The organism is Ochrobactrum sp. BTU2 (assembly GCF_024539785.1).
In the GTDB taxonomy this organism is placed as follows: domain Bacteria; phylum Pseudomonadota; class Alphaproteobacteria; order Rhizobiales; family Rhizobiaceae; genus Brucella; species Brucella anthropi.
Genome location: NZ_JAHWRG010000001.1, coordinates 1 through 55348, shown reverse-complemented (window position 1 = coordinate 55348; position 55348 = coordinate 1). Strand labels below are relative to the sequence as shown.

Here is a 55348-nt window from a genome sequence, read left to right as displayed (position 1 = left end):
CAAGATCAGGATTGTAAGGAATTGGAGTTTCTGCCCCGCCAAGACGCACGATTGGCGCATCGAGATAATCAAAAGCGTCACTTTCTGCGACGATTGCGGAGATTTCAGCACCGATACCAAGCGTCTTCACCGCTTCATAAACGCAGAGAAGCTTGGACGTCTTCTTGACGCTTTTAATGATGGTTTCGCGATCAATCGGGCGCACGGTGCGCAGATCGATCACTTCAACATCAATGCCTTCCTTGGCAAGTTCAGCGGCCGCATCAAGTGCTTTGTGCACCATGATTGCGGTTGCAACGATGGTCAGATCGCGCCCCTCGCGAACCACTTCCGCCTTCCCGATTGGCACGGTGTAGAAGCCTTCAGGAACCGGACCTTTGGTTTTGTAAAGCAGCTTGTGCTCGAAAATCATAACCGGATCAGGATCTTCAACGGCTGCAAGCAACATGCCCTTGGCATCATAAGGTGTCGAGGGCTGCAAAACCTTGAGGCCCGGAACATGGCCAAGCCATGCCTCTAAGCTCTGACTGTGCTGTGCTGCGGCACCCGTTCCCGAACCTGCAGGAAAGCGCATGACCAGTGGCACAGAAACCGCACCGCCAAGCATGTAGCGGATTTTTGCTGCCTGATTGACGATCTGCTCCATAGCAAGTGCTGCAAAGTCGGAGAACTGGAATTCAAAGATCGGGCGCATGCCGGTCAGTGCTGCGCCGACAGCAACACCTGCGCCGCCCAGTTCTGAAATTGGGGTGTCCATAACCCGGTCTTCGCCGAAGCGATGCACCAGATCACCCGTCACCTGAAATGCGCCGCCATAGACGCCAATATCTTCACCCATCAGAAAAACGCGGTCGTCGCGTTCCATGGCAATTGCCATAGCTTCTTGAATGGCTTGCGAGTAGCTCAACTCACGGATTGTCGTGTCCATGTTCAAATATCGTCCGTGTAAACGTCGCGGGTCAGGTTGGTCAGATCAGGCACGGGGCTGTTCTTGGCAAACTCAATCGCGTCAGCGATTTCCTTTTCCACCTCAGCACGAATTGCCTCGATCTCGGCGTCATTGATGAAGCCATAGGCTTTCAAGTCGGCCTCAAAATGCGCGATTGGATCGCGATCATGCTGCCAATGCTCAATTTCTTCCTTGGTGCGATAGCGGTTGCGATCGCTCTTGGAATGACCACGAATGCGGTATGTTTTGTTTTCAATGAGCGTAGGCCCATCGCCGCGCCGTGCGCGTTCGGTGGCTTCGTTCACGGCCTCTGCCACTTCCGACAGATTGTTGCCATCCACGATCACGCCCGGCATGTTATAGGCCGAGGCGCGGTCAGCAACATTGGCAACTGCCGTAGAGCGCTTGGTCGAGGTGGACATGCCGTAGCCATTGTTTTCGCAGATGAAAACGACCGGTAACTTCCAGACCGCGGCCATATTGAGTGCTTCGTGAAAAGCACCCTCATTGTTCGCACCATCGCCAAAGAACGAAACGACCACCTTGCCGTTTTTCTGCTTCTTTGCAGAAAGAGCTGCACCTACCGCAATCGGGATACCTCCGCCGACAATACCGTTCGCACCGAGATTTCCCTTGGAAACATCGGCAATGTGCATCGAGCCGCCACGGCCTTTGCAATAGCCGGTTTCCTTGCCGAAAAACTCCGCAAACATGCGCTTCACGTCTGCACCTTTGGCGATGCAATGACCGTGGCCGCGATGGGTCGACGTAATCATGTCATCGTCGTTGAGCGGCAGGCACGATCCCATCGCACTCGCTTCCTGCCCGATAGAAAGATGCATCGTTCCGTGAATAAGGCCACGCGTGTAGCTTTCTTCCGCGCCTTCTTCAAAGCGGCGGATAAGATACATTTTATGCAGTGCTTCCTTCAGCTGTTCCGGCGAATAAGTGCGGAAAGCATAAGGCAAATTGTGACGGTCGCCCGTATCCTGCGGTTCGACTTTTTTGGCTTGAACCATGATGTTTTGTCCTCACGCTCCGTAAACGAGCTTGTCCTGACGTGCACGCAGTTCGGCAATCTTGGAACCAGGTGCCACAGCCGCATTATCGTAAGTGATGAGCTCGCCCTTCTTGATCGGCTTGGTCACGCTGCCGCCTTGCAGAAGCCCGCAAGGGATCGCGTGCGCATCGCGCGCTTCGCCCGAAGTCATGATCCACGCGCGGTAGCAATATTCGCCGATGGCATCGAGCTTTTCGCCCGGCTGCATGTCTTTCTTTGCAACGGCTGCCACTTCGGCGACCGGCTTTGAAAGCGGAACCATGTCCGGCTTGCCATAGAGCACAACGCGGGCGCAGGTGAGTGGCACTTCAAGGGAAGTCAGGTGATACGGACGATGGAACGTAAAATACGGCCCCTTGCCCATCTTCAGATCTTCCATGCGCTCGGAAATACGCGGATGCGACATGTCGGCCACGACAAATACGCCCGGCGCAACACCCTTGCCGATAGAGTAATCAACCACACCAACCTTCGACAGCACGCCGCCATCCTTTTCAGGGATCAGCGTCTTATTGAGCTGATCGAGCGTTGCAGCGGGGCCGTGCATACCAGCTTTATCGGGGACAAGACCTGTGGCATTGGCAATAGCCGCCATTTCAACCATGGTCTTTGAACCGTCAACGAATTCCACCAACATACGTACATTCATGTTACGGCGCGTGGCTTCTTCCAGATATTGATCCGGAACAGCATCAATATTGAGCGGATTGTTTTTACCCTTACCCGCAGCCACAATTGGGTGGCCCATAGCGCTTACGAACTCGATCAGCTCCATGCAGGATGACGGCTCATCGCCTGCGCCCAGCGAATAGGTCACGCCAAGGCGTTCAGCTTCGGCTTTCAGATAAGCACCGATGGTGACGTCCGCTTCGACATTCATCATGACAAGATGCTTGCCATACTCCATAGCGCGCAGGCCGATTTCAGCCCCCACAGCCGGAACACCGGTTGCATCGATCACGACATCGATAAGATCATTTTCGAGGATCAGATTGGCATTGTCGGTTACAGCAACCTTGTGCGCTTCCATAGCAGCAGTCAGGTCGGAAGCTGTCGAGACCTCGCGGCCATGGCCTTCTTCCTGAAAAGCAATATCCACGGCCTTGAGTGCATTGGGAACGCGCAGTTCAGAAATAGCGCCAACCTCGATGCCCGGCATATGCGCAACGCGCGTGACTATATCGGTGCCCATTTCGCCGGAGCCAATCAGTCCGATGCGAATTGGGCGCCCACTATCCGCCCGCGCCTGCATGTCACGCGCCAAACCTGTCAACGCCACATTGGTTGCCATCGTTTCCTCCTGAACATCCCTGCAAAATTCTCGCAGTCTCCTCTGATGCGCTATCGATTAATGAACATTTGTTTCTAAGTCAATACCAGTGTTCATTTCTCGCAGCGCTTACACCTCTCGAAATGCCATCTTGTTATTCAACTTTAGTTTGCTATAGAATACAAATGTTCTGCCGTTTCGCCCAATTCACATTTTGAAACGTCGATACGTGCGAGCTAATAATGATGTTCTGTTAGTTCGGTGCACTTTGGGACGTGCTCCGAGGGGGAGGAGAGATAAATGGACGCATTTCTGAGCGGACTTAAAACGGCAGTCGATACGCTTGGGGCGACAGTCCTGTTGCCTATCGTGATTTTCATTATTGCAGTGGTACTTGGGGCGAAGGTCGGCAAAGCCTTCCGTGCAGCCATAACAATTGGCGTCGCTTTCATCGGTATCAACCTGGTCCTTGGCCTTATGTTCACCTCCATCGGTGAAGTGGCTCAGGCAATCGTGACCAATACAGGCATAAAACGCGATATCGTCGATGTCGGTTGGCCTTCCGCTGCGGCCATTGCCTTTGGTTCATCCGTGGGCTTGTGGGTTATTCCAGTAGGTATTCTGGTCAATATCGTCCTCCTGCTCATGCGCTGGACGCGCACGCTCAATGTGGACGTATGGAATTTCTGGCACTTTGCTTTCGTGGGCTCGCTGGTTGTCGCTGCAACCGATAACCTCGCTTATGGCATCATCATTGCAGCACTGGTTGCAGCACTGTCGCTGTTGTTTGCAGACTGGTCCGCACGCGCTGTTCAGCAGTTCTATGGCGTACCCGGTGTGTCCGTGCCGCATCTGGCCTCGGCGCAGATCCTGCCAATTGCCATCGTGCTCAACTGGATCATGGATCGCATTCCCGGCATCAACAAGATCAACATCAGCACTGAAACCATCGAACGTCGCTTCGGCGTTTTCGGTGAGCCGGTCGTGATGGGGCTGATCATCGGCCTCGTGCTTGGTACTATCGCATTTTATAATGCTGGCGATTTCGGCACGATCCTCGCCAAGGTTCTCGGCACCGGCATGACGCTCGCAGCGGTCATGCTGCTTCTGCCGCGCATGGTGAAAATCCTGATGGAAGGCCTGCTGCCGGTTTCTGACGCTGCACAGGAATTTGTGCGCAAGCGCACAGGCGACCGCGAACTTCTCGTCGGTCTCGACTCGGCAATCCTGATTGGACACCCGGCTGCGATTTCGTCATCACTCATTCTGGTGCCGATTGCGATTATCCTGTCGGTCATCCTGCCGGGCAACCGCGTGATCCTGTTCGCCGATCTTGCCGTCATTCCGTTCATCGTCGCCATGACGGCACCGCTTCTGAAAGGAAACGTGTTCCGCATGGTCGTCGTCGGAACCATCACACTGGCCATCGGCTTCTATGTCGCCAATGCGCTCGCACCATTGTTCACCAGCGCTGCTGTTTCATCGGGCTTCAAGCTGCCTGAGAACGCCTTGCAGATTACTTCGGTGGTCGATGGATTCCTGTGGGTGCCTTACGTCATCATCTCGGCCATCCAGTGGCTCGGTGCTATTGGTATCGCGGTAATCGCCGTCGTTATTGCAGCACTTTTCATGCTCTATCGTCGCAATACGCAGGCATGGGAACGCGCTGCGGGTGCTGAGGACGAACCTGCAGACGAAATTGCTGCCTGAGGGCGACAATGATCGCTGCATGAAATACAAGTCGCACGTCGAGATCGGCGTGCGACCTTCTTTGAATGGAGAATGGAATGGCTGCTGGTCTGATTGAGTTTCTCGACCCACAAGCGATCGAGCTTCAGAGCGAAGCAAAAACCAACGAAGAGATTATCCGGATATTGGCGGGCAAGCTCGAGAAGCTGGGCTATGTAAAGCCAAGCTACGCCGATGCCGTCGTCCGCCGCGAACTGTCCATGCCTACCGGATTACCGCTTGAGCGCGATGATAACGTCGCAGTCCCCCACACCGATCCTGAACATGTGATCAAGGCTGGCATTGCATTCGCGACGCTGAAATCGCCCATCCAGTTCGCCAATATGGAAGACCCGGAAGAAGCTGTCCCGGTTGGATATGTGTTTCTGCTTGCCATCAATGACAAGGATAAACAGATTGAGACCTTACAGCAGATCATGGCAACCATTCAGGATGCTGATGCACTCGACAGGCTGAAGGCCGCACGCACGCTTGGGGACGTTCAAACTGCCTTGCAATAAAGGCTAGAGCATTTCCAGCAAAAGTGCGAAGCGGTTTTGCGTCGGATAATGCGAAAAAACAAAGAAATAGAGCATTTCCAATGATTCAAGAAAAACAGGGAATGCTCTAGCGCCCTGAACACACAAGCACCAATTGGAGGAAACCATGGCTAAAATGAAAACAATTCTCTTCGCTTGCGGTACAGGTGTAGCGACATCTACGGCAGTGAATGCAACCGTCACCGAAGAAATGAAAAAGCGTGGGCTTACCTTCAACGCTCAGCAGGCAAAAGCAACTGAAGTTGCTTCTCTGGCTGACAATGTGGATTTCATCGTTTCCACTACGCCTATTTCGGCTTCTGTGACCAAGCCCGTCATAAAAGGCCTCCCCTTCCTGACCGGCATTGGCAAGGATCAGGTTCTCGATCAGATCGAAGCCGAGCTGCGCAAATAAGCGCGGACCGTGAAACCTGACCGTTCACGCGATCTAACGGGTTTAATGCGGGTTATCTTCTGAAATCCGATAATCCCTAAGTTTCGCAACAGCGCAGCGGGCGGCGCCAACCCCTCCCGTTGCGAGTTCTCTCCCGCACTGACTTGAACCAAAGCCCTATCGCAGATCAACCAGATCGCCCACAATCGCCGCAGCCTCGTTCTGCAGGACATCTGTCGCGCTCTTGCGGTTTTTCTCAATCGCCAGATCAGCACTCAAGCTTCGCTCATTCGACTGCAGACCGTCATCCATCCCGGTATCAATACCGTCGTTGACCTTCCCGCGTGCCTTGATCCGCTTTTCCTGAGCAGCCATCTCGTTGCGACGTTCAGTTTCGTTGAGGGATATGGATTTTTTCTCGCGCTGCTCTTTCAGCGTTGCAACGTCTTGCAAAAAGTCCTGAAACTCCGGGGATTTCTGCACGCGCTCATCATGCAGGTTCTGCAGCCGGGGCAACAGCGTCTTTATATTGTCCGATGACTTGTACTTCGCAGCCTTCACCTGCGACCACGGCAACGCATTGTCGAAGCTTGATTCACCGACAAGCTTGAGATCGAAAAGCCCCGGTAGACTAATATCAGGTGTTACACCACGCAATTGGGTCGTACCACCGTCAACTCGGAAGAACTGCGCAACTGTAAATTTAAGCTCGCCATATTCCGGTTTGGGATTATTGGCCACTTCGTCGAGATTGACCACGGTCTGCACCGTTCCCTTGCCGAAACTTGGTTCGCCGATAACCACACCACGACCATAATCCTGTATCGCCGCAGCAAAAATCTCGGAAGCCGAAGCTGAACCGCGATTGATGAGTACGCCCAGCGGGCCCTTCCAGGCAGGTGCCGAAAGAGTATCGCTTTCCACCTTGACTTCGCCGCTTGCATTGCGCTGCTGAACGACCGGTCCTTTTCCAACAAACAATCCTGTCAGATCGATCGCTTCGCTGAGCGAACCACCGCCGTTGTTGCGCAGGTCGACCAGCACACCATCAACCTTGTCTTGCTTCAACTCAGCAATGAGCTTGGCAACATCGCGGCTGGCACTCCTGTAATTCTTGTCGCCCTTGCGCCGCGCTTCAATGTCTTCGTAAAACGCCGGCAGAGTGATCACTCCAATCTTGCGGGAGGCGTCTCCGTCTTTCACCGAAAGGATCTTCTTCTGGGCGGCCTGCTTGTCGAGACTGATCTTGTCGCGGACTAGAGAGATAACATGGTGCTTGCCGTCGGGGCCAGCATCGACGGGCAGGATATCGAGCCGCACAACCGAACCCTTGTCACCACGGATCATCTGCACGACCTCATCGAGACGCATGCCGATCACTTCCTTGATAGGACCTTCCTTGCCCTGTCCAACGCCAACAATACGGTCGCCCACGGCAAGCTTGCCCGATGACTGTGCCGGACCACCCGCAACCAGTTCACGGATCGTCGTATAGTCGTCTCTTTCCTGGAGCACCGCGCCGATACCGACCAGAGACAGCTTCATTGAAATATCGAATTCGGCTGAAGCCTTGGCACCGAAGTAATCGGTATGCGGATCGACCGACGTCGTATAGGCAGCCATGAATGATTGGAAAGCGTCGCTGCTGTTGTATTTAAACGTGCGCTCGATGGAGTTTTCATAGCGCTTGTCGAGGGTTTTGCGAATCGTCGCATCATCCTTGCCGGCAAGCTTCAAACGCAGCCAGTCGTTCTTGACGCGTTTGCGCCACAGATCATTGCTCTCCTCACTTGATCGCGGCCAGGGCTCCTTGTCGCGCACGATGGAGAAATCTTCCTGCTTGCTGAAATCAAACCCCTGCTTGAGCAGGCTGCGCGCAAAGGTCATGCGCTCGATGATGCGCATCTGGTAGGTGTTGAAGATGGAAAACGGAACAGTCAAATCCTGACGTTCGATGGCATCATCGATTTCCTTGCTGCCGGTCAGGAACTTGTCGACATCCGCCTGCAGAAAGATGAGCCGATCCGGGTCCAGCGAGTCGATAAACCGGTTCATGATCCGGACCGACAGCGCATCATCCAGAGGAATGGGCCGATAATGAAAACGCGTGAGAAACTCTGCCGTTAGATTGGCGGCTTGCATTTGCTCCGGCGACGGCTTCAAAATGGCCGGAGAACTGACTTCAAGAGCATGCGCTGACGAAATGCCTGCCAAAAAGAGCCAGACCAAGCCAATTTTAATGCGTTTCAAGCTGTGTTCCATTCTCGACATTGAGCGCTTAGTTCCAACCCTTGTTCAGCAATTATGTTTTTTTGGCAACCGTCTGCATGAATTATTCAGTCGAGCGGCACTTGGTACTGGCCCATAAGAGATAGACATTGGCTACCGGAGGGGCTTCTTCATGATCAATGGCCCATCTGAGGCGGGTGCCGTATATCGCATTACCACCCGGATCGTCCGCGACTTAACCGGAGTTCTGTTCGCGCACTCATTCAGCGCCTGCTGCGCGCTGATTGCGAATTCTCGACCCGCTCGTCTAACTGGTTGATACTCGACAGTCACGATGCGCACCAACTCGCCCTCAGCATTATATGTAACCTCGAAAGTTGCGGACGCTCGTTGATAGTCAATATTCTCGGGCAACTTCCAGCACTCGGAAGCCATATCGGCAACCAATTGCGCGTCGTTTGCAGCAGCGGGAAAGGCTGCGAACAGCATCAGGATAGTTCCGACGAAGCCAGTTCTGTGCATGTTTCTCCGTCGCGATTTCACGGGTTACGATTCCACCCTTATACGTAGTCGTTGAATCGCTAAGCTACCAGTCTGGGGAGGTTTGTGGTTGTAAAACTTGTATGACCATCAAGCCGGATTTTCCCCGCTTTTTCCCGTTCATCATCAGTTCATGCGCCAGATTTCAGGATGCGAGCTTGAAAGGAGTACGCAGAATGAACCTAGTTAAAGGACTGATCGCCGGTGTTCTCGGTGTCGGGATGCTGATCGGAGCAGGTGCTGCCAATGCCGCGCCGACACTGAACGTCGCAAAACCAGACGTGAGTTCGAATGTCGAACAAGTCCGGGATCATCGGGGGCATCATTCACGGAAACATTGGAAGAAACGGCATCACTACAAGCGAAACAACTGGCGCTCGCATCACCGCCATTATCGTGGGCCACGCTGGCATTCGCATCGCCATTACAGGCACAACGCCTGGCGCAATCATCACAGACACCACTATTATAGTGGGCCACGCGTGAGGCGGGGTCACTATTAGTAAAAGGGGCGCGTAACCGCGCCCCTTTTGTCATTCTCGCTGAAAATGATCGGGGTTGAACCACCCTCAGCCCCGATTGTTCATTCTTACCTTGCTTCGATAGCCTGCAGACCGGCAAGTGCGCATTCCGCATCGGTTGCACCCGATGGTGCGCCGCCAACGCCAATTCCGCCAACCAATGCATCCCCGATCTTGATCGGCAACCCACCCGCCTGAATAACGAAGCGAGAATCCATGTCCCGCATGCCATTATTGGCTGGTTTCGACGCGATAAACTCTGCGACTTCACCGGAATCACGGCCCAGAGCAGCCGACGTGAACGCTTTTCCTTCCGCGCTGCTGCCGGTATGCGGACCAGAAAGATCGGCCTTGAGCAGAACCTTGGTCGATCCGTCTCGCGCCACAACTGCAACGCTCACATTATTGCCCTTGGCGACACAGGCATCCAGTGCAGCCTGTGCAGCTTTGGTTGCCAGATCAAGCGGCAGATAGGGCGTGGTGGGAAGAGTCTGAGCGAAAGCGGTAGCCGGGGCCATCGACAAAACGATAATTGCAAGTTTACGGATCATGGTCGTTCCTCAGTTGTGATGAGGAACATTTAGTTCCCGTCAGCAAGCAGTGAAATCCGTAACATTTACGAACTTATCGGTAGTTCTACGGATGTGACTGTCCTTCAAGCCACAAGCGTGTCATTTCCGCTTGCGATGTCGTGCCCAGTTTTGCTCCTATGGCCGCACGGTGGCTATCTATCGTGCGTGGCGACAATTCAAGACCATCGGCAATTTGCCGGGTAGTGAAGCCCTGTGCAATACGATCAAGCACCTCACGCTCACGCGCCGTCAGCGCGTCCAGCAATGCCAGCGTTTCGGCTCTCAGAGCCTCGCTCCCCAGCTTGCGTTCAAGCAGTTGCTGAGCCTTCTGGATTGCATCGATCAAATCCTGCTCATCGACCGGCTTGGAAAGATAATCCACCGCGCCATTTCTAAAGGCGCGACGACAGGCTTCGATATCGCCGTGGCCCGAGATGATGATCACCGGCCAGTCAACTTCCTGCCCGGCCAGAAGCTCCTGAAGCTTCAGGCCCGTCATGACAGGCATGCGAATATCGAAAATCATGCATCCGGGTTTCAGTCGCGGCAGCTGCGCCAGAAAAGCGGAAGGATCAGCAAACCCCCTGACCTCGATGTCTATGGTCGACAGAAGAAGGCTGAGCGACTTTCGTACCGCTTCATCATCATCGACAAGATAGACCGGCTGAACCATCGTCTTAACTTCCTGTGCCATCGGCGATTGGGAGCACAACGCGAAACAACGCACCTTGCTCCTGAGGAATATAGGAAATTTCACCACCAAAGCGTTCAACCAGCCGCTGGCTGAGTGCCAGGCCGAGACCGGTTCCTTCAGGGCGATTTGTCGTAAAAGGGGTAAAAAGACGCGGCAACAACTCTGGCGCAACACCGGGGCCGTTATCGGCAATTTCCAAAATAGCGAGCGATCCATCAGCTTTCAGGGATGCGTTGACCCGTCGATCACCATCACTATCATGAAAGGATTCAATTGCATTGCGGAGAAGATTGAACATCACCTGTTCCATTTCCACCGGGTCAAACGCAGCCAACAAAGGTGTCTCGGGTATCGAGAGTTCAACTTTGACGCCTTGTCGTACAGCCTCCGAGGCGAGCAGTGTCTGCACGTTCTGCAGTGAAAGGCGCAGATCAGCATGTTTCGTCTGCCGGCGCTGCGGACGAGACCAATTGCGTAGCCGATCCAGAATGGCGGATGCCCGACGCGCCTGATCCACCATATCGTCCAGCGCTCCGGCCAGTGCCGTCATATTGTTGCGGCTCAACAAGCGGCGCCCCGCCTGAGCCCCCGCCAGAAGGGCCGTCAGGGGCTGCGTCAACTCATGTGCCATGCCGCTTGCCATTTCGCCCATCGTGTTGACGCGTGAGGCGTGTGCCAATCGGGCTTCGAGGCTACTCAGTTCTGCACGACGTTCCGCATGGCGCGTGCGTTGTGTCTGGCGAACGATGACCAATCCACCAAAGAACAGCAGGTTCGTAAGAACGAGGATCGGAATAAGCTGGTCAAACGGCAAAAGATCAGTCCAGCCCATGGCAAGGGCTGTCTGGAAGAGAAGCGGTTGCGTTGCACTGCCCAGTTTCTTGGAAAAATGCGCTTCACCAAATGTGCCCGCGCTACTGAATAAAACCTTCCCATCTGGCATGAGGATACGCAGCGCAACGCCATCCCGGCTCCAGAATGCATCGTCAGAACTGATAAGACTGCCCGCATTGATCGAGAGTGTCAGGCCGTCGTGCGGGTTGTCCGTATTCGGGCTGCGTTTTACGATCATGTAATGCCCGGGTCGCGCAGCAGGTGCCAGAAGCTCGGGGACGCCTCGCGATGAACGGGCAGCCACACGTATGGCATCAGCCAGTTCCGGTTCCAGCTTTCTTGTGCCGGTCACGGGCTCAGCCGGGTTCATCGGCACCAGTTGAATTTCATCGATGCGCGGATAGAAACGAGTGATCGTTGCCGCCACTTCGAGGAAAACGTCATCCTGCGAAACATCAGCCGTTCGCGCTTTGGATTGAGCGATCGTTGAAAGCGCCGTCAGATGGGCATCGTGTTGGTCGGCACGTTGGGAAGCCTCACGATGTAACGTAAAGCTGGCAGCTTGAAGTTCGGACAACAGCGCCGCTCGTTGATAAACAGCAAGGCTGCCTATCGCCAGAAGGTTGAACAGCAGACACAAGAGAAATGGAAGCAAGGCAGATCGGATGCTTCCATTGTAGAGGTTCATAAATTGCATCCCGGTATCAGGCTGTGTTCTGGTCTTTATGGCATCTCTGCTATCTATATATACCCGTATTTATCTCCCCGTCCAAACCGCACCATGCACGATACATGCCTGGGCTGTTGAACGGCAGGCTGACATTGCCTTTGCGATCCACCGCAACAAGACCGCCAGAGCCACCGATTTCACCCAGCTCGCGGACAACCGCGCCAGCCGCCTCATTGAGCGATTGCCCTGCCCAGCGCATCCGTGCATTCACTTCGTGACCCACCGCCCAGCGAATGAAATATTCTCCGTGACCCGTGGCGGAAAGCGCTACCGTCTCGTCATCCGCCCAGGTTCCAGCACCGATGACCGGGCTGTCGCCAACGCGTCCCGGTGTCTTGGCGGTCATGCCGCCCGTGGACGTAGCTGCCGCCAGATGACCGAAACGATCCAGTGCAACTGCTCCGACAGTGCCATGTTTGCGGGCAGGATCGCCATCGTCGGCGGCACCACTGCGACGACGTGCCATTTCGTCGTGCAAGGCCTTGCGACGCTGTTCCGTCGAGAACCATTCCGGCGCCATCATTTCCAGACCGGCAGCTTCGCAAAATCGCTTTGCCCCTTCGCCTGCGAAAAATACGTGTTCGGTCTGCTCCATGACTGCACGTGCCGCCAGAACAGGATTGCGTGGCCCGCAAATTCCGGAGATGGCACCGCATGCCCGCGTTGCGCCATCCATGATGGCCGCATCCATCTCATGGGTTTCATCCGTCGTGAAAACGGCTCCGTGCCCGGCGTTGAAAAGCGGATTTTCTTCCAGGGCAATCACAGATGCCGTCACGGCATCGAGTGCTTTGCCACCTTTACGCAGAACATCCAGTCCAGCCTGCAGGCATTCCCGCAGGCCGGCATGATAGGCTGCTTCCTTGTCTGGCGTCATATTGGCTTTAAGAATGGTTCCAGCGCCGCCATGCAACGCGATGACAGGTACAAATTCGGGCATCTTCATTAACTCGCTAAAAAAACCGGGGGCCTTGAAGCCGCCAGTGGATACGGTCTTATTTCGGCTTGACGTCCATTGCCAACGTGTCCTCGTCAGAGCGCGGCGTATAGGAAATCTTGTCCTTTTTTACACCCCATGCCGACATGTTCACAGCAAGCGGCAAATCTGGTCTGTCGGTTGAAACAAGCAGATTGGCTTTCTCAAGAAGAGCGCCACGCTTGGCCTCGTCCATTTCACTACCGGCATCCTCAATCAGCTTGTCCATTTCCGGATTGGAATATCCGCGCGTATTGAAAGCGCCCAGTGATTTCGCGGTGTCATTTGTATGCATCAATGACGACAGCATATAGTTGGATTCACCGGTCAGCGTGCCCCAAGACGCCATATAGAGCGAATAATCCCCGCGCGTCTTGGCCGGATTAAATACCGCTGCAGGGACGCCGCTGACATCGACCTGAACATTGATCGAAGCGAGCAACTGGGCAATTGTCGGCCCCAATTCCATCGGCATACGGTCATTGGCATAATTCAATGACACTTTGAAACCATCCGGATAGCCAGCATCGGCCATCAGCTTGACTGCCTTTTCAACGTCGTAAGCAGCCGGAGCAATGTCCTTGTTGTAGCCGAAAATATTCGAGGCCACCATTTGCGTGGGCACCGAGCCCATGCCTTCCAACGCTACTTCCGTGATCGTCTGGCGATCAATAGCCAGGTCGAAAGCTTCACGCACACGCGGATCAAGGAATGGGTTCTTCTCCAGCTTTTTGCCGGTTTTATCCCAGACCATTGGCGATTCTTTGCGGAAGTCGAACTCCAGATAGGGAATATAGACGGATTCATCCTTCACGACGTCCAGCTTGGAATCGGACTCCAAGGCAGCAAGATCTGTCGAAGGAACCTTCGATATCAAATCAACCTGACCGGCCTTCAGCTGGGCAACGCGAGCAGCATCATTGGGAATTTCCTTGCGCACGACGTGATCCCAAGGCTGGGCACCACCCCAGTAACCGTCAAATTTTTCCAGTACCAAGTCCTGCGTGGGAGCCCATTTCACAAATTTATAAGGACCCGTACCAATCGTAGCCTTACCTGAATTGAAACCGTCTGCGGCCGTTTCCTTGGTCGAGTAATCCGCTGCAGCCTTGTGGGAAACAATGAACAGACGTACGAAATCATTGGGCAATGTTGGCGCCGATCCAACCGTCGTCACACGGACGGTCAGCGGATCGATCACTTCCACACCCTTCACCCTGCGAACATAAATGGTCGAAGGATTAGGTCCCGTAACATTTGGAATGCGCTCGATGGAAAACTTCACGTCCTCGGCAGTAAAGTCCGATCCATCGTGGAATTTGACACCTTCACGCAGTTTGAACTCCCACGTCGTGTCATCGACAGGCTTCCAGCTCACAGCGAGTGACGGTTCGACTTCGAGCTTATTGCCCGATTTCAAGAGCGTATCGAAAACATGCTTGGTCGCTTCGGCATTCGCAGACGTTGCCGTAAAGTGCGGGTCCATTGAAGCTGGCCCCGATTTCGTGGCAATCACGAGGTCGGCAGCAATCGCTGACAACGGCATCATCAGTGTCGTTGCCAGTAAGGCGGTGTTGAATATCGAACGAATGGTCATTTTTTCCCCTGTAATTTTCTCATTGGCATGACGAGTAGTAAAATCCATGGCAAGCCGACTTGCCGATTATTGATCCGAGATGTGCTGTTTCAGGTATCTTCGCCTTCGATAGGCTCCAAATCCGCGACGAGCTGCTGCGGCCAACTTTCCGAAGCTACCACCAGCTTGGTCAGGATTTCAGAAAGGTTCAAACGCTCGGCGGGCGACAGGGATTCGAGCATCATGCGTTCGTGATCCATCATCTTCGCCTCGACAGCTTCCACCGCCAAACGCCCTTTTTCAGTCAGTTTTAAAGCAACTCGGCGCTGGTCAATGGGGTCGAGCTCGCGGCTGATCATGCCCAACGTGTCGAGCTTGTTCACGGCACGGCTCAAGGTATTTTTTGGGAAACCGGACGACCGGACAACTTCGGTCAGGGTCAACTCGGCGCTCAGATAGAGCGACCAAAGCACGACAAACTCCGGCCGCAGCAAACCAAGTTGCTGCTGGATCAATCCATAAACAGGATTGTTGAACCGCAACGCCAGATAGTTCAACCGAAATGAAAGCCAGCACGGATTTCGCCAGAGCTTGGGATAGAGCGGATCGCCCTCCGAAAGACTGGAAAGCCCCGGCTCCTCCCGTCCCGCGCGCCCTTCGTAAAGAGCCGTACGCAACAAATCATCCATCGATAAAACCTCAGCGGTTTTTCATTTAGTACTATTTGGAACGATATTTAAAAATTTTGTTGCGTCAACTCTATTTTTTTGTTCCTAATGGAACCGAATTCAAAAAAGCAAATGAATGCAGGGATGCCATCGCACAACCATCCCTGCGAGGGGTTAGTGCGCTCTGGTTGCCAATCCGGAAAATTGCAGGAGACGAAAATGCGCATTCAGGACATGCATTGGTCGCAGGTCGAAGCACGTGTAAAAGAAGACGACCGTTGCGTCATCCCGATCGGGTCTATTGAACAACATGCCTATTTGAGCTTGGCAACCGATATGATCCTGGCCGAACGCGTCGCCGTAGAGGCGGCCGAGCCGACAGGCGTGCCGGTGTTTCCTTGCCTGCCCTATGGAATGGCATCCGGGTTCGCTGATTTTCCAGGTACGGTTACGCTGACGCTGCGCACCTACATCAATGTGATCGAGGACGTTCTGAACAGTGTCTATCATTCAGGTTTCCGTCGCATTCTGATTGTCAACGGTCATGGCGGCAATTCGCCTATCAACCCTCTCCTGTCGGAATGGATGAACAGTCATCGCGACACTTCGGTCAAGCTCCACGACTGGTGGCGCGCGCCAAAGACCATGGCAAAAGTGCAGGAGATTGACCCTGCTGCCAGCCATGCCAGCTGGATGGAGAACTTTCCATGGACCCGCCTGGAAGGTGCGCCGATCCCGAATTTCCAGAAAGAGCGCATCGACTTTGCCGCATCCGCGCGCGTCGATGCTGGCAGAAAGCGTGAACGTATTGCTGAGGGCAATTATCACGGCGTCTTCCAAAGGCCCGATCGGGACATGATGGAAATCTGGAAAGTCGGTGTCGAAGAAACACGCCACGAGATCGAGCATGACTGGCATTAACGCGCCGGTCAAACCTTCCAAGTCCCTCGCAACCCTTGCCCGAATGCAACCATAGGGGCACTAGCCAGAGAAAAGCCAATGGCCTCATTCATTCTCCGCAGGTCGGGACAGGCGTTCATCGTCCTGGTGGTCATGTCCATTCTTGTGTTCATTGGCGTTTACGTCATCGGCAACCCCATTGACGTACTCATTTCACCGGATGTTACGCAAGAAATCCGCCAGCGGGTTATCGAGGAATACGGCCTCAACCAGCCCCTCTGGAAACAATATGCCGATTTTGTCGCCAAGACTGTCAGTGGCGACTTCGGAAGATCATTCGTCTTCAACATGCCAGTCAGCGAGTTGATTGCCCAGCGATTGCCGGCGACCTTGGAGCTCGCTGTTATCGCCGTTCTGCTTGCCTCTCTTATCGGCATCCCTCTTGGCGTCTATGCCGGTTACAAGCCAGAAGGGTTCGTTTCCAAACTGATCATGGCAGGCTCGATACTTGGCTTTTCCGTACCTACCTTCTGGATCGGATTGATGCTGATTATGGTGTTTGCTGTTCAGCTCGGCATGTTGCCCGCCGGTGGGCGAGGAGAGACTGCCGATATTTTCGGGATTCCCTTTTCGTTTTTGACCCGCGATGGCTGGTCACATCTCTTCCTTCCAGTTCTTAATCTGGCTCTGTTCAAGATGGCGATGATGTGTCGACTGGCAGCAGCAGGCACACGCGAGATAATGACGACCGATACAATTAAATTTGCACGGGCGGCAGGCATTCCTGAACACACGATCCTGCGCCGGCATGTATTGAAGTTGATCTCCATTCCGCTTGTTACGGTGTTTGGTCTGGAACTCGGCTCAACACTTGCCTTCGCTCTTGTCACGGAAACCATTTTCAACTGGCCGGGGCTCGGAAAACTCATCGTAGACTCCATCGCATCGCTCGACCGTCCAGTCATGGTCGCCTATCTGATGATGGTCGCGATCCTCTTCGTCGTCATCAACCTTTGCGTCGATCTGGCTTATGCAGCCCTCGATCCACGACTGCGTCAGAAAGGTCGCTGAGATGGCCGAAACGGTATCAACTCAAAGCTCCGCTCCAATAAGCAGCACGTCTCCTGTGAAGGAGTTTTGGCGGGCCTTTTCCAAGAACAAGGTCGCGGTTATCGCATTCGCTGTGGTTGTCATCATTGCTCTGCTGGCAATATTCGCGCCATGGATCACGCCACAAGACCCCTACGACCTCAAATCTCTCGTGCTGCGTGATGCGCGCCGGCCGCCCGGCTATGTCGGTGCCCAGGGCATGTATTATCTGCTCGGCTCGGACAGTCAGGGACGCGACCTGCTGTCAGCCATTATATATGGTCTGCGCATATCACTCGAAATGGGACTGATTGCAGGGGCCATAGCCTTCAGCCTCGGCGCGATTGTCGGTTGTTTCGCGGCCTATCTTGGCGGGCGAACAGAAACTTTCATAATGCGCCTTGTGGATGTGCAATTGTCATTTCCGGCCATCCTGCTGGCCTTCGTGGTTGCCGCCGTGCTCGGTCAGGGAAAGTGGCAGCTCATTCTGGCACTTGTCTTCGCGCAATATGCCTATTTCGTGCGCACGGCACATGGTGCGGCGGCGGCGGAACGGCAAAAGGATTACGTGCAGGCAGCCCTTTCCGTGCCGATGAGTGGCTGGCACGTCGTGACACGGCATATCCTGCCCAACTCCCTGCCACCGCTCATCGTCGTGGCAACTGTGCAAGTTGCTTCAGCCATTTCGCTGGAAGCCACGCTTTCATTTCTTGGTGTCGGCCTGCCGCCAACAGAGCCCTCCCTTGGAATGTTGATTGCCAATGGCTTCCAGTATCTTCTGTCGGGCCGCTACTGGATTTCCATCTATCCGGGCGTTGCGCTGATTGTTCTGATCATGGCCATCAATCTCATGGGCGATCAGATCAGAGACATACTCAATCCGAGGCTGCGCAAATGACAGCTCTGCTACAAGTCGACAATCTCTCCACTTATTTTGAAACTGACCGCGGTACGGTGAAATCCGTCGATGGCATCTCATTTGAAATCGGGAAAGGCGAAATACTTGGCCTTGTCGGAGAATCTGGTTCAGGAAAATCGATCACCGGCTTCTCTCTGATTGGCCTGATCGATAAGCCCGGCAGAATTCAACCCGGAAGTTCAATTCGATTTGAAGGCCGGGAGCTGGTCGGATTGCCGGAAAACCAATTGCGCAGCATTCGCGGTCGGGAAGTCTCTATGGTCTTTCAGGACCCCATGATGACCCTAAACCCGGTCCTCAAGGTCATCGACCAGATCGCAATGGCTATCCGCGCTCACGAAAAGGCTTCGGATGCCGAAGTTCGCCGCAGAGCAATCGAAGCTTTGGCGCGGGTGCGCATTGTCGAGCCGGAAAAGAAGGTCGACCAGTATCCACATCAGTTTTCAGGTGGCATGCGCCAACGCGTGGCGATTGCTATTGCGCTGCTTCACAAGCCCAAACTGGTAATCGCGGACGAACCCACAACCGCGCTCGATGTGTCGGTTCAAGCGGAAATCCTCAAAGAAGTGAAAGCGCTCGTCTCTGAACTGGGCATCTCGATGATCTGGATCAGCCATGATCTCGCGACCGTTGCTTCAATCTCACAGAGAATAGCCGTCATGCGGCTTGGCAAGATTGTCGAGATGGGGAGCGTTGCCGAAGTACTCGGTTCTCCCAAGCACTCCTACACTCAAGGCCTGCTTGATGCCCTGCCGTCACGAAAACAGCCAGGGGAGCTTCTAACCTCAAGCGCCACCGAGAACGCTGGCGAATATTCAATTATAGAGACGCAGAAGAATAAATCTCTCGCCCCAAGCCCGAACTTCGTCAGCGCCGATGACGTTACGATGATCTTCCAAAAGCCGGTAGGCTCGCTTGGCCATTTTGCCCAACGGCTCGGCCTCGCCAAACCAGCTCATGCCGTCCATGCCGTTCAGTCCGCAACTCTTACGATTGCACGCGGCGAAGTGCTGGGGCTGGTCGGCGAATCCGGCTCGGGGAAATCAACGCTTGGCCGCATCATCTGCGGCATCTCCACGCCAACTTCGGGTAATGTTCTGGTTGACGCTCGCAAGGTGCGGGAAAAAGACCGCAAGATTGGCACTTCCGTTCAAATGATCTTTCAGGACCCCTTTGCATCGCTTGATCCACGCCGCACAATATTTCAGTCCGTCGCGGAAGGGCCGATCGCACACGGGCTTTGCACCAAGAAAGACGCGCGCGAATATGTCAATCGCTGGCTGAAATCAGTGGCATTCGATCCGGCGCTGGCAGACCGTTATCCTCACCAATTCTCCGGCGGACAGCGACAGCGCATTGCTATTGCGCGGGCGCTGGCAATGCAACCGGAGCTCATCGTTTGCGACGAGCCAGTGGCTTCGCTCGACGTTTCCATTCAGGCACAGGTTATCAATCTCCTGTTGCAACTGAGGAAAAGCCTTGATCTGACATTGCTTTTTATCAGCCATGACCTGTCTGTCGTTCGCCATCTGTGCGACCGCGTTGTTGTCATGCATCACGGCAAGATTGTCGAAGAAGGTACCGTTTCTCAAATATTCACTCAGCCGAAACAGCCATATACGCGCATGCTGCTTGACGCGGTGCCCAAGCTGGCCTGGTGAAAGGGCCTATCGAACAGGTTTAAAGGCTTCACTCACCCCGTCTCAGAGTATAGGGCAGAATAAACAGATACAGCCCGGTTGCGAGTAATATAAACAGCGGTAGAAGCGGAGAATAAACGATCCACACCGGAGGCTGCCCGAACGCCATAGTGACGAAATTCGCAATCACGGTAAGCGTGAATATGATCGACAACCAGCGGTGAATTTGGCGTATGGATTTATTCAAGACCATATGTGCTTCTCCTTATGGAGTTCGCCAACCACATTGGCTGAACTCCAGCTCCTTCCAGCTCATTATGTTTTGCGGCACTCTCTCTAGGAGCAGGTTCAGTCCAAATCAGCGGCGACGGCATCGAGCTTTTCAAGGAAATTTCGCCATCCATGATGTGCACCGTGAAAGGCCTGTTTCTGACCCGGCATAAAGCCCGACTGTTCCATCCGCAGATGTGTCCCGGTGGCGGTCGGTATCAAAGTCAATGTTACGATACTTCTGAGATTGTATGCTTCGTCCTCATGGGTGTGGTTCCAGGTGTAGGATAGCCGCCTGTTCGGCTCGACCACCAGAACCTCACAATCCAGCACCCCGCCCCACTCACCTTTGAGCTTGAAACAATGGCCTACGGTCGGAGCGAAATCATTATTCATCAGCCATTCCGCGATGAGGTGAGGCTCCGTCAATGCGCGCCAGAGCTTTTCAGGCCGATGAGGCATTTCACGCTCAACAATTACCGTTCGCACATCATCTGATATCTCGGTCATTGATCCATCCTCTTCAACAGGTCTTCAAGGGCATCGAACTTCTGCTCCCAAAAACCGTTCAACTCTTTCGCCCAATCGATCAGTAGAATTAGTGCCGTGTATTCGGCCCTGTAGTGGCTTTGGCGCCCCTCGTGACGATCACTGACGAGGCCTGCCCTCTTGAGAGCGGCAAGATGCTTTGAGACGACCGGCTGGGACACACTCGTTCCTGCAGTCAAAACCGTAACCGTCTTCTCGCCCTCTCGGCAAAGTCGTTCAAATATCGACCGTCGGGTCGGATCGGATAAAGCTTTGAAAACTTCGTCTCGCATAGTCATCGCTCAATTCATACCCAATTGGCTATGCGTTGATACATAGCCGAATGGCTATACATCAGTCAAGTGCCTTTCGACGAACTGTCCGTAACGACGTGACACACTGACTGACCTGAGAGCCGTCCGATGCAAATAAAATAAGGATGGACAGGCGGAACATGCCGCCTCCGTTATCAGAACCGCTTCTTGAAATTGACCAGGAAACCGTGTTCACGGTCCCCGTCTGCAGCTATCAGACCACGATATTCAAGCAGTGCTGCTTGTCCCTTTGTCGCCAATATCGCTATCATCACGACCACAGCCGAAGCTGCCCCGACAGTCAGTTCTCTGGCAAGATGATAACCCATGCTAGCGCTGACGCCGGTGGTCGTGACCTGACGTGCTTGCCATTATCATGCTCACCCACATTGATCGCACCACACCGGTCCGCAGAGTGAGAAGATTGCACCGGAACCAATCACCTTGCCAGAATTCATCGTGACCTTCACCAAGACGACAAATGAGCGGTTGAACATCATGCGCTCATACACCTGTTCCGGTCTTTCGCCGCTTCAAAAGTGGGAGTGTTGCAGGATGACTACAAACCAACAAACATGACTCTTTTAATCATGTAATTTCTTGCCAGCACCAATACATGAATATATCACTCATGATTGTCAAAATCATGTTGGGAATATTCTATATGCGCTCCGATTGCATGCCTCTTCGCCGTACAATTCTGGCTGGTACATCCCTGATTGCTCTTGCCGCCACGGCAATAGCGCAGGACCAGACCACTGCCTCTCCAACGGAGAATGGTGCAATCGTTCTCGACAAGATTGTGATCGACGGCGGCAGCGGCGGCGTGATCGATGCGGACGGTTATGTGGCGCGCAGCAGTGCGACCGGCGCCAAGATCGACACGCCATTTGTGCAGACCCCGCAGTCCATTTCGTCCGTCACCCAACAGCAGCTTGAAGATCGCAATCCGCAGACCTTGCTCGACGCCATTGCCTATACGCCCAGTGCACGCGTTGGCGGCTTTGGTTTCGATCCGCGGTTCGACTCCTTCACCGTGCGTGGCTTCGACGTCACCTATACCGGTGTCTTTCGTGACAATCTGCGCCAGCCCGGAGCAAGCTCGGCGCTGTTCAAGACTGAACCCTATGGCCTGGAAGGCGTTTCCATTCTGCGCGGCCCATCGTCAGCCCTTTACGGCGCTTCCGGTGCCGGTGGCCTGTTCAACCTGATCAGCAAGCGCCCGACCGAAACCCCGCTTCACGAAGTACAGGTCCAGTACGGTACCAATAATCGTTATCAGACCCAGTTCGACCTCTCCGGCCCGGTCAAGGAAGGCGACCCACTTTACTACCGCCTGACAGGGCTTTGGCGCAACGCCGATACCGAACAACCCTCGGTTCCCGACGACCGTATTTACATTGCACCGGCATTTACGTGGAAGCCCGACGAAGACACGCGCCTGACAATCCTCAGCGAGTTCTCCCGCATCAAAACCGGCGGCACTGCCGCTTATTATTACGATGCCGTAACGGGCAAGGTATCCGACATTTTTGCAGGCAACACTGCCTTCAATGACTCAGTACAAACGCAGGGGCGTGTCGGTTATGAATTTGAAACCCGCCTCAACGACACGTTCGTGTTCCGCCAGAATGCTCGCCTTGCATCGACCAAGATCGGAGCCGACTGGGCCTTTGCCTATCAGGCCAATGAAATCGATCCGTTACTGCTCGACAGCAGCGCAGGCACTTTTGAGGAGCGGCTGACCAGTTTCACAATCGATAATCAACTGGAAGCAAGCTTCGATACCGGCAATTTCGAGCACACGCTTTTGGCCGGCGTAGACCTGACAAAGCTGCAATGGAAGGGATTGAACGGGTATGGCTATACGCCACCGCTGGATACCAGACATCCGTCCATGGGGCGCCCTGTAGCGCCAATCGATTTCCAGACAAAAGACGTTCAGGACCAGCTCATGGCTGGCATCTATCTGCAGGATCAGATCCGCTATGATGCCTGGACCATAACCCTCGGCGGTCGTCAGGACTGGGTCAGCACCGACACCAAGAACACCGATCTGGCAACCGGCACGTCCAGCGATTTTGATCAGAGCGACAAGGCCTTCACATGGCGCGCCGGGCTGACTTACGAAACACCTTGGGGCATCACGCCATATGCCAGCTATTCGACAGCCTTTTCGCCCAATGCCGGTGTAAACCGGGCAACAGGCAATCCGTTCGAGCCAACGGAAAGCGAACAGCAGGAAGTCGGGATCAAGTATCAGCTGCCCAACAGCAACACCCTGATAACGGCCGCCCTGTTCAACATCAATCAGGACAACGGTCTCTATTACGAAGTGGTCGAATTGGATGCTGGCCCGGCCAACATTCAGGTACAGCGCGGGAAACTGCGTTCGCGCGGCCTGGAACTGGAAGCCAGCACCAGTCTCGACAACGGCCTCTCCCTCATTGCGTCCTATAGCTACATGCAGACCAGCATCAAGGACGGTCCGGACGGAACAGTGGGCAATGAAATCTCATCTGTACCGACCCACATGGCGTCAGCCTGGGCTCACTATAAGTTGCCTGAGAACAGCTTCCTTTACGGGCTGGGTGTCGGCGCAGGTGTCCGTTTTGTCGGCTCAAGTTACGGCAATGACGAAAATACTATGAAAAACAGTTCGCGCGCCTTTGTCGATGCAGCAATTGATTTCGATTTTGGCGCGATCAAGAAGGACTATGAAGGTGTCAAACTGCAGGTCAACGCCACCAACCTGTTCGACACCAGCAAGCCGGTCTGCTCCGCAGGTTTCTGTTATCGTGATCAGGGCCGCACTGTTGTCGGCAGCCTGAAATATTCATGGTAAGCGCCGATACCAGAAATGAAGCACTGCAAGCTCTCAGGCCCCAAGGCCTGAGAGCACTGTTCCATGGTGACAATGCATGGTGTGCCGATAGTATGATGCTGTCCTGCGAAATGACTGACAGCATGCCTCTGTCGGAATTTCTGTACGGCCCTCTCCTGACGAAAACCCTGCATCAATGCGCAGCCGCCTATCCTGATGCCGACCTGCGGGCGGTTTCTTCGTTCTGGTCGCTCTATTATTTTTCGCTTCTGGTCATTCCCTATATCTGCGCCCGACAAAGTGGAGTGGCCCTTCCGGTCGAGCTCGAGAATATGACCATTGCCATCAATGATCAGGGCTTGCCACGTTCCTTTGGCTTGCCCCACGAAGGGCAAGCTTGTGACGCGCCGGATGTGATGACGGTTATCAGCCATGTCGCAAAAAGCCATCTGAACACTGTCGTTCAAGTCCTGAAAGACCGCACCGGCATCTCACCGAAGCTCGCCTGGAATAATGCAGCGGTCTATATCGACTACGCCGTCAACAGCGCAGCTGAAAACCATTGTCGTGATGGCTGGCCATGTCGCCCGCTTTTTGAAACGCAGATTTTTGACGATGGAACGCGCAACCCGTTTTTTGGGTGTCTGCGTCAAGAAACAGATCATGGCGCCAATTTGTGCCGGCGCAAGATTTGCTGCCTGCGCTATAAACTGCCGGGCGTTGCCGGATGCGGTGAATTATGCGCGCTCCCCGAACTTAGAAAGCAATGAAATGATCCGTCTTGTTGTGTGTCTGACTGTAATCTGGCTGGCCCTCGGTAAAAGCGCTGTTGCAGAGGTAACCTATCCCATTCACGTCAAGGATGCGCTTGACCGGGAAGTCACCATTACCGCCCAACCAAAATCCATATTGCTTGGCAGCGGATTCAATCTGATTGCGTTGTCGCTCGTCCATCCAGATCCCGTCAGTGTGCTGGCCGGTTGGGCCGGTGACCTCAAGGGGGACAATCCGGAAATCTATGCCGGCTTCAAACAGCGCTTCCCGGAAATTGAAAAACTGCCGATCATTGGCGACGGCATTACAGTTTCGGTCGAGAAAATCGTTTCTGTAAAAGCCGATCTGGTCATTCTTTCAGACTGGCAGATGCGCAATGATGAAGGCGTGCAGGCGATCGCCTATCTCGAGAAAATGGGCATACCGGTGCTCGTGGTCGACTTCGGCAATCATGCACTCGAAAATACTTCGAAAAACATGCGCCTGCTGGGCAAGGTACTCAACCGCGAGGAGCAGGCTAACGCTTTTGCCGACTTCTACGACGAGCGCATTGCCCGCATTCGTGATCGGGTGGCGAAGAGCGATGCCGGACCGACTGTATTGCTGGAAGCCTTTCCCAATGCCGATCAATGCTGCTACGCTTACGGGCGAACCAGTATGGGCGAGTTCATCACATTGACCGGCAGCCGAAATATTGCTGCAGATGGACCAGCACAGGGAGGGGTGATCAGCAGCGAATTTATCGTTGCCGCCGACCCGCAAGTTTACATCGCCACCTCATCCCCAGGCGGGAAGTATAGCGGTTTTTCGGTTGGGCCGGGCGTAAGCGAACAGGAAGCGCGCGACACACTTTCAAATGCCCTGAAAAATCCTTTCCGCGCTGGTTTGAAGGCCGTGAACGACAAGCGCGTGTATGGATTGTGGAACTTTTTCAATGCTGTTCCCTTGAATGTTCTGGCAGCAGAAGCCTTCGCCGTCTGGTTGCGACCGGAACTGTTCGCGGATATCAGCCCCGAAGCGACACTGGCGGAAATTAACCAGCGTTTCGCGGCTGTCCCGTTTGAAGGTTCATACTGGATCAGCCTGAAACCCTGACCCCGCATTTTTCTGGCGTATACTGCTATCGCAGGCCGCCAGAAGCCTGAGTGTGGGCGTCCGCAGCCAGACCCGGCCAGTAATAACCATTGCTGGTCGGACGCGGACCGAAAATGGCCTGCCCGACCCGCACCACGGTTGCCCCCTCCTCGATTGCAACCTCGAAATCGCCAGACATGCCCATGGAAAGTCCGTTCATATGCGGATGCACATCAACAACACGATCCCGCAGACCACGAAGCAGGCGAAAGCAGGCGCGCACGCGCTCTGTGTCGGAGCTGAAAATTGCGAGCGTCATCAGCCCACGTGGTTTGAGGCGGGGAAACTCTGAGAGGCGCGCCACGAACGACATGAGATCGTCCGGATGCAGCCCATATTTGCTTTCCTCGTCCGAAGTATTGACCTGAACGTAAACATCAAGATCACGATCTTCTGCGTCCAGTCTGCGATTCAGTTCTTCCGCGAGGCGGAAACTATCCAGCGCATGGAATTCCCATGCAAGACGAACGAGATATTTGACCTTGTTTGTCTGCAGATGGCCGACAATGCTCCAACGGATCGGCAAATCGTTCAGGGCCGTTTGTTTGTCGCGCGCTTCCTGAAGTTTATTTTCTCCGAAATCGAGAATTCCGGCCGCATAAGCGTGCCGCAGGATGCGAGCCGGAACTGTTTTTGTGATCGGGAGAAGGCGCACATCGTTCGGGTCGCGTCCGCTGCGATGACAAGCCGCGGCGATCCGCGCGCGAACCTCTTTGAGATTGCTCGCGAAAACAGAAGTCGGATCAGCACCGAAACGCGCTATCTCGTCTTTGATTGCCTGCCCCTCAACCGGCTGCGGCTCGACAGATAGTTGCATCGCCAATCTCCCTTCAAGCGCCGATACAAATGCTTGCCGCTGCGCGGATACGACATGGCAACCATCCCGCCAGCTTGTATCATGGAGATGGTCTGGTTCTCCCATCCACTTCCAGCACAAAGATCAGACCAATTTCCAAGTCATCCGGTAATGACGATCATTCAACGGCTGACCATTCGAACACCTATGGCTTCATGATCGCGCGAAAGGCCGTCGCCAGCTTTTTAACTGCGATCTCGATTTCTGTCGGCGTATAGGCTGCAAACCCCATCAGAAAACCGGCCTTTCCATCACCGGCAGCGTAAAGCCCGGACAGACCGAGGAGCTCGATACCGACACGTTGGGCTGCAGCGACGGCATTGCGCTCAGATAAATCACCGGTGAGCAGACAAGACATCTGTAACCCTCCGGCAGGCACATGCGGCTCGACGAAATCCGCCAGATATCGCTCGATCAGTCTGGCCAGTACATCGCGCCGTTCAGCATAGATGCCGCGCATGGCCCGGACATGCGCGCCGAAATGTCCACCTTCCATAAACCGGGCAAGCGTCAACTGCGCCATCGGTGCGGAATGCCCATCAAGCAGGGTGCGCGCAACGGTCATCGGTTTGACCAGTTGCGGCGGCAATACCATGTAGCCGATACGCAGGCCCGGAAAGAGTGATTTGGTGAAAGTGCCGATATAGATTGTCCGCTCATGCCGGTCGAGGCCTTGTACGCAGGCGGTCGGTTTGCCAGCGTAATGAAACTCGCTGTCATAATCGTCTTCGATAATCCATGTCTGCTGGCGGGCGGCCCATTCGATCAGCGCCAGTCGACGATCCAGCGACAGGGTCGCGCCGGTTGGAAACTGGTGCGAGGGTGTGAGAAACACGGCCTTGGCCTTGAGCGTTTCGCCAACCATCCGCTCGATCACAATGCCTTGGTCGTCCACATTGACCGGAATGGATTCAAGGCCTGCAGCATCGAACGCCTTGCGTGCACCGTAATAAGCCGGGTCTTCGATGAAGATGCGGTCACCGGGGTCGAACAGCATGTTGGCACATAAAGTCAGCGCCTGTTGCGAGCTGGTGAGGATCAGCACCCTGTCAGGTGTCGCGCGTCCTCCGCGTTCCAGGTTCATGTACTCGGCAACAGCGCGTCGCAATGGCTCTGTCCCCTGCGGATGACCATGCAGCAGCGCTTGCGTGCCGGCTTCCTTCAAAACCTGCCGTTCCAGACGTTCCCAAAGCTGAAGCGGAAAATTTCGTGTTTCCGGAACACCGTGAGCGAAAGGTCGTGGCGCCAGCAGCTCGCGTACACCACCGCTTCGGAACATGGCTGCTCCGCGTTTGCTCAGATTGGGCGCCTGATTGCGCAATAACGCTTCGCGCTGGGAAACGCTGTGTCCGGGTGTGAATTCCGTTATCTGCGCCACGAAACTTCCACTGCCCACCCGGCGGTCGATAAAGCCCTCTGCATGCAGCTGCGCATAAGCCGCTTCGATCGTGTCTCGGGAGACACCCAGCGATTTGGCGAGGCTGCGCGAAGCCGGAAGCGGCTTTCCCGGCCCCAGCGCACCATCGATGATCAATTGCCGGATCGACCGCTGAATACGCGCATGGAGCGGCATTGCCGCATGGGCGGGGTGGGCAATCCAAGCCTTGACGGATTCAAGTTGCGAATGCCTGAACAAATGGACTGGTCCTTTTGTCAAAAATGGATGGGCATATCAGGCCATTAAACAGCTAACTGTCAATCAATCTTTTCAGCCCGACTTGCAGGCCATGTGCCCAATTCCCAGAAGGTTTTTGAGGATGATACCATCCCGTGCTTCAACGTCATCGATCCGCTTGAGCGACCTTGCCCATCCTATCGTGGCGGGCCTAATCTCCGTCATTGTCAATTATGGCGGCACATTCATTCTTGTTTTTCAGGCCGCAAAGGTTGCGGGATTGAGCCCGGAACTGACTGCCTCCTGGGTTTGGTCGGTTTCGATTGGCGTCGGGCTTACCGGCCTTTATCTCAGCTGGCGCTACCGCGAGCCGATCATCACCGCCTGGTCGACGCCAGCTGCTGCCTTTCTTGTAACGGCACTTGCCACCACATCCTACGCCGAGGCAATCGGCGCTTTCATGATTTCGGCTCTCGCATTTGTCATCCTCGGCGTGTCGGGCTATTTCGAGAAAGTCATCCGGCTGATACCACCAAGCATAGCTTCAGGGCTTCTGGCCGGCATTCTGTTGCAATTCGGAATAGGGGCCTTCGGCGGCACCACCACCGACCCGTTGCTGGTTGGACTGCTGATTGTTGCCTATGTGGTTTTGAAACGGCTGTCCGCCCGCTACGCCGTAGTCGGCATTCTCGTGCTCGGACTGGCCTTCCTGCTTCTGCAAAACAGGGTCGACCTGTCTGGACTGCGACTGGAGTTTGCAACTCCAGTCTTCACCATGCCTGCATTCTCTCTCAATGCCCTGCTGTCCGTCGCGCTGCCATTGTTCCTCATCACACTGACGGGACAGTATATGCCGGGGATGCTGGTTCTGCGTAATGATGGTTTCAAGACCAGCGCCAATCCAATCGTTACCGCAACAGGTCTCGGCTCGCTCATCATGGCGCCATTCGGATCGCATGCCTTCAACATTGCGGCAATCACGGCAGCAATCGCGACCGGGCCTGAAGCACACGAAAATCCATCCAAGCGCTGGATCGCCGGTATTGCAGCGGGCGTGTTCTACATTCTCGTCGGCATATTCGGTGTGACGCTCGCAGCTGTCTTCATGGCCTTTCCCGCAAGCTTTATCACAACGCTCGCAGGTCTGGCCCTGTTGGGCACGATAGGCAGCAGTCTGGCTGGAGCCATGTCAGACCCCACGCATCGCGAGGCAGCATTGATTACCTTTCTCGCATCCGCCGCAAACATCAATCTCTTCGGCATCGGCGGTGCTTTCTGGGGACTGATAATCGGACTGGTTGCCTATATCGTTCTCAACGGTCGTCTGCCGCGTCGTGAACGGACCGAATTGAGCGTGAGCGAAGGAGCTGCAAAATGACTGCCAAAAGCACTGGAATGACCACTTCCATCATTTCAATCCAGAGCCAGGTTGTGCACGGGCATGTCGGCAACAGCGCTGCGGTTCTGCCCATGCAGGCCCATGGGTTGAATGTCGCTGCAGTCCCGACGACCTTGCTGTCCAACAATCCGCATTTCGAAACCATGCGCGGGCGGGTTCTCGAATCCGAACTGGTCGGCGATCTTCTGCGCGGCGTCGAAGAGCGCGGATTGATTGAAACAAGCCACTATATTGTTTCCGGCTATCTCGGCTCTCAGGCAAACGGGAATGTGGTCGCCGCGTTCGTCGAACGCGCCCGCCAGATCAATCCCGACATAAAATACATTTGCGATCCGGTCATGGGCGATATGAACCTCGGGATCTTCGTTGCCGATCAGGTGGTGGAATGTATCGTTGAACGGCTTGTTCCGCTAGCCGATCTGTTGACACCCAACCAGTTCGAATTGGGTCTTATCGCACAGACAGATGTAACCTCCTGGGCTGCACTTGAAACCGCGGCGGGGCGTGTGCAGGCACTTCACGGCGCGCAGCTGGTTGTGACCAGTTGCGAACTTGCCGACACTCCTGAAGGCTTGCTGGAAAACATCGTCTTCGACCACGAGACCCGCACGCGACTGATATCGCCGCGCCTGCCGATCGTACCTGTGGGGACTGGTGACCTTTTCACCGGCCTTCTGACCGCCAAGCTTACGCGGGGGAATACATTGATCGAGGCAGCCCGCAGCGCCGCTGCAACTGTGCTTGAAGTACTCAGGCGTACCATGGAGGCGGGTGAACGTGACATGCAGCTTGCCAGTGTCATCGATGCGCTCATTCCGAGCGAGAATGCTCAAGAATGAAATTCCAGACGATGCTTGTCAGATGAAATAATAGCTCAGCGCGATGAATCTGCCGGCTGTTCAACTGTTGCCCCGTAGTGCAGTCGGGATTTGCCGTGCAGTGTATCCCTATAAAGGAAACGGAAGAAGAAGGCGTCGCCCGTTCCGCGCAGAAGTCTGGCGAATATCGCGACCAGAACAATGGAGAAAATCAATCGACCGAACAGGACGACATAGATATCCGCGCCAAGAGCCACCACGATCAGCGTATCTTCGATCAGGCTGTGGCACAGCCCCATGAAACTCGACGCGAGAAAGACGTCCCGAGGCTGAATGTGTCCGCGCTGTGCTTCACGGATGATGAGACCTCCACCATAGGACAGTCCCAGCACCAGCCCGACCACGGTCAATGGAGCGGCATTTTTCGATATGCCGAGCAAGCGCAACAAGGGTGAAAGAAGCAGGTTGAGGAAGCGTGTCACATCCAGCGCGTCCATTGTTCTCAGCACGGCCACCAGACCGAGCAGGACGATAAATATCCAGACCAGCGTGGAGGCCGTATCGGTGACGAAGCTGCTCCAGCTTGAATCGTAATGGCCCGGCACCCAGCTCGGTGCAGTCGGTTCTGCCAGCCAGCCGGTATGACTGGAAATCAGGTTGATCCCCCATGCGAAAGCAAGTCCGCCAACAAGCCGTATCAGCGTCGAGACGATCAGGCGCGGGCCTGCCTTTTGTACGATACGCTGTTCGATGGGAAGAGCATGAGCGAAGAGGAAAAGCGAACCGAGGATCGTCACCTGAGCTGTGGTGAGCGTGTCGACCGGCAAGACGGCGAACATCACCACTGCCCCGCTCCACACGCCAACCAGCAGGTTCATAGCCCAAACAAAACCGGCTTCAGGCGGCAGCCCCACGAACTGCATGACGGGAGCGAAGGCAGGAGAAATGGCTTTGATCAAGCCCATCTCGATTGCCAGCTGCGTCAGCACCATCACCGGCAGCATGATCTTGACGAGCGTCCAGTAGACGCCGATCGCCTCGCGCAGGATAACCATGCCGAATGCTGCCAGTCGCTTTGCCAATCCAGTGGCCATCCCGTCCCCTCCGCTTTTGTCCGGAGCGTGCGACAGATCAGGGTCGATGCTTTCGGCTTTGGCGAGCAGAAAATCAGCCCACGCACGCCGATGCAAGCCATATTGCTTATGCTTCACGCGATTTATCGGGATTAGCGAAAGTCCACGACGATGCCGGTTGCGATAATCAGCAGAACCGTTGCGGCAATGACGGTGTAGACGTAATCACGCTCGCGCAGAAAAAGATACATCGTCAGCGCGACCCGGATGATCGGCAGGAGAATGAATACCGCAATACCAGCTTTCACGATGTCATAGCCGTTCAGTGCAAGCGACGGTGGTTCAATAGAAGTCATAACGACTCCGACCGCGATCAAGGCAGAAGCGAACCATGTGCCATACCAAAGAAGCGCTGCAATGATTTTGTCCCCTCGTCCGGCGTCTGCGGTAACTTTCATTCTAAGCCTCTAAATATCTCTATACCGAAAGCGCTCAGAAGCATCTGGACCGCGAGAACAAGGAGAACCACGACGAAGAAGATGCGCAGTTTTTCCGCTGGAAGGCTCATCAGCAGGCGAGCGCCGACCAGCGCACCGATGACCGAACCAAGCGCAATCGGTCCCGTGATCCCGATATCGATGTCACCGCGAACAAAATAGGCGCTTGCGCTTGCAGCAGCCGTCACGCCGATCATGAAATTGGAGGTGGCGGACGAGACCTTGATAGGAAGTTTCAAGGCGGTGTCCATCGCCGGGATTTTCAAAACGCCCGAGCCTATCCCCAGAAGGGCCGAGACCAGTCCTGCCCCATACATCAGCGCCATGCCCAGCGGAACATGGCCGACGCGATAGTGCACCTCCTGCCCGGATATGTGATCGGGAAAGCTGGAATGCAGTCGCAGGCTTGTGGCGAGGCTCTTCGCATCCGGCATCGCTGAGCCGATTTCGTCGCGCCGCCGTACCAGCATCTGCTTTGCAGAAAGCACCAGAATGGCTGCGAACAAACCATATAGAACCGAAGTCGAAACGATTCCGATCAGAAGCACGCCGGTCAGCGCACCAAGCGTGGTTGCCGTCTCAAGAACGACCGCGAGCCGGACATTGGTCAGCCGTCGCTTCAAAAGCGGAGCCGCGCTGCCGCAAGAGCAGGCGATGACCGAAACAATGCTCGCCCCGATAGCGACGTGAATATCCACGTCGAAAAACAGCGTAAGCGCCGGCACGATGAAGATGCCGCTTGCCATGCCCAGCACGCCACCGAGCGCGCTTGCCCCGAAAGCCGCTATGAACAGCCATAAAGCCAACATTTCACCCCCGGCTATCTTTGGCCGCGCGGTCGCCGGGCCAGGCGAGTGACAAAGCTGATGAGATCACCGCGATAGTGAAGCTTTTCGTAGTCGATTGCCCGATGCCCCTCGGTGTAGGACGTGCGCTCGATCAGGAAGACAGCGCTGCCCGGCTCGACTGCGAGGGCCTCCGCAACATCTGGCGAAGCAGTGACAGCCTCCAGCCGATACTCCGCCTCGACAAGCGGCAGATCATATTTGTCTTCCAGCAGTGTGAAGATCGGCTCGACGTCCAGATCGTGCGTAACAATCTTCTCACCGATTTCACGTGGCAGATATGTTTCATCCAGAGACATGGCGACGCCGTCAGCAAGCCGAACGCGCCGGATCCGCATCACCAGAGCTCCGGACGGCAGAGCGAGCTGGCGCGCAACGTCTGCATCGGCTGGCACTATCTCCGTGTCAAGCAATCGTGCCGTCGGCGCGCGGCCAAGCGCCTGCATGTCTTCGACGAAACCGGTCAGCTCCGTCAATTCCTGCGTGATTTTGGGCTGGGCAACGAAGGTTCCCTTGCCGCGACGAATTTCGACAAGGCCACGCGCGACCAGATTCTCAATGGCCTTGCGAACGGTCGTCCGGCTGACCCCGAAACGTTCGATCAGGCGATCTTCTGGAGGAAGCTGACTGCCAGCAGGCAGAGCGCCGGCTGAAATATCGTCCGCCAGCGATGTTTCCACCTTGGCATAGAGCGGAGCATGATCTTCTGCGATTTTCATCAGGAGATAGTGACATCATGATGTCATGATGTCAATGAAACTCACCGGCTGAGTGAACCTTTTCATTAGTTGTTTGTTAACCATGCTGGAGGACATCGCCATGCAGTTGATTTTTTGGATTGAGTTAACAGCGATCCTGGCCGTCAGCGCTGTTGTCTTCGGCATTACCTGGATCGAGATCCACAGAAAATGACGCGCTTGTTATTTGCCGATCAGATTTGGCTGTGGTCAGGCGTCATTTTTTCAACGGTCGTAGGCCTGTATCTGCTGTGGAGATTGCCCCATTGATTTCAGTGGGCGCTCCCTGTTACCGCGCAGTATGCTTCAGATAATCCCTTTCAGACGCAGAAGCCCGAAGGCGGCAATAGTACTCGCATCTTTGATATCGCCACGAAGGATCATCTCGACGGATTCCCCGATAGGAAAGCGGCGGCAGATAAGCCCCTGCTCTTCGGCATCGAGGTTGGGCTTTCCCATTTTCAGTCCTGTAGCGAGAAAGATATGGCACTTGTTAGCCGCAAAGCCGTAGGCTTCGTAAGTCTCTCCGAGATAGACCATTTCCTCAGCGGTCAGCCCGGTTTCCTCTCGCAGTTCTCCGCGAGCCAAAGTGAGCGGATCGACGTTCTCCTGCTCCTGCCAGGCCCCTTGCGGCAGTTCCCAGAAGCGGCGCCCGACGGGATAGCGGAACTGTTCCACTAAATAGACGCCGTCTTCGTCATCCATTGCGAAAATCATTGCGGCATCGTTTTTCTCGACAACGCCATAAATGCTTTCGCTGCCGTCCGGATAAACAATGCGGTCCTCGCGAACCTTCATCCAACGATTTTCGTAGACCCGTCTGGATCCCAGCGTTTTTATTTCCGACATCCAGCCTCCGGTCGAAACCTGCCGCTCTCTTTTACAGGCTAACGTTAAGGCTTTCCCATCGCAACAGACGGTTGAGTTGACGCGCAAACTGCGCCAAGGTGTCGGCCATGATTGATTGGCCACTCATATTTGCCAGCCTGCTAGCTATCGGCGTGGCAGTGTTTCTGATCTACTGTTTTGCAGTGATGATTTTTGCCAAGCCAGACGGCAAGCCCGTCGAGCCGACGACAATCGACACGGTCGATATGCTCCCCTTCATGAATCATGACGCTGATTGATATCCCGGTCTCAAATGCCAGCTGCCCGCGCATCCCGGAATCTGTCCGAGCGCAGCACTACCACGCGAATTTTCCTTGTTCACTGGATGTTTTGGCATTGAATGCCTCGTTTTCAACGCGGCGACAGTGCTAAAAATGCTCCTAGCAAGAAATAGAATTATTCTTAAAAACAATGCCCGAAACACAACATCACAAGAATGTAATTTAGTACATTTTATAACATCATTATATCATAAACAGACTCCACGATCAGCTCTATATCTTGCCATTGGAGATGCAGACCATGATCCACTCGACATCGAATACAGTCGCCTCAGGCGCACCGGAAGCCGGTGTTCGTGCGTTTGGCAATTCCGGCAGGCTTCAGGAATTGCTTGCCAAAGTCGAAGATGCCAAGCGCAAGGCCAACAACAGCTTGCGACGCGCCCAGTCCGCGCCTGAGCCACATGTAACGACGAATTCCATTTTCGTGTCTCTCTACGAAGAACATCTGCGAGACCGGGAATTGTTGTTTTCATCATTGCGGCAGCTTGATGATATGCGCAAAAATGCGAGTATCTGAGGCGACGCATCCATGAACATGCTTTGCCGTGAAAGAATGACCCAGAATTACGATCAGCCTGAATACGCCGCGCCTTCTGCCGATCTGTCCCGTATGGCTTTGACCGAGGAGCTCGTTTCGCTGAGCCTTCGGCTTGAGGTTGATCGCGGTCCTGATCCGAGCCGGGCACCGATCACCGACAATGAGGTCGCTGAACTGGCGGAACAGCTCTTTCACGAAGCAGGAGACAGCCCGCTCTGGGTTTTCGCCTATGGCTCCCTGATCTGGAAGCCAGATTTCGAGGCGGTGGACTCGCGCGCCGGAACGGCGAGCGGCTGGCACCGTTCATTCTGCCTTCGGCTGACCCGCTGGCGCGCAACGATGGCCCAGCCGGGCCTTATGCTGGCGCTGCGACCGGGCGGCAGCTGCAAGGGTATTGCTTTCCGGCTGTCCGATGAGGACCGCCTTGGACAATTGCGTCGAATGATCCGGCGCGAAATCAGTTCGATTGACGATGCCTATTCCATCCGCTGGGTTTCGATCGACACCGAGGATGGGCCAATACGTGCACTCGTTTTCTGGGCCGGACCGCGTGGAGACAGGCTTTCGGACAACATGCCCCTGACCTCCGTGGCACAATTGCTTGCGCGCGCCTGCGGGCATATGGGCTCCTGCGCCGAATATCTCTATCTCACCGTCAAGCATCTGGAAGAAAAAGGCATCCGCGACCGCAACCTCTGGGAGTTGCAGCGTCTGGTCGCCGAAGAGATCATCAGCATTTATTGCGGGGATATGCCCACGCAGAGCCTGAAACCAGCCTGAACGGAAAGCTGCGCGCTAATCCTGATAGGCCAGACTATCACTGAAATTGCCGCTGAAATTGCGCCCGGCTTCACGGGCGATATTGGCCACAAGCGTGATCAGGCGCGTCGCTGCGCTTTCGAGATAAATAGCGCTATAGCTCGTCGCCGGGAAAACGGCATTGGTATTCAGCACCTGCAGCTCACCCGTCCGAAGCTCTTTCTGGATCACCACCGGCGGAATCACGGAAATCCCGACACCAGCCGAAATCATGTTGATCGTTGTGGTGAGCGAATTGGAATAATGAACGGTCGCGTCTTTCAGGCGCTCTTCCGTGAAATAATTGATGATCTGCTGATAATTATAGGAACCGCTCTCATAGGAAATGAGATTGCAGCCAAGCAGGTCATCGCGTGACAGCATGTCTTCAGCCCCGCCCGGAAACTGATTGCTGCGCGATATCCAGAACATGCCGAAAGTGCATATGTCGACGATGCGCAGGTTGGGCGTAGGCTCGGGCTTGATGGCGAAAACGATGTCGAGTTCCCGCTGCTCCAGCTTCTGCACGATCCCCTTCGATGATGAGGTCGTGATCGAGATGCGTATCTGCGGGTAGCGCTGGCGGACGATATCGAGAATGCCCGGCAATATGGTCATGGCGAGGCTCGGAACGATGCCAATCTTCAGCGTGCCTTCAAGCCCGTTTTGCGGACTCAGACTTTCCACCAGATCATGATAACGGCGTACGACATCGCGCGCGCCCTCGACAAAGGCTTCGCCTTCCGCCGTCAGATTGACGTCGCGGGCATCGCGGTCGAAGAGCCGGAACCCCAGTTCCTGCTCCATCGCGCCGATACGATTGGATATCGCCGCCGGGGTCATATTGAGGCGAGCCGCCGTCGCCCGGAAATTACGCAGTTCCGACAACCAGATCACCGTTTCCAGAAAACGGATATTCATGGACGGGCATGTCCCTTCCCATTTCAATCACCCGCGCGCCTGCGTTTCTTGAAGTCCCTTATCGCGCTGCGGGCAATCAGATTCGTCCTTTCCTTCTAAGACACTTGCGGGATGAAAATAAGCAAATAGTCATATTCCATCCCACAAATGATCAGGGCCGGCCGAAACCGGCCCGTATCGGATCAGCTTCCCGCGTGGGCGAGAATTTTCTTGGTGGCGCCAGACACGTCACCGAGCTTGAGGCCGGTTTTCACCGAAGCCTCACGCACCTTGCCCTTGTCCTGTATATCGAGCGCGCGCGAGGCAACCGCGTTCACTTCGTCCCGCGGCAGGACCAGAACCCCGCTCTCATCGGCCAGAATGGCATCACCGGGATTGACAACCACACCGCCGCAAGAGACCGGAATGTTGATGCCACCGCCCAGATCATAGAGCCGGGTGGTGATGGGCGAGATACCCCTCGCCCACATCGGAAAATCGGAATCCTCGATTTCCGTCAGGTCCGTGCACGGGCCATCCACGATGCCAGCGACCGCACCCGAGGCCTTCGCAGCGATGGTCACACCGCCGCCCCAGCACGCATAGCGGTCGTCGCCCATCCGATCCACCACCAGAATATCGCCGGGGCGAAGCATTCCGGTTACGTGGTGAAGCAGGGTGGAATCCGGACCCGGTATGGCGATGGTGACGGCAGTACCGACCACACGGCGCTTCGGGAGGAGCGGCTGGATGGAACGGTGCATGAAACCGAAGAAGCGCCAGTGTCCGACAGTGGCTGTCTCGACCCCCGACAGAAGCTGGAGGTCACCGGCAGCAACCTGCTCCGGCATGGGATTGATCGTATACATATGAGGCCTCCTATGCGCAGGCTTGCAACTGCTTGCCGATACGGCGATGGCTGATCATGGGGATGAGCGAACGCACACGTTCGATCTGCGCGCGCTCGATGCGCGCCGTCACGAAGCCGACGCCGTCAGACGCGCGCGCCACAACGTGGCCCCACGGATCGCAGACGAGCGAGTGACCATAGGTATGACGCCGTTCGCCATTCGAAACCGTGCTGCCGGTCTGGCCGCAGGCGGCAAAATAGGTCTGGGTTTCGATGGCACGGGCACGCGCCAGCACTTCCCAGTGGTCCTTGCCGGTTTGCAGCGTGAATGCGGCGGGAAGCACGATGACATCGGCACCGGCCTTTTCCAGCTCCAGATAAAGTTCGGCAAAGCGGATGTCGTAGCAGATCGCGCAGCCGACCTTGAACCCGTCAAGGTCATAGACGACAACATTCTCGCCCGGCTTGACGGTTGCGGATTCCTTATAGGCCGTCCCGTCCGGCCCGACGATGTCGAACATATGGATCTTGCGATAATGCGCAATCTCCTTGCCTTCGCGATTGAAGACGAAGGTGGAATTGTAGATCCGCTTTTCGTTTGGAACCTTTTCCATCAAGGTTCCGGCATGGACGAAGACCTTGTGCTCGCGAGCAAAGTCCTGCGCCATCTTGTAGGCAGGACCACCGGGAACGCTCTCGGCTGCCGCAAGTTTTTCTTCCGGAGTACCGCCGTAATATTCGAAATATTCGGGCAGCACGATCAGGTCCGGAGAATCCGTACGCACGGCATCTTCCATCAATCCCCGCGTAATACGCAGGTTTTCTGCCTTGTCGGTCTGCGGGCTCGTTTGGATCAGGCTAATCTTCATTTCTTCCTCCAGCGAATGAGTGGGTATTCAGTTCAGTCAGGCAACCAGGGCTTCGCTTTTCAACATGTTCACAGTCGAAACCATGCCCTGGCGAAGCGTCATGTTCTGGGTGGCGACGACCAGCATCGCGGCGCCCTCTTCCTGTGCGAAGCGCCGTTCGGCTTCAGTCCAGGCGGGCATGATCCATGGCTTCCCGGCAGCGCGTGCAGCCGTCGCACAGCGGCGCAGATCGGCCTTGTCGTCATCATTGAAAGCGTAGGCTCCCCGACCACGCGCAAGCGCCAGATCCGAAGGGCCGGGAAACAAGCCGTCAACCGTATCGAGCGCGATAATCTTCTCGACGTCGGCAAGACTTTCCGCCGTCTCGATCATGGCGAAGCATTTGGTGCGCCTGTTCTCTTTTTCGAAGGCATCGGTCGCCGGGCGGGCATAGCCGAAAATGCGGCCACCCGTATAAGAGCGCGTGCCGACCAGCGGATATTTTGCAGCCTTCGTAACCTGATGCGCATGTTCCACGCCGAGAATATGCGGAACGATGACGCCATCCGATCCGAAGTCCAGCGCCTGCTGAATGGCTTCTGGCGTCGGTGCCAGCACCTTCGTCAGGGTGGAGAGACCTTGCGCCTTGGTGAAAGCCAGAAACTGGTCCAGCGTCGACAGGTCGAAGGTTCCGTGTTCGAGTTCCAGCACGAAGGATGAGAAGCCGCAGGTCCGGGCAATTTCGAGATAGCTGAAATGCGGTTGCGACATCCAGAGGGCGATATTTTCCATGCTTGCAGTCACTTTCAGTTGGGAGGTTATTTGCCGATTGTGCGTGACAATCCGAGTGTGCGTTCGATGACGAAGATGATGAGCAACGTGGCCGCGATCAGCACGACCGAGATGGAAGCGGTCATCGGGTCGGTGCGGCTTTCGACATAGTTGAAGATTTCCACCGGCAGCGTCGTCATGCGCGGTCCGGTGATGAAGAGCGAGATCACCACCTCATCGAAGGACAGAAGGAAGGACAGTGCGGCACTTGCCACCAGACCCGGCATCATCAACGGCAGGGTGATGCGACGAAAAACGGTGAACGGTGACGCACCCAGCATCGTGGCCGCCTCTTCAACCGATGGCGGCAGTGTCGAGAACGCCGTTATCATGATGCGGATGACGTAAGGGGTCGTCACGATCAGATGGGCGATCACCAGACCGGTGAACGTGCCGAGCAGTTCCAGCCGCACGAAGACCAGCAGAATGGCGAGGCCAAGCACGATGGAAGGCAGAAGCAGCGGCGCGGTAAAGAGGTTCAGCACCGCTTCGCGTCCACGGAACTGATAACGGCGGATGGCATAGGCGGCCGGGATACCTGCCAGAAGCGACAGGACGGTGACGACCGATGCAATGCCGAGGCTGATCCAGAACGCCTGAATGAGCGTTTCATGATGCAGCATTTCCGCATACCACCGCACACCCCAGCTCTGCGGCGGAAAGGTGAGATAGTTGTCGTTGCTAAACGATAGCGGCACGACGACCAGAATGGGGGCCAGCAGGAACAGATAGAGCAGGCCGACCAGAAGGCGGAATGGCAATGAAGTTGAACCAATCATCTCGTTTCTCCTTTGCCAATCAGTCGATGCGACGTGCGATGCGGGAATAGACCATCAAGGCGAGACCGAAGATGATCAGGACAATGACGGAGGTTGCGGCGGCTCGCGGCCATTCAAGCTGGATCACAGCCTGATCGTAGATTTCCGTCGCCAGCAGGAATACGCGCCCGCCACCAAGCAATTTCGGTGTGATGAAGGAGCTGATTGCCAGCACGAAGCAAAGCAGGCAGCCGAGTGCGATGCCCGGCAAGGTGAGTGGCAGGATGATCCGGCGAAACCGCGTGAAGGCATTGGCGCCGAGGGATGCCGCAGCCTCCTCAAGCGAGGCATTCAGGCGCCCGAAACCGGCAATCAGCGACAGCGCCATGTAAGGGATCAGGATTTCCACCATCCCGATGAATACGCCGAGCGTATTGTTGACGAGCCTGATGGGGGAGGAAATGATGCCGAGGTTCATCAAGGCTCCATTGACAAGTCCCTGATCGCCGAGAAGCACCATCCAGCCATAGGTGCGCACCACGCTGCTGACGAGCAGCGGCGAGACCGTCACCACGAAAAGGAAGTTGCGCCAGACCGGCGAAACACGGTGCAGGAAAAGCGCAATCGGATAGGCACAGATAAGCGTTGCCAGCGTGATGAACGCGCTCAGCCAGAGCGAGTTGAACACCAGACCCCAATTGAAACTGTCGGTGAAGAAATTGATATAATTCTCGAACGTATAGCGGTCTGTCAGGACACCGCCGCTCTCGCTCTGCAGGAAGGATATCTGCGCCAGGTGGGCAACCGGCGCAATGAAGGCAATGAGATTGATCAAGGCCATCGGCAGAAGAAGCGCAACGGCGACGAGGCTGTAGCGTCTGCGCCTTGATGACTTTGCCGGGATGATGTCGGTCGATGTGATCGCTGTCATGACATCAGCTCCCGAAAACCAGCATGTCTTCCGGTTTCCATTCGCATAACAGCCGGTCGCCGGTATGGAATGCATGTCCTGCACTGGCGGTTGGCACTTCTACTTTCAGGCAGGCGCCCTCAATCTCGATGTCATATTGAACGATGTCACCGATATAGGTCGTGCGCTCGACCACGCCGTGGGCGCTGTTGGTTACGACACTGACAAGATTGCGATCGCGGTTGGGTGTGAGATTGATGCGATGCGGACGAATGGCGATTTGCCCTGACCCGCGTGACTTTCTATGCGTGTTGCAGCGATAGGTGCCGCTGCCCAGACGGCAGACATTTTCGTCAACGATCTCGCAATTGTGGACATTGGCGCGTCCGACAAATTTGGCCACAAACAGGGAGGATGGCTTCTCATAGATTTCTTCCGGCGAACCGAGCTGTGCCAGCTTGCCGCTATCCATCACGCCGACGACGTCGCACATTGTGAGTGCTTCGACCTGATCATGCGTGACGAAAACCGTCGTGATGTCGAGGCGCTTCTGAATCTCGCGGATTTCGATCCGCATGTCGTCGCGCAGCTTCGCATCCAGATTGGACAGGGGCTCATCCAGCAGAAGAATGCGCGGACGGATGACCAGCGCGCGCGCCAGCGCCACGCGCTGCTGCTGACCACCGGACATCTCCTTGGGCTTGCGCGAACCGTAGCCGGGAAGCCGCACCATTTCGAGTGCTTCCTCAACGCGCTTCTTTGCTTCGGCCTTGCCGACCTTACGCATATCGAGACCGAAAGCGACATTTTCGGCCACGGTCATGTGTGGGAACAGGGCGTAGTTCTGGAAAACCAGACCGATATCGCGCTGATGGGGCGGCCTGTGCGAAATATCGTTGCCATCAATCAGGATGTTGCCGTCCGAGATCGAGGCGAGACCTGCAATCATGCGCAAAGTCGTCGTCTTGCCGCAACCGGATGGACCGAGGAGGCCAAGCAGTTTTCCGCGCGGCAGATCGAGATGAAGATCGTCCACTGCCCGGTAGTTGTTACCGTAAAGCTTGGTGAGGGCCTTCAACTGTAGAAATGAGCTTTCTGCTACCATATCGAAACCTGTGAGGGGTCGTTGCCGCCCCGGAGAAACGGGGCGGAAGCGTGAATTTCAGGGTGAGGTAGAGTTTTAACGACCAGCCGGAATGATCTGGCGACGCCAGGGATTGAGCAGCTTGTCGCGCATATCGCCAATGGTCATCCAGTTGACCGGAATGAGCTTTTCGCGTTGGGCCGCATCCATGTACGGAATGCGCTTCTTCGTTTCGTCGTTCACGTCCGCTTTCATGTTCGATGGCGCATAGAACATGATCTCGGCGAACCGGGCCTGCGTCTCGGGGCTTATCGCATAGTCGATGAATGTCTTGGTTGCATCCATATTTTTGCCGTTGGCAATCGCACTGATGACATTCACTTGCGCAGCCGTGCCTTCCTTCGGGCCGACCGACTGAAGCTTTCCGCCGGTCTGGTCGAAGTAGAACTGGGCGCGGGCATTATAGCCGATGGACAAGGTTGCGGTGCCGTTTGCAACCAGCGTATAGGCATCGGGCTTCGGTTCCCACGTCTGCACGGCAGGCGCCAGCTCCACCAGCTTGTCAACGCCCGGCTTCACAGTCTTCGTATAGTCGTCTTCACCAGCGAGACGGTTCGCGATGATCGTAAGCAGGATGGCTTGAATATCGCCGCCGCCCTGTGCCGGGATGATAACCTTGCCGCTTTGCTGCTTGTCCCAGAGCGCTTCCCAGCTATCCGGTGCACCTTGCGCAAATGCATCGTTGTTATAAAGAAGCGAAAGCGTGTCATATGTGATCGGAATTGCAGCGCCTGCGAGTTCCTTGCCAAGGTCGGCGACATCCGCATAATTTTTGAGCGATGCCGGATCGAGCTTCTCGACCAGCCCTTCCTCATCGGCGATCTTGGCGACCGAAAGGTCATAGATGACCACATCCGTCTGGGGAGAGGACTTCTGGGCGCGCATGTTGCCGAGCGATGTCGCTGCATTCTGCACACCGTAATAGGTGACCTTGATGTCGGGATGTTCCTTCTGGAATGGTTCGATGACGGCCTTGACGTAATTATCCTGGAATGCACCGCGATAACCCATCACCGTGATTTCAGCAGCATTGGCTGCGAAAACAGTCATTGCCGAAACACTCAACGCTAAACTTGCCAGAAAAGCCGATTTTCTGTTGATCGAACGTGCCATCAGTCACTCCCCTTTTGTTTGAAGGTAAGGTGAAGAATGGTGGCCGGAGCGTCCAACGACTTATTCTGTCCGCCTGTTCGATTTTGCTTTATGCCTTTGAATTTCAGGGGGTTCTGGGCTTGAATGACAGGTGTCAAGACAGGGATGACGCACCCGGTATTTCAGGCGTGATGAAATTCTAATCTGTTGCCTGTTTTTTGAGCAGACATTCTCCGCTTTCCGTTGTGTAAATTTTGCCCGCTTTATCGCTTGCGCCTGTGTCACCGTGGAAATGCGTCAAATTTGAAACTGGCACGGTCCTTGCTTCTATTAAATCGAACACCGAGCCGCGCGACACCGCATGACTTGTGGTGATCGATCAACCGAGGATGACAGAGAGACTAGCGATGACCAAGTACAAGCTCGAATACATTTGGCTCGATGGATGCACCCCTGCTGCCGGACTGCGCGGCAAGACGCAGATCAAGGAATTCGATGCTTTTCCGACACTTGAGCAACTGCCGCTCTGGGGTTTCGACGGCTCATCGACGATGCAGGCCGAAGGCCGCAGCTCGGATTGCGTCTTGAAGCCGGTCGCGATCTATCCCGATCCGGCGCGCAAGAACGGCGTTCTCGTAATGTGTGAAGTCATGATGCCGGATGGCATCACGCCGCATCCATCCAACAGCCGTGCAACCGTCCTCGAAGACGATGATGCATGGTTCGGTTTCGAGCAGGAATACTTCTTCTACAAGGATGGCCGTCCGCTCGGCTTCCCGGAACAGGGCTTCCCTGCCCCGCAGGGTCCATATTACACCGGCGTCGGCTACAAGAATGTCGGCTCCATCGCCCGCAAGATCGTTGAGGAACATCTCGATCTCTGCCTCGATGCCGGTATCAATCACGAAGGCATCAATGCTGAAGTGGCCAAGGGCCAGTGGGAATTCCAGATTTTCGGCAAGGGCTCCAAGAACGCCGCCGACCAGATCTGGATGGCCCGTTATCTCCTGCTTCGCCTCTGCGAACAGTATGAAATCGATATCGAATTCCATTGCAAGCCGCTCGGCGATACCGATTGGAACGGCTCGGGCATGCACTGCAACTTCTCGACCAAGTATATGCGTGAAGTGGGCGGCAAGGACTATTTCGAAGCGCTCATGGCTCAGTTCGACAAGAACCTGCAGGACCATATCGACGTTTACGGCCCGGACAACCACATGCGCCTGACCGGCAAGCATGAAACCGCACCATGGAACAAGTTCTCCTACGGCGTTGCCGACCGTGGCGCTTCGATCCGCGTTCCACACGCATTCGTCAGAGATGGATATCGCGGTTATCTGGAAGATCGCCGCCCAAACTCGCAGGGCTGCCCATACCAGATCGCTTCGCAGGTTCTGAAGACGATTTCTGAAGTCCCGACCTCGGAAGACGAAGCACTGGCTGCTTAATTTCTAGCCAAACGGCCTGCTTGAGGATTTCAGCAGGCCGTTTTGCTTCATTCTCGTGAAACTGCAGACAACAAAAAAGGCCGGGGCGAAAACGCACCGACCTTCCTGATCATCGCTTTCCTACCAGTGCCAGTACATCCGTGGTCAAAAGCATCAAGCGATGAAGGCTATTGCGAGCGACAGACGCGTTCCAGCGCTCTTAAGCAATGCCTATGACAGCCATATAGGTGCACATCTTGTTCAAAACAAGGTCGTGCAACAATTTCTATAAATTAGTTTGACGCTTTAACCTGACGTCGCGCCAGCAGATACACGACGACAATTCCGGCACCGATCGCATAGGCCAGAACGTCCAGCCAATCCGGCGTCGCTCCGAGAATAATACGCAGGGCCGGGTTTCCGATCACGATATCGAACTGCTTTGCAAGATACTGACCATATTCCACCGCCATTCCGGTCAGAAACGCGATCAAAGCCAGCAGCAGGCGGTTTCCGTCAATAAAAGTTCTGAGCACCGCATAGACAAAGATGACGGCGATCACATCCCCGATGAAGCTTCTGATCCAGCCCAATCCTGCCCCCATTGTCGCGAGCAGAGCAAGTAGCGCCAGAAGCATCAGCGTGAAACACAATGCCGATCGCGAAAATTTAAACTGCACGGGATTTTCCTGCCAGGATATAGATCAAAGCCTAATCCAGCTTTTTCCCGTTCCACGCAAGACCGACGCACCGGAATATTAGTGGACTACTTGTTACTGCGATGGCACAAAGCGCCATCGCAGTCCCTTTTCATCGCTGTTCCTATAAAGCCTCACGCCACGTTCAGAACGCTTTCAGGCGCAAAAGCTTCATAACCAAGCGCTTCCGCAACCGGTTTGTTGGTGATGCGCCCTTTGTGAACGTTCAGGCCATTGCGCAGGTGCTTGTCCTCGGCAATTGCCCTCAAACCACGGTCAGCAAGCGCCAGACCGTAATGAAGGGTGGCATTGTTGAGGGCGTGCGCCGAGGTCACCGGAACAGCACCCGGCATATTGGCCACGCAGTAATGGACGATCCCGTCCACTTCGTAAGTGGGATCGGAATGTGTCGTTGCATGGGATGTCTCGAAACAGCCGCCCTGATCGATAGCCACATCGACGATAACTGCCCCCTTCTTCATGCCCGAGAGCATTTCGTGGGTGACGAGTTTCGGCGCTGCAGCACCGGGGATCAGCACGGCGCCGATGACGAGATCGGCAGAGAAGACTTCATCTTCAAGCGCCTGAATGCTGGAATAGCGGGTATGAACGCGACCGCTAAATATATCGTCGAGCTGGCGCAGACGCGGCAGCGAGCGATCCAGAATGGACACGTCGGCGCCAAGCCCCACTGCCATTCTGGCCGCATGAAGCCCGACGACGCCACCGCCGATGATCGTGACTTTTGCCGGCAACACGCCGGGCACGCCACCCAGCAGAATACCGAGGCCGCCATTGGCTTTCTGGAGCGCCGTCGCACCGGCCTGTATCGACAGACGGCCCGCCACTTCCGACATCGGGGCGAGCAGCGGCAACCCACCGCGATCATCCGTTACGGTTTCATAGGCAATTGCCGTCACGCCGGAGGCGAGCAGGCCCTTGGTCTGTTCCGGGTCGGGGGCGAGATGGAGATAAGTGTAGAGAAGCTGGCCTTCGCGAAGCTGCGCCCATTCGGAGGGCTGTGGCTCCTTGACCTTCACGATCATGTCGCACTTCTCAAAAATGTCTTTTGCAGAAGCGGCAATTTTCGCACCAGCGGCGATGTAGCTGGCATCATCGGCACCGATACCGGCACCTGCCTTTGTTTCAATCCAGACTTCGTGGCCATGGGCCACATATTCACGAACCGCGGCGGGGGTCAGTCCGACACGATATTCATGGTTCTTGATTTCCTTCGGGCAGCCGACACGCATAAGCGTTCCTCTCATTTTTTGCCCACTTGCCGTGGGTCGTTGTCGATCCGAAAATGAGAACATCTGCGGCTTGCAATGTCCTTGCAAAGAAGATTTGCCTGCGCAGGTTTCTTAGTGAATTATTGTGCAGATGACCCTCTTTTTCGAAGGTTCTTCGAATGAGCAATCTTGATCCTATCGATCTTGCAATTCTCAGGACATTGCAGGCCAATGCGCGCATCACCAATGCAGAACTTGCGGAGAAGGTTGGATTGTCGCCTTCAGCCTGTTCGCGTCGCCTCGACATTCTGGAAAAAAGCGATGTAATCGCCGGTTATCATGCCCGCCTGTCCCAGAAGGCGCTCGAATACCGGATGATTGCAATTGTCCATATCTCACTCTCCGGACAGTTCGCCAAGACGCTGGCCGAATTCGAGGCTGCAGTGAAGCGTTGTCCCAACGTACTTGTCTGTTATCTGATGTCGGGGGAATATGATTATATTCTGCGCGTTGCGGCGCGTGATCTTGAGGATTACGAGCGCATCCATCGCGACTGGCTCTCGGCTCTTCCGCATGTCGTGAAGATCAATTCCAGTTTTGCGCTGCGTGAGGTGATCGACCGGCCGAATGTCGGTCTCTGACTGTTTATTTTGACGCGCATCTTACCCGAAAACCGTTTCACACTTTTCAGGATGCGCTCTAGATTAAAGCTTTCGAGTCCCTGATCGTTGGATCCATGTTGCAGTTCACCAGAAGAGTTTTGCAAGAGGCCGGTTGGGGCTTGCCAGCCTCAGTGGTCCTGCATCTGGTGCTGGCAACTCTGTTTCTGGTCCGCCTTCCGGCACTCCCTTCGCCGGCTTCGGAACAAAGCGTCAATGTGGAGCTGGTTCAACCACCGCCCCCTGAAAAGAAGCCTCAGCAGCAAACACCAAAGACGCCGGAACAGGCCGCCCCTCCACCGCAGCCACAGGCATTCGAATCTGCCTCGGCGAAGCAAGACGTGAAGTCACCGCCAGAGCAGGACCTGCCGCCCGCAGCGCCTGAAGAAATACAGAAGCCTGACGAACCCTCCGAGACTGCAGCCACAACGGATGCTGACAAGGCGGAAGAAAAACCTTCTGTGACGGCGGGCCAGCCTTCCGAACAGCTTCTTCAAGCGGAGAAACCATCTGAATCCGGTCAGGCCGCCGCGGAAAAAACTCAAACAGCACCGAAGCAAAAAGCCGATGCTCCCAAACCGGCGACGCCTGCCAAGAAACTGACGCGAGCGCGTGAAATCTATTCGAAGGACGCCATGTCCGATCCTCGTGTGAAACAGGCGCTGGGAAAGCTCGCGCCGAAGGACCGGATCATCCAGATTTGCGGCATCGAAGCCCTTGAACAGGTGCGCCGTCATAAAGCCGGTGCTTTTCCGGATATGCTTGCGCGTGAAGGCGGCTCCGTTTCGACAACCGGCCTGACCGTCAGCGACGGCGCCTTTCGCAGCCAGCGCAAGTGGTATGCTATCGACTTCACATGCAAGGTCGATGCGGAAACAATGGTGATTGGCTCTTTCAGCTACAATATCGGCAGGGCAATTCCGGAAAGAGAATGGGCCAGACGACAGCTTCCAAGGGACTGATAGCAGCCATGAAAATGTCGTCCCGCCGATGTATCACCATTCGTCAATGCAAACTGAACAGCATAACTGAAATTCAAGGAGACTGGCATGACTGTGCATTTCGCCCCGCAACTGACTGTGTGTGGAATTCAGGAACTGCCCGATCAGCGGACGCGCAAAGTCACCCATGTTCTTTCGCTGGTTGATCCGGACCTTCCGGAACTGGATGCGTTTCAGACTTTCGAGCAACACCATCGTGTAACGCTGCGTTTTCACGACATCATCAACGCAGCCGACAACCACACAATGCCAACGCCCGACCATGTGAATGCGATCCTGCAGTTCGGCTCGGAATTCCAGGCGGCACAGAACCCGCAAGCGCCGAGCCATCTGCTGGTCCATTGCCATATGGGCGTGTCGCGCTCGACGGCGGCAATGGTTTCGCTTATGGCACAGGCCAATCCGGACGAGACGGCAGAAAGCCTTTTCACCCGCCTTGTCGCCATTCGCCCGCAGGCATGGCCGAACTCCCAGATGATCGGCTTTGCCGACGAGCAGCTTGGACGCAGAGGCGAACTGACCGCTGCGTTGCGCAGACATTACGGACGCCAGATTGAACGCACCCCCCAGTTTACCGAATTGATGCAGAGGCTGGGACGTCATGCCGAGCTTCAGATGGCGCTGCGGGACTAGCTCCGCGCCCCATCCATATTGTTCAGTTTGAACCTTCGTCCCCGGCAAGCTTCGTAACCTTGCCGGGCGGCGTCAGCGGTTCAGGAACAGGAACGCCGGTGAGCAGCCGATCGGCCCCCGAATAAATATCGCCCTGCACCTGTGCCGTCAGCCGTTCAGCATCGCGCATGCGAATATCGCGTAGCGTATCCTCTGCGAGACTCTCATCCAGACCAAGCTCGCAAAGCGCTTCCTTTCCGAAAAGCAGTGCAGATTCGAACGTTTCGCGCAGTTCAAAATCCACACCTGCTTTCAACAACTCGATGGAATGCGTGCGGTCGTAGGAGCGCACCATGATCTTTGCTGCCGGGAAATGAGACTTGACCAGTTCCACGATGCGATTGGCCGTCTTTCGGTCATCCACGCAGATCATGATGACTTCCGCTTCGTCCGCACCTGAATGATGCAGGATATCGAGACGTGATCCATCGCCATAAAATATCTTGAAACCGAACCGCCCGGCTTCACGGATACGGTTGGGATCGGCTTCGATAATCGAAACATCCGATCTCTGGGCAAGAAGCAATTGCGCCGCGATTTGTCCAAAACGCCCGAAGCCGATCATCAACACCCGACCTTTGAGATTATGAGCGGTTTCAACGCCTTCGAGAGAAGGCGCTTCCTCGCGCAAAAGTCGGGAACCCAGAAGCAGCACGAACGGTGTCACGGCCATCGACAGAATGATGACAGTCGAAAACAGCGCATTGTCGCGTGCTGAAAGCAACCCGTTACCGAATGCCGACGTGTAGAGCACGAAGGCGAATTCTCCGCCCTGCGCGAAGAGCAACGTCCGTTCGAGCGCCGAACGATGGCTGGAGCCGAAAATTCGGGCGACGGCATAGATGCCGATTGCCTTGGTAATCACATAGGCAATGAGGAAGATGAGGACCGTGGGCCAGTCCGAAGCAACCACGCCGAGATCAAGCGACATGCCGACAGCCAGAAAGAACAGCCCCATCAGGAGCCCCTTGAACGGCTCGATGTCACTTTCGATCTGGTGCCGGTAACTGGAACCGGACAGCATGACCCCGGCCAGGAAAGCGCCCATCGCCATGGAAAGACCGCTCGCTTCCATCAGCAGGGCAGCCCCGAGCACAACGATCAGTGCGCCAGCCGTCAAAACCTCGCGCGCCCTCGCACGCGCCAGCAAGGAGAAGAACGGATCAAGCAGCCAGCGACCGACAGCAATCAGCAGCAAAATGGCGCCAATGGCCGTCGCAATGCCCAGGATTCCGCCGGATTCATGCTGGGAAGGCGAAAGGAAAGCAACGAGCGCCAGCAGCGGAACGATCATCAAATCTTCGAGCAGGAGAATGGAAACGGCCTTCTGGCCGTCGGGCGTGGCTATTTCGCCTCGCTCCTGCAGCATCGACATGATGACCGCTGTGGAAGACAGCACGAAGCCAGCCCCCGCGATCAAGGCCGTTATCGGAGAAAGGCCCAGAAGAACCCCCGCCCCTGTCAGAAGGGCGATACAGCCAAGAACCTGTGCAAGACCGAGACCGAATATCTGCTGCCGCATCGTCCAGAGCTTGCCAGGGCGCATTTCAAGTCCGATGACGAACAGGAACATGACGACGCCGAGTTCGGAAAAATGCAGGATCGTTGCGGGGTCAGTGAAGAAGCCGAAGACCGAAGGCCCCACCAGGGCACCGGCAGCGAAATATCCCAGCACAGAACCGAGACCCAGTTTCCGAAACAACGGCACCGCCATAACGCCAGCGGCAAGCAGAACCACCGCAGGCCCGAGTGTCTGTCCAAGTCCTTCAGTCGCCATATGGTCTCCGTGTCAGGATCCGTTTGTTATGTTTCACTAATATACCGAGTCAATAAAAACTGAACAATTAACGCATCTCCGTCAACCGGATTCAAATTCCATCCGCGATGTGGCAGCCGAACTGATTATGGCTTACATTCCATGTGGTTAGATAGAACGGAGCAAGAATGAACCTGATCGCCCATGTGGAAATACCGGTAGCTGATCTTGAAAGGGCTATGCGATTCTACTCCGCAGTGTTCGGAGTGACTTTTGGTGACGTCGTTACGATACACGGAAACAGAATGGCCTATTTCCCTTTTGAAGAAGGCAAGGATGGCGCGAGTGCCGCGCTTGCCGAAGGCGACGTCTATATTCCAACCGTGCATGGCGCGATTATCTATTTCAACGTCGACAATGTGGACACCGTCATCACCAAGGCCGTGCAAGAGGGCAGCGAAATGCTGTTACCGAAAACATCGGTTGGAAACGGCTTTGTCGCGGAGATCAGGGACAGCGAAGGCAACCGGATTGCGATCCAGACTACCTGATATCTAAACCGGTTTTGCAAGCAGGCCGGTTGCAAGCGCTCGAAAGGCATCAATCGCCTTCGAAAGAACCGCTTTCGGATCGTCACAGGCGGCAATCCAGAGCGCCGCATTCAATGCTGCCCCGTTGAGCAACCGTGCGGCGGCTTCCGGGTCGACCGGTTTCAGCACGCCTTGCTCTATCAAAAGAGCAATCTTTTGCCGGGACGCCTGCAGACAACTGTTCTGGCTCGGCCATTGTGACGGATCGCCGAGAAACGCCGGTCCATCAAGCAGCACGATGCGCTGGATATCAGGATCGAGTGCCGCCTCGATATAGGCAACCCCTTCCGCCAAAAGCCCCTCCCACAGATTATCCGCCCGCGCAGCAATCTCTTGAGCACGTTCGGCCATTTCGCCATCCATCTGGCTGACCACAGCCGCCAGCAGCCCGCGCTTGTCTCCAAAATTATGGTAGAGCGCACCACGTGTCAGCCCGACTTCCGCTGTCAGTTCATCCATAGAGGCGGCGGCATAACCCTTTTCCGCAAAAGCCTTCCGGGCTGCCGCTATCAGCTTCACCCGGTTTTCTTCCATCGCCTTGATGCGCAGGTTCATGGCCATCGTCACACCTTTTTTTGATATACGCACCGTATATTAATTGACATACGGATCGTATATGACTATTTAGTATACGTGACGTATATCAAATATCCCGGTTGTTTGTGAAGCCGCAGATACAAAAATCTTCCGATAACGCAGGCCTCAGCATCAAAAAGGAAAACGAAAATGACCAGAAGAGAAACAATTTTTCCCGCCGACCGCAGTGCCCTTTATGACAAGCATCGTTATTCCGCCGCTATCCGCTCGGGCGACCTGCTGTTTGTCTCCGGTCAGGTTGGAAGCCGCAGCGACGGCACGCCCGAACCCGACTTCGCAAAGCAGGTTCAACTCGCGTTCGATAATCTTGAAGCGACACTGAAGGCAGCCGGCGCCACTTTCGATGACATTGTTGATATAACCTCTTTTCATACCGATCCTGAAAACCAGTTCGAGGCCGTCCTGCAGGTCAAGGACCGAATTTTCAGCGCCCCACCTTTCCCCAATTGGACTGCTATCGGCGTCAACTGGCTCGCCGGTTTCGACTTTGAAATCAAAGTCATCGCTCGCTTACCGCAATAGAGACAGGCCATAAGTCGGAGCGGCTAATCCCGTTCCGGCAACTGTCATTCGCATTCCGCAATATAATTTGATTTGCAATTCAAACTATATTGCGTCTTAATGACCTCATGATTTCAGACACTCCCCGCTCTCAATTCGGTATTCGCTTTTCACTGCTGGCACGGCGCTGGCGACGTGCGCTCGACATCCACCTTGCCCAAGCCGGGCTGACTGATGCGACCTGGGTTCCCCTTGTCCACCTTCACCAGACCGGCGGCGGCCTGACGCAGAAGGAACTGGCTGCCCTGGTCGGCATAGATGGGTCCAGTCTCGTACGCCTCCTCGACATTTTATGTCGGCAAGGCCTGGCGGAGCGCCGCGTCGATGAAAGGGATAGTCGTGCAAGGCTGGTTCATCTGACAGTGCAAGGGGAAAAGCGGGTCGCCGAAATTCATCAGGAGCTGGCAAAGGGCGAGCAAGAAATGCTCGCCGATCTGTCAGACAATGACATTGCAATCATGCTTCGCAGCTTTGACAGCATTGAGCACCGACTGACGCTGATGCAATCCGATCGCGAGCAGGACCGAGAATAATGAAAGCGGACCGATCTCTTTCAGGACGGCGCCACGCCGCCTATAACCTTTTGAAGCCTCAGCAGTTTCGAGAAAGCATCGCCCTTGCTGGCCAGCCATCGCTCCGAAACTCATCGCTTGCCGGGCTTCAGGCTGCCGCCACGGTTGCCATCGCGCTTCCGCTGGTCAGCCTGTCCTCGTGGTCGCATCTGATCGGCTTTGCCTCGCTTGGCTCGCTCGTCGCATTGTTCGGCCGGTTTGCTCCGGAGGCAAAACGCGAATGGATCGTCCTCCTGTGCGCGATCTGCCAGACACTCGCGGTGTTTTTCATGTCGCTCGCCACATGGGTTGGCCTGCCCTTGCCCGGCCAGCTTTTGCTGCTGGCACTTTCTGCGGGCATATTCTCTTTCATAACCGTTACCGGTAAATTCGGACCACCCGGCGCGCTCATATTCATCTTCGCAGCCGGTGCCTCCATGACGCCGGTCGCGTCGCTGCACGTTGTGTTTCAGCGTACCGCCGCGACAGCAATCGTCTCGGCTCTCGCTTGCCTGATCTGTGCCCTGACCGAGAAGTTTCGTCATCAGGCATCGCCGGAAAAGCCATTTCCATCCGAGCCGTCACGTCCGACAGTTCACCGGCTTATTGCCGCCGGTCGGATTTCGCTTGGTGCCGCAATTGCCGCGCTGACCGCTTATGCTCTCGGCGCCATCCACCCAGCCTGGGCAGCCATGGGCGCTGTCGCCGTGATGCAGGGCGCGCATCTGCACATCAGCATGAACCGAGCCTTGCAACGCATGGCAGGCACGCTTCTGGGCGCCTTGATTACATGGCTGGTGCTTGCGCAAGGCCCCAGTCTCTGGTCCGTCATTGCAATCCTGGCCGGACTGCAATTCGCTACCGAGGTCATTATTGGCAGCAATTATGCGCTGGGGCAGATTCTGGTAACTCCGATGGCGCTTTTGATGACCTATCTGGCAATGCCCGGAGTGTCCCACAATGGTATGATTTCCGAACGTATCCTCGATACGTTTCTGGGCGCAGCTCTGGCGGTCATCTTCGCAATCATTTGTTCCAATCGCGACGACCGTATTTTTCTCGCCCAGCATAGGGCAAGAAAATAACGCACCAAAAGAAAAAGGCGCCTTACGGCGCCTTTCTGCTAGCTTACCAATCGGCCCAGCCATATCAATATGCAGGCACCGATAAAGCCCGCAATCAGATAGCCCAGCCAGCCGCCGAACGAAACACCGAGAAATCCGAAAATAAAACTCGCTACGGCTGCGCCGATGATACCGAGAATGACATTCATGAATATCCCGGTATTGCTGTTCATGAAATTGGAGGCAATCCAGCCGGCCAGGCCGCCTATGATGATCGCCGCAATCCAGCCAATTCCTGCGCTTCCCATCGGGAACCCTCCTGATTACAATCCGGCGGGAACTTTACCGCCATTATCCTTGAGTTTCTGGATAACCTGCTTGTGCAGCCAGACATTCATGGTCGCGGAATCGCCTGTGTCGCCGGTATAGCCCAGCTCCTTGGCAAGTTGCTTGCGGTGCTCCAGACTGCTGTCGAGGCCAAGAGCCTTCATCAGATCGACGATCGAAGTCTTCCAGTTGAGCTTCTGGCCGCTTTTGGCAACGGCAGCGTCCAGAATGGCGCCTACGTCGACAGCGGCAGCGGGTGCGGATGCAGATGGCGCCGGAGCGGCGGCAGTAGAGGAAGCGGTCGGTGTCGGAGCAGGCTGTGCAGCCGTTTCCGCCTCAGGAGTTGCCGCTTGTGCCTCGCCCCAAATGGCGTTCTTGATCTTATCGAAAATCCCCATAATGAACTCCAATCGTTGAAAACCGATATGCCCCCAAACTCCCGATTTGTGACGACCGGAAACCTGGACACAGCAAATCATCCGGTGATTCCCAGACAAACGCTCGAACTAAATGAATCTGAAGCCATTTTGTTCCCGATAAAGATGCAGTTGAAAGTTTCTTTCACGTATAGGCCGGTATTCGAGTGAGCTCGAGCGGCATAAATCCGGGCACCAAGACAGGCTCAGCGATCTGCACCGGACATATCGCCAGCACGAAACAGTCCGCTGACAACGCGCGTGCCAGGCATGTTTATGATGCAACGGGATTTCATGTGACGGGTATCAATATGAATAAGTCCCTCACTTAGTGGGCATTGGGAGCCAGGCTTCCGGACACACTCGATTTTTCATACGATGACTGATAGCTGAGGTTGTTACGCCGAGCTCGATTGCAGCCATTTTCATGCTTTTGCGGCGTAC

Annotated in this window: 59 protein-coding genes (1 of these 59 cut by a window edge); 24 read left to right on the top strand and 35 right to left on the bottom strand. The window is 55.3% G+C overall.

Features of this window, described 5'->3' with window-relative positions; translation table 11 throughout:
- The 3 genes in view from KWJ32_RS00295 to KWJ32_RS00285 are tightly spaced (at most 12 nt apart) and all read right to left on the bottom strand, a layout consistent with a single transcriptional unit that may run on beyond the window.
- Positions 1-928, bottom strand: partial view of an alpha-ketoacid dehydrogenase subunit beta gene (locus KWJ32_RS00295; RefSeq protein ID WP_012093444.1) — the 5' portion only. It extends 71 nt beyond the left edge of the window; 928 of the gene's 999 nt are visible here — the first part of the coding sequence; it begins with the start codon at positions 926-928; the stop codon falls past the left edge of the window.
- Positions 929-930: 2 nt separating this feature from the next.
- Complete coding sequence (locus KWJ32_RS00290) at positions 931-1968, bottom strand: thiamine pyrophosphate-dependent dehydrogenase E1 component subunit alpha (RefSeq protein ID WP_012093445.1); 1038 nt, start codon at positions 1966-1968, stop codon at positions 931-933.
- A gap of 12 nt (positions 1969-1980) precedes the next feature.
- Complete coding sequence (locus KWJ32_RS00285; RefSeq protein ID WP_012093446.1) at positions 1981-3300, bottom strand: NAD(P)H-dependent oxidoreductase; 1320 nt, start codon at positions 3298-3300, stop codon at positions 1981-1983.
- A 279-nt stretch (positions 3301-3579) separates the two neighbouring features.
- On the opposite strand from KWJ32_RS00285, the gene KWJ32_RS00280 reads away from it, so the two are divergent.
- The 3 genes from KWJ32_RS00280 (at position 3580) to KWJ32_RS00270 (ending at position 5961) form a co-directional block, all read left to right on the top strand.
- Positions 3580-4989: a PTS sugar transporter subunit IIC gene (locus KWJ32_RS00280; RefSeq protein WP_012093447.1), complete on the top strand. Its 1410-nt coding sequence runs from the start codon at positions 3580-3582 to the stop codon at positions 4987-4989.
- A gap of 77 nt (positions 4990-5066) precedes the next feature.
- Positions 5067-5528 (top strand): PTS sugar transporter subunit IIA, encoded by a 462-nt coding sequence (locus KWJ32_RS00275; RefSeq protein ID WP_012093448.1) that lies wholly within the window; start codon positions 5067-5069, stop codon positions 5526-5528.
- A gap of 145 nt (positions 5529-5673) precedes the next feature.
- Positions 5674-5961 (top strand): PTS sugar transporter subunit IIB, encoded by a 288-nt coding sequence (locus KWJ32_RS00270; protein WP_010659301.1) that lies wholly within the window; start codon positions 5674-5676, stop codon positions 5959-5961.
- Between the two features lie 156 nt (positions 5962-6117).
- Here KWJ32_RS00270 and KWJ32_RS00265 read toward each other — a convergent pair whose 3' ends face one another.
- Positions 6118-8202 (bottom strand): carboxy terminal-processing peptidase, encoded by a 2085-nt coding sequence (locus KWJ32_RS00265; protein WP_040128591.1) that lies wholly within the window; start codon positions 8200-8202, stop codon positions 6118-6120.
- Positions 8203-8885: 683 nt separating this feature from the next.
- On the opposite strand from KWJ32_RS00265, the gene KWJ32_RS00260 reads away from it, so the two are divergent.
- Positions 8886-9212, top strand: a complete 327-nt coding sequence (locus tag KWJ32_RS00260) for a hypothetical protein (RefSeq protein ID WP_155269258.1) — start codon at positions 8886-8888, stop codon at positions 9210-9212.
- Positions 9213-9298: 86 nt separating this feature from the next.
- On the opposite strand, the gene KWJ32_RS00255 is transcribed toward KWJ32_RS00260, so the two are convergent.
- From KWJ32_RS00255 to KWJ32_RS00230, 6 genes are all read right to left on the bottom strand, one after another.
- Positions 9299-9781 (bottom strand): heme-binding protein, encoded by a 483-nt coding sequence (locus KWJ32_RS00255; protein WP_012093452.1) that lies wholly within the window; start codon positions 9779-9781, stop codon positions 9299-9301.
- An 85-nt stretch (positions 9782-9866) separates the two neighbouring features.
- Complete coding sequence (locus KWJ32_RS00250; RefSeq protein WP_010659306.1) at positions 9867-10475, bottom strand: response regulator; 609 nt, start codon at positions 10473-10475, stop codon at positions 9867-9869.
- Positions 10476-10479: 4 nt separating this feature from the next.
- Complete coding sequence (locus tag KWJ32_RS00245; protein WP_012093453.1) at positions 10480-12018, bottom strand: ATP-binding protein; 1539 nt, start codon at positions 12016-12018, stop codon at positions 10480-10482.
- Positions 12019-12067: 49 nt separating this feature from the next.
- The gene (locus KWJ32_RS00240; RefSeq protein ID WP_256885945.1) at positions 12068-13000 is read right to left on the bottom strand and encodes an isoaspartyl peptidase/L-asparaginase; all 933 of its coding nucleotides are present in this window, start codon (positions 12998-13000) and stop codon (positions 12068-12070) included.
- Positions 13001-13055: 55 nt separating this feature from the next.
- Positions 13056-14633 (bottom strand): ABC transporter substrate-binding protein, encoded by a 1578-nt coding sequence (locus KWJ32_RS00235; protein WP_010659310.1) that lies wholly within the window; start codon positions 14631-14633, stop codon positions 13056-13058.
- A gap of 89 nt (positions 14634-14722) precedes the next feature.
- Positions 14723-15301, bottom strand: a complete 579-nt coding sequence (locus KWJ32_RS00230) for a MarR family transcriptional regulator (protein ID WP_010659311.1) — start codon at positions 15299-15301, stop codon at positions 14723-14725.
- A 198-nt stretch (positions 15302-15499) separates the two neighbouring features.
- Between KWJ32_RS00230 and KWJ32_RS00225 the strand changes: the two genes are divergently transcribed.
- From KWJ32_RS00225 to KWJ32_RS00210, 4 genes are all read left to right on the top strand, one after another.
- Positions 15500-16201, top strand: a complete 702-nt coding sequence (locus tag KWJ32_RS00225) for a creatininase family protein (RefSeq protein ID WP_010659312.1) — start codon at positions 15500-15502, stop codon at positions 16199-16201.
- Between the two features lie 78 nt (positions 16202-16279).
- Positions 16280-17251, top strand: a complete 972-nt coding sequence (locus KWJ32_RS00220) for an ABC transporter permease (protein ID WP_010659313.1) — start codon at positions 16280-16282, stop codon at positions 17249-17251.
- A gap of 1 nt (position 17252) precedes the next feature.
- Positions 17253-18167 (top strand): ABC transporter permease, encoded by a 915-nt coding sequence (locus KWJ32_RS00215; protein WP_043062257.1) that lies wholly within the window; start codon positions 17253-17255, stop codon positions 18165-18167.
- Positions 18164-19849, top strand: a complete 1686-nt coding sequence (locus tag KWJ32_RS00210; RefSeq protein WP_151610401.1) for an ABC transporter ATP-binding protein — start codon at positions 18164-18166, stop codon at positions 19847-19849. Before KWJ32_RS00215 ends, KWJ32_RS00210 begins: the two co-directional genes overlap by 4 nt.
- A gap of 28 nt (positions 19850-19877) precedes the next feature.
- Here KWJ32_RS00210 and KWJ32_RS00205 read toward each other — a convergent pair whose 3' ends face one another.
- The 4 genes from KWJ32_RS00205 to KWJ32_RS00190 form a co-directional block, all read right to left on the bottom strand.
- Positions 19878-20081, bottom strand: coding sequence for a hypothetical protein (locus KWJ32_RS00205; protein WP_010659316.1), 204 nt, complete (start codon positions 20079-20081; stop codon positions 19878-19880).
- Positions 20082-20176: 95 nt separating this feature from the next.
- Entirely contained in the window at positions 20177-20608 is a 432-nt protein-coding gene (locus KWJ32_RS00200; RefSeq protein WP_010659317.1) for an SRPBCC domain-containing protein, read from the bottom strand.
- A complete protein-coding gene (locus KWJ32_RS00195; protein ID WP_151610402.1) occupies positions 20605-20925 on the bottom strand; it encodes a metalloregulator ArsR/SmtB family transcription factor in 321 nt (106 codons plus the stop codon). Before KWJ32_RS00195 ends, KWJ32_RS00200 begins: the two co-directional genes overlap by 4 nt.
- Positions 20926-21095: 170 nt before the next feature.
- Positions 21096-21269, bottom strand: coding sequence for a hypothetical protein (locus KWJ32_RS00190; protein ID WP_155269270.1), 174 nt, complete (start codon positions 21267-21269; stop codon positions 21096-21098).
- 335 nt (positions 21270-21604) lie between these two features.
- Here KWJ32_RS00190 and KWJ32_RS00185 point away from each other — a divergent pair, with 335 nt between their 5' ends.
- From KWJ32_RS00185 to KWJ32_RS00175, 3 genes are read left to right on the top strand one after another with little or no spacing between them, the layout of a single operon-like run.
- On the top strand, positions 21605-23785 hold the full coding sequence (locus KWJ32_RS00185; RefSeq protein WP_151610403.1) for a TonB-dependent siderophore receptor: 2181 nt from the start codon (positions 21605-21607) through the stop codon (positions 23783-23785).
- Complete coding sequence (gene fhuF / locus KWJ32_RS00180; RefSeq protein ID WP_012093457.1) at positions 23779-24534, top strand: siderophore-iron reductase FhuF; 756 nt, start codon at positions 23779-23781, stop codon at positions 24532-24534. The genes KWJ32_RS00185 and fhuF overlap by 7 nt, the downstream gene beginning before the upstream one ends.
- A 1-nt stretch (position 24535) precedes the next feature.
- On the top strand, positions 24536-25633 hold the full coding sequence (locus tag KWJ32_RS00175; RefSeq protein ID WP_036577601.1) for an ABC transporter substrate-binding protein: 1098 nt from the start codon (positions 24536-24538) through the stop codon (positions 25631-25633).
- A gap of 25 nt (positions 25634-25658) precedes the next feature.
- On the opposite strand, the gene KWJ32_RS00170 is transcribed toward KWJ32_RS00175, so the two are convergent.
- The gene (locus KWJ32_RS00170) at positions 25659-26489 is read right to left on the bottom strand and encodes a YggS family pyridoxal phosphate-dependent enzyme (protein WP_151610404.1); all 831 of its coding nucleotides are present in this window, start codon (positions 26487-26489) and stop codon (positions 25659-25661) included.
- Positions 26490-26673: 184 nt separating this feature from the next.
- Complete coding sequence (locus KWJ32_RS00165) at positions 26674-28164, bottom strand: PLP-dependent aminotransferase family protein (protein WP_151610405.1); 1491 nt, start codon at positions 28162-28164, stop codon at positions 26674-26676.
- A 121-nt stretch (positions 28165-28285) separates the two neighbouring features.
- Between KWJ32_RS00165 and KWJ32_RS00160 the strand changes: the two genes are divergently transcribed.
- Both KWJ32_RS00160 and pdxY read left to right on the top strand, forming a co-directional pair.
- The gene (locus KWJ32_RS00160; RefSeq protein WP_010659325.1) at positions 28286-29521 is read left to right on the top strand and encodes a benzoate/H(+) symporter BenE family transporter; all 1236 of its coding nucleotides are present in this window, start codon (positions 28286-28288) and stop codon (positions 29519-29521) included.
- A complete protein-coding gene (gene pdxY / locus KWJ32_RS00155) occupies positions 29518-30381 on the top strand; it encodes a pyridoxal kinase (RefSeq protein ID WP_029930005.1) in 864 nt (287 codons plus the stop codon). Before KWJ32_RS00160 ends, pdxY begins: the two co-directional genes overlap by 4 nt.
- A 35-nt stretch (positions 30382-30416) precedes the next feature.
- Here the strand turns inward: pdxY and KWJ32_RS00150 are convergent, their stop codons facing one another.
- From KWJ32_RS00150 to KWJ32_RS00130, 5 genes are all read right to left on the bottom strand, one after another.
- Positions 30417-31454, bottom strand: coding sequence for a hypothetical protein (locus KWJ32_RS00150; protein WP_029930003.1), 1038 nt, complete (start codon positions 31452-31454; stop codon positions 30417-30419).
- 131 nt (positions 31455-31585) lie between these two features.
- A complete protein-coding gene (locus KWJ32_RS00145) occupies positions 31586-31891 on the bottom strand; it encodes a DUF1634 domain-containing protein (RefSeq protein ID WP_043062254.1) in 306 nt (101 codons plus the stop codon).
- Positions 31888-32739 (bottom strand): sulfite exporter TauE/SafE family protein, encoded by an 852-nt coding sequence (locus KWJ32_RS00140; RefSeq protein ID WP_029930000.1) that lies wholly within the window; start codon positions 32737-32739, stop codon positions 31888-31890. Before KWJ32_RS00140 ends, KWJ32_RS00145 begins: the two co-directional genes overlap by 4 nt.
- A gap of 11 nt (positions 32740-32750) precedes the next feature.
- Entirely contained in the window at positions 32751-33494 is a 744-nt protein-coding gene (locus KWJ32_RS00135; RefSeq protein ID WP_151610406.1) for a GntR family transcriptional regulator, read from the bottom strand.
- Positions 33495-33818: 324 nt separating this feature from the next.
- Positions 33819-34484, bottom strand: a complete 666-nt coding sequence (locus KWJ32_RS00130; RefSeq protein WP_235906884.1) for an NUDIX hydrolase — start codon at positions 34482-34484, stop codon at positions 33819-33821.
- Between KWJ32_RS00130 and KWJ32_RS00125 the strand changes: the two genes are divergently transcribed.
- The 3 genes from KWJ32_RS00125 to KWJ32_RS00115 all read left to right on the top strand — a co-directional run bounded on the left by KWJ32_RS00125 (position 34469) and on the right by KWJ32_RS00115 (position 36002).
- A complete protein-coding gene (locus tag KWJ32_RS00125) occupies positions 34469-34639 on the top strand; it encodes a hypothetical protein (protein ID WP_155243286.1) in 171 nt (56 codons plus the stop codon). The genes KWJ32_RS00130 and KWJ32_RS00125 overlap by 16 nt on opposite strands.
- 283 nt (positions 34640-34922) lie before the next feature.
- Entirely contained in the window at positions 34923-35201 is a 279-nt protein-coding gene (locus KWJ32_RS00120; protein WP_010659332.1) for a hypothetical protein, read from the top strand.
- Between the two features lie 36 nt (positions 35202-35237).
- On the top strand, positions 35238-36002 hold the full coding sequence (locus KWJ32_RS00115; RefSeq protein ID WP_235906886.1) for a gamma-glutamylcyclotransferase: 765 nt from the start codon (positions 35238-35240) through the stop codon (positions 36000-36002).
- A gap of 15 nt (positions 36003-36017) precedes the next feature.
- Here KWJ32_RS00115 and KWJ32_RS00110 read toward each other — a convergent pair whose 3' ends face one another.
- From KWJ32_RS00110 to KWJ32_RS00075, 8 genes are all read right to left on the bottom strand, one after another.
- Positions 36018-36941: a LysR family transcriptional regulator gene (locus KWJ32_RS00110; protein ID WP_010659334.1), complete on the bottom strand. Its 924-nt coding sequence runs from the start codon at positions 36939-36941 to the stop codon at positions 36018-36020.
- 182 nt (positions 36942-37123) lie between these two features.
- A complete protein-coding gene (locus tag KWJ32_RS00105; protein WP_010659335.1) occupies positions 37124-37789 on the bottom strand; it encodes an RraA family protein in 666 nt (221 codons plus the stop codon).
- Between the two features lie 10 nt (positions 37790-37799).
- A complete protein-coding gene (locus KWJ32_RS00100; protein WP_151610408.1) occupies positions 37800-38639 on the bottom strand; it encodes a carbon-nitrogen hydrolase family protein in 840 nt (279 codons plus the stop codon).
- A 36-nt stretch (positions 38640-38675) separates the two neighbouring features.
- Positions 38676-39410 carry an aldolase/citrate lyase family protein gene (locus KWJ32_RS00095; protein ID WP_125335867.1) on the bottom strand — a complete coding sequence of 245 codons (735 nt, stop codon included), beginning with the start codon at positions 39408-39410 and terminating at the stop codon, positions 38676-38678.
- A gap of 26 nt (positions 39411-39436) precedes the next feature.
- The gene (locus tag KWJ32_RS00090; RefSeq protein WP_006470062.1) at positions 39437-40228 is read right to left on the bottom strand and encodes an ABC transporter permease; all 792 of its coding nucleotides are present in this window, start codon (positions 40226-40228) and stop codon (positions 39437-39439) included.
- 19 nt (positions 40229-40247) lie between these two features.
- Positions 40248-41138 (bottom strand): ABC transporter permease, encoded by an 891-nt coding sequence (locus tag KWJ32_RS00085; RefSeq protein WP_010659338.1) that lies wholly within the window; start codon positions 41136-41138, stop codon positions 40248-40250.
- A gap of 4 nt (positions 41139-41142) precedes the next feature.
- The gene (locus KWJ32_RS00080; protein WP_151610409.1) at positions 41143-42222 is read right to left on the bottom strand and encodes an ABC transporter ATP-binding protein; all 1080 of its coding nucleotides are present in this window, start codon (positions 42220-42222) and stop codon (positions 41143-41145) included.
- A 75-nt stretch (positions 42223-42297) separates the two neighbouring features.
- Positions 42298-43374, bottom strand: coding sequence for an extracellular solute-binding protein (locus tag KWJ32_RS00075; protein ID WP_151610410.1), 1077 nt, complete (start codon positions 43372-43374; stop codon positions 42298-42300).
- A 386-nt stretch (positions 43375-43760) separates the two neighbouring features.
- Here KWJ32_RS00075 and KWJ32_RS00070 point away from each other — a divergent pair, with 386 nt between their 5' ends.
- A complete protein-coding gene (locus KWJ32_RS00070) occupies positions 43761-44801 on the top strand; it encodes a glutamine synthetase beta-grasp domain-containing protein (protein WP_010659341.1) in 1041 nt (346 codons plus the stop codon).
- A 272-nt stretch (positions 44802-45073) separates the two neighbouring features.
- Here KWJ32_RS00070 and KWJ32_RS00065 read toward each other — a convergent pair whose 3' ends face one another.
- Both KWJ32_RS00065 and ald read right to left on the bottom strand, forming a co-directional pair.
- Positions 45074-45460, bottom strand: coding sequence for a DUF2809 domain-containing protein (locus tag KWJ32_RS00065; protein WP_125335865.1), 387 nt, complete (start codon positions 45458-45460; stop codon positions 45074-45076).
- Between the two features lie 152 nt (positions 45461-45612).
- Positions 45613-46731, bottom strand: coding sequence for an alanine dehydrogenase (gene ald, locus KWJ32_RS00060; protein ID WP_010659343.1), 1119 nt, complete (start codon positions 46729-46731; stop codon positions 45613-45615).
- Positions 46732-46889: 158 nt separating this feature from the next.
- On the opposite strand from ald, the gene KWJ32_RS00055 reads away from it, so the two are divergent.
- The 3 genes from KWJ32_RS00055 (at position 46890) to KWJ32_RS00045 (ending at position 49003) form a co-directional block, all read left to right on the top strand.
- Positions 46890-47351: an Lrp/AsnC family transcriptional regulator gene (locus KWJ32_RS00055; protein WP_010659344.1), complete on the top strand. Its 462-nt coding sequence runs from the start codon at positions 46890-46892 to the stop codon at positions 47349-47351.
- A 140-nt stretch (positions 47352-47491) separates the two neighbouring features.
- Complete coding sequence (locus KWJ32_RS00050; RefSeq protein WP_256885944.1) at positions 47492-48331, top strand: DUF930 domain-containing protein; 840 nt, start codon at positions 47492-47494, stop codon at positions 48329-48331.
- 87 nt (positions 48332-48418) lie between these two features.
- Complete coding sequence (locus tag KWJ32_RS00045) at positions 48419-49003, top strand: protein-tyrosine-phosphatase (protein ID WP_125335864.1); 585 nt, start codon at positions 48419-48421, stop codon at positions 49001-49003.
- A gap of 22 nt (positions 49004-49025) precedes the next feature.
- Here KWJ32_RS00045 and KWJ32_RS00040 read toward each other — a convergent pair whose 3' ends face one another.
- Positions 49026-50819: a monovalent cation:proton antiporter-2 (CPA2) family protein gene (locus KWJ32_RS00040; protein WP_151610412.1), complete on the bottom strand. Its 1794-nt coding sequence runs from the start codon at positions 50817-50819 to the stop codon at positions 49026-49028.
- Positions 50820-50986: 167 nt separating this feature from the next.
- Here KWJ32_RS00040 and KWJ32_RS00035 point away from each other — a divergent pair, with 167 nt between their 5' ends.
- Positions 50987-51349, top strand: a complete 363-nt coding sequence (locus KWJ32_RS00035; RefSeq protein WP_151610413.1) for a VOC family protein — start codon at positions 50987-50989, stop codon at positions 51347-51349.
- A 3-nt stretch (positions 51350-51352) separates the two neighbouring features.
- Here KWJ32_RS00035 and KWJ32_RS00030 read toward each other — a convergent pair whose 3' ends face one another.
- Positions 51353-51949 carry a TetR/AcrR family transcriptional regulator gene (locus tag KWJ32_RS00030; protein WP_125335859.1) on the bottom strand — a complete coding sequence of 199 codons (597 nt, stop codon included), beginning with the start codon at positions 51947-51949 and terminating at the stop codon, positions 51353-51355.
- A 165-nt stretch (positions 51950-52114) separates the two neighbouring features.
- On the opposite strand from KWJ32_RS00030, the gene KWJ32_RS00025 reads away from it, so the two are divergent.
- The 3 genes from KWJ32_RS00025 (at position 52115) to KWJ32_RS00015 (ending at position 54182) form a co-directional block, all read left to right on the top strand.
- The gene (locus tag KWJ32_RS00025; RefSeq protein WP_029929969.1) at positions 52115-52507 is read left to right on the top strand and encodes a RidA family protein; all 393 of its coding nucleotides are present in this window, start codon (positions 52115-52117) and stop codon (positions 52505-52507) included.
- A gap of 107 nt (positions 52508-52614) precedes the next feature.
- The gene (locus KWJ32_RS00020; RefSeq protein WP_094515510.1) at positions 52615-53079 is read left to right on the top strand and encodes a MarR family transcriptional regulator; all 465 of its coding nucleotides are present in this window, start codon (positions 52615-52617) and stop codon (positions 53077-53079) included.
- Entirely contained in the window at positions 53079-54182 is a 1104-nt protein-coding gene (locus tag KWJ32_RS00015) for an FUSC family protein (protein ID WP_151610414.1), read from the top strand. The genes KWJ32_RS00020 and KWJ32_RS00015 overlap by 1 nt, the downstream gene beginning before the upstream one ends.
- A 38-nt stretch (positions 54183-54220) precedes the next feature.
- Here KWJ32_RS00015 and KWJ32_RS00010 read toward each other — a convergent pair whose 3' ends face one another.
- Both KWJ32_RS00010 and KWJ32_RS00005 read right to left on the bottom strand, forming a co-directional pair.
- Positions 54221-54469: a GlsB/YeaQ/YmgE family stress response membrane protein gene (locus KWJ32_RS00010; RefSeq protein ID WP_010659353.1), complete on the bottom strand. Its 249-nt coding sequence runs from the start codon at positions 54467-54469 to the stop codon at positions 54221-54223.
- Between the two features lie 15 nt (positions 54470-54484).
- Entirely contained in the window at positions 54485-54886 is a 402-nt protein-coding gene (locus KWJ32_RS00005) for a DUF3597 domain-containing protein (RefSeq protein WP_094515511.1), read from the bottom strand.
- Positions 54887-55348 lie beyond the last annotated feature (462 nt).

Coding starts and splice junctions, on each gene's coding strand:
- KWJ32_RS00290 (WP_012093445.1), bottom strand. CDS start 1,968: ATGGTTCAAGCCAAAAAAGTCGAACCGCAGGATACGGGCGACCGTCAC.
- KWJ32_RS00285 (WP_012093446.1), bottom strand. CDS start 3,300: ATGGCAACCAATGTGGCGTTGACAGGTTTGGCGCGTGACATGCAGGCG.
- KWJ32_RS00280 (WP_012093447.1), top strand. CDS start 3,580: ATGGACGCATTTCTGAGCGGACTTAAAACGGCAGTCGATACGCTTGGG.
- KWJ32_RS00275 (WP_012093448.1), top strand. CDS start 5,067: ATGGCTGCTGGTCTGATTGAGTTTCTCGACCCACAAGCGATCGAGCTT.
- KWJ32_RS00270 (WP_010659301.1), top strand. CDS start 5,674: ATGGCTAAAATGAAAACAATTCTCTTCGCTTGCGGTACAGGTGTAGCG.
- KWJ32_RS00265 (WP_040128591.1), bottom strand. CDS start 8,202: ATGGAACACAGCTTGAAACGCATTAAAATTGGCTTGGTCTGGCTCTTT.
- KWJ32_RS00260 (WP_155269258.1), top strand. CDS start 8,886: ATGAACCTAGTTAAAGGACTGATCGCCGGTGTTCTCGGTGTCGGGATG.
- KWJ32_RS00255 (WP_012093452.1), bottom strand. CDS start 9,781: ATGATCCGTAAACTTGCAATTATCGTTTTGTCGATGGCCCCGGCTACC.
- KWJ32_RS00250 (WP_010659306.1), bottom strand. CDS start 10,475: ATGGTTCAGCCGGTCTATCTTGTCGATGATGATGAAGCGGTACGAAAG.
- KWJ32_RS00245 (WP_012093453.1), bottom strand. CDS start 12,018: ATGAACCTCTACAATGGAAGCATCCGATCTGCCTTGCTTCCATTTCTC.
- KWJ32_RS00240 (WP_256885945.1), bottom strand. CDS start 13,000: ATGCCCGAATTTGTACCTGTCATCGCGTTGCATGGCGGCGCTGGAACC.
- KWJ32_RS00235 (WP_010659310.1), bottom strand. CDS start 14,633: ATGACCATTCGTTCGATATTCAACACCGCCTTACTGGCAACGACACTG.
- KWJ32_RS00230 (WP_010659311.1), bottom strand. CDS start 15,301: ATGGATGATTTGTTGCGTACGGCTCTTTACGAAGGGCGCGCGGGACGG.
- KWJ32_RS00225 (WP_010659312.1), top strand. CDS start 15,500: ATGCGCATTCAGGACATGCATTGGTCGCAGGTCGAAGCACGTGTAAAA.
- KWJ32_RS00220 (WP_010659313.1), top strand. CDS start 16,280: ATGGCCTCATTCATTCTCCGCAGGTCGGGACAGGCGTTCATCGTCCTG.
- KWJ32_RS00215 (WP_043062257.1), top strand. CDS start 17,253: ATGGCCGAAACGGTATCAACTCAAAGCTCCGCTCCAATAAGCAGCACG.
- KWJ32_RS00210 (WP_151610401.1), top strand. CDS start 18,164: ATGACAGCTCTGCTACAAGTCGACAATCTCTCCACTTATTTTGAAACT.
- KWJ32_RS00205 (WP_010659316.1), bottom strand. CDS start 20,081: ATGGTCTTGAATAAATCCATACGCCAAATTCACCGCTGGTTGTCGATC.
- KWJ32_RS00200 (WP_010659317.1), bottom strand. CDS start 20,608: ATGACCGAGATATCAGATGATGTGCGAACGGTAATTGTTGAGCGTGAA.
- KWJ32_RS00195 (WP_151610402.1), bottom strand. CDS start 20,925: ATGACTATGCGAGACGAAGTTTTCAAAGCTTTATCCGATCCGACCCGA.
- KWJ32_RS00190 (WP_155269270.1), bottom strand. CDS start 21,269: ATGGGTTATCATCTTGCCAGAGAACTGACTGTCGGGGCAGCTTCGGCT.
- KWJ32_RS00185 (WP_151610403.1), top strand. CDS start 21,605: ATGCGCTCCGATTGCATGCCTCTTCGCCGTACAATTCTGGCTGGTACA.
- fhuF (WP_012093457.1), top strand. CDS start 23,779: ATGGTAAGCGCCGATACCAGAAATGAAGCACTGCAAGCTCTCAGGCCC.
- KWJ32_RS00175 (WP_036577601.1), top strand. CDS start 24,536: ATGATCCGTCTTGTTGTGTGTCTGACTGTAATCTGGCTGGCCCTCGGT.
- KWJ32_RS00170 (WP_151610404.1), bottom strand. CDS start 26,489: ATGCAACTATCTGTCGAGCCGCAGCCGGTTGAGGGGCAGGCAATCAAA.
- KWJ32_RS00160 (WP_010659325.1), top strand. CDS start 28,286: ATGATACCATCCCGTGCTTCAACGTCATCGATCCGCTTGAGCGACCTT.
- pdxY (WP_029930005.1), top strand. CDS start 29,518: ATGACTGCCAAAAGCACTGGAATGACCACTTCCATCATTTCAATCCAG.
- KWJ32_RS00150 (WP_029930003.1), bottom strand. CDS start 31,454: ATGGCCACTGGATTGGCAAAGCGACTGGCAGCATTCGGCATGGTTATC.
- KWJ32_RS00145 (WP_043062254.1), bottom strand. CDS start 31,891: ATGAAAGTTACCGCAGACGCCGGACGAGGGGACAAAATCATTGCAGCG.
- KWJ32_RS00140 (WP_029930000.1), bottom strand. CDS start 32,739: ATGTTGGCTTTATGGCTGTTCATAGCGGCTTTCGGGGCAAGCGCGCTC.
- KWJ32_RS00135 (WP_151610406.1), bottom strand. CDS start 33,494: ATGAAAATCGCAGAAGATCATGCTCCGCTCTATGCCAAGGTGGAAACA.
- KWJ32_RS00125 (WP_155243286.1), top strand. CDS start 34,469: ATGATTGATTGGCCACTCATATTTGCCAGCCTGCTAGCTATCGGCGTG.
- KWJ32_RS00120 (WP_010659332.1), top strand. CDS start 34,923: ATGATCCACTCGACATCGAATACAGTCGCCTCAGGCGCACCGGAAGCC.
- KWJ32_RS00115 (WP_235906886.1), top strand. CDS start 35,238: ATGACCCAGAATTACGATCAGCCTGAATACGCCGCGCCTTCTGCCGAT.
- KWJ32_RS00110 (WP_010659334.1), bottom strand. CDS start 36,941: ATGAATATCCGTTTTCTGGAAACGGTGATCTGGTTGTCGGAACTGCGT.
- KWJ32_RS00105 (WP_010659335.1), bottom strand. CDS start 37,789: ATGTATACGATCAATCCCATGCCGGAGCAGGTTGCTGCCGGTGACCTC.
- KWJ32_RS00100 (WP_151610408.1), bottom strand. CDS start 38,639: ATGAAGATTAGCCTGATCCAAACGAGCCCGCAGACCGACAAGGCAGAA.
- KWJ32_RS00095 (WP_125335867.1), bottom strand. CDS start 39,410: ATGGAAAATATCGCCCTCTGGATGTCGCAACCGCATTTCAGCTATCTC.
- KWJ32_RS00090 (WP_006470062.1), bottom strand. CDS start 40,228: ATGATTGGTTCAACTTCATTGCCATTCCGCCTTCTGGTCGGCCTGCTC.
- KWJ32_RS00085 (WP_010659338.1), bottom strand. CDS start 41,138: ATGACAGCGATCACATCGACCGACATCATCCCGGCAAAGTCATCAAGG.
- KWJ32_RS00080 (WP_151610409.1), bottom strand. CDS start 42,222: ATGGTAGCAGAAAGCTCATTTCTACAGTTGAAGGCCCTCACCAAGCTT.
- KWJ32_RS00075 (WP_151610410.1), bottom strand. CDS start 43,374: ATGGCACGTTCGATCAACAGAAAATCGGCTTTTCTGGCAAGTTTAGCG.
- KWJ32_RS00070 (WP_010659341.1), top strand. CDS start 43,761: ATGACCAAGTACAAGCTCGAATACATTTGGCTCGATGGATGCACCCCT.
- ald (WP_010659343.1), bottom strand. CDS start 46,731: ATGCGTGTCGGCTGCCCGAAGGAAATCAAGAACCATGAATATCGTGTC.
- KWJ32_RS00055 (WP_010659344.1), top strand. CDS start 46,890: ATGAGCAATCTTGATCCTATCGATCTTGCAATTCTCAGGACATTGCAG.
- KWJ32_RS00045 (WP_125335864.1), top strand. CDS start 48,419: ATGACTGTGCATTTCGCCCCGCAACTGACTGTGTGTGGAATTCAGGAA.
- KWJ32_RS00040 (WP_151610412.1), bottom strand. CDS start 50,819: ATGGCGACTGAAGGACTTGGACAGACACTCGGGCCTGCGGTGGTTCTG.
- KWJ32_RS00035 (WP_151610413.1), top strand. CDS start 50,987: ATGAACCTGATCGCCCATGTGGAAATACCGGTAGCTGATCTTGAAAGG.
- KWJ32_RS00030 (WP_125335859.1), bottom strand. CDS start 51,949: ATGGCCATGAACCTGCGCATCAAGGCGATGGAAGAAAACCGGGTGAAG.
- KWJ32_RS00025 (WP_029929969.1), top strand. CDS start 52,115: ATGACCAGAAGAGAAACAATTTTTCCCGCCGACCGCAGTGCCCTTTAT.
- KWJ32_RS00020 (WP_094515510.1), top strand. CDS start 52,615: ATGATTTCAGACACTCCCCGCTCTCAATTCGGTATTCGCTTTTCACTG.
- KWJ32_RS00015 (WP_151610414.1), top strand. CDS start 53,079: ATGAAAGCGGACCGATCTCTTTCAGGACGGCGCCACGCCGCCTATAAC.
- KWJ32_RS00010 (WP_010659353.1), bottom strand. CDS start 54,469: ATGGGAAGCGCAGGAATTGGCTGGATTGCGGCGATCATCATAGGCGGC.
- KWJ32_RS00005 (WP_094515511.1), bottom strand. CDS start 54,886: ATGGGGATTTTCGATAAGATCAAGAACGCCATTTGGGGCGAGGCACAA.